The organism is Achromobacter sp. T5-5 (assembly GCF_055397965.1).
Genome location: NZ_AP027919.1, coordinates 5414702 through 5472372, shown reverse-complemented (window position 1 = coordinate 5472372; position 57671 = coordinate 5414702). Strand labels below are relative to the sequence as shown.

The window sequence follows — 57671 nt, the reverse complement described above, 5'->3', positions numbered from 1 at the left end:
TCATAGGTAGCCGCAACGATCGGCTGCTTAAGCAGTATCGCAAGCTGGTAACCCAGATCAATGGGCTCGAACCCAAGATCTCCGCGCTCTCCGACGCGGAGCTGGCGGCCAAGACCGAAGAATTCCGTTCCCGCCACGCCCAGGGCACGTCCCTGGACGACCTGCTGCCCGAAGCCTTCGCCGTTGTGCGCGAAGCCGGCAAGCGGGTGTTCGGCATGCGCCACTTCGACGTGCAGATGCTGGGCGGCATCGCCCTGCATAACGGCAAGATCGCCGAAATGCGCACGGGCGAAGGCAAGACGCTCATGGCCACGCTGCCCGTCTACCTGAACGCCATCGCCGGCAAGGGTGTGCACGTGGTCACGGTGAACGACTACCTGGCCCGCCGCGACGCCGAATGGATGGGTCGCCTGTACCGCTTCCTGGGCCTGTCCACCGGCGTGGTGGTGCCGCAGCAGCCCAACGAAGAAAAGAAAGCCGCGTACGCCGCCGACATCACGTACGGCACCAATAACGAATTCGGCTTCGATTACCTGCGCGACAACATGGAATTCCGTGTTGAAGACCGGCGCCAGCGCGCGCTGTTCTATGCCATCGTCGACGAAGTGGACTCGATCCTGATCGACGAGGCCCGCACGCCGCTGATCATCTCCGGCCAGGCCGAAGACCACACCGAGCTGTACGTCCGCATGAACGCGGTGCCGCCGTTGCTCAAGCGCATGGCCAGCGAGCCCAAGCCGCAGGAGCCCGAACCCGAAGGCGACTACTGGGTCGACGAAAAGAGCCAGCAGGTCTACCTGTCGGAAGCCGGCCACGAGAACGCCGAGGGCATCCTCGCCCGCCTGGGCATCCTGCCCGAAGGCGAGTCGCTGTACGATCCCCGCCATATCGCGCTGATGCACCACCTGATGGTGGCCCTGCGCGCCAACACCCTGTTCTTCCGCGACCAGCAGTACGTCGTGCAGGACGGCGAAGTGGTCATCGTGGACGAATTCACGGGCCGCCTCATGGTGGGCCGCCGCTGGTCCGATGGCCTGCACCAGGCCGTCGAGGCCAAGGAAGGCGTGAAGATCCAGCACGAAAACCAGACGCTGGCCTCGATCACCTTCCAGAACTACTTCCGCATGTACGAAAAGCTGTCCGGCATGACCGGTACGGCGGACACGGAAGCGTACGAATTCCAGGAAATCTACGGGCTTGAAACGGTCATCATCCCGACCAACAAGCCCATGGTCCGCAAGGACCAGAACGACCAGGTCTTCAAGACCGACGGCGAAAAGTACAACGCCATCCTGGAAGACATCCGCGATTGCCACGAGCGCGGCCAGCCCGTGCTGGTCGGCACCACCAGCATCGAAAACTCCGAGCTGCTGTCGGGCCTGCTGAAAAAGGCCAAGCTGCCGCACGAGGTCCTGAACGCCAAGCAGCACGCCCGCGAAGCCGAGATCGTGGCCGAAGCCGGCAAGCCCGGCCACATCACCATCGCCACCAACATGGCCGGCCGCGGCACCGACATCGTGCTGGGCGGCAGCGTCGACAAGCAGGTCGACCTGATCCGCGCCGACGAATCGCTGTCCGAAGCTGAAAAGACCGCGCGCATCGATAAGGTCCGCGCCGACTGGAAGCCGCTGAACGAGCAGGTCAAGGCCGCAGGCGGCCTGCGCATCATCGGCACCGAGCGCCACGAATCGCGCCGCATCGACAACCAGCTTCGCGGCCGCGCCGGCCGCCAGGGCGATCCGGGCTCGTCCCGCTTCTACCTGTCGCTGGAAGACTCGCTGATGCGCATTTTCGCGGGCGACCGCGTGCGCGCCATCATGGAGCGCTTGAAGCTGCCCGAGGGCGAGCCCATCGAGGCCGGCATGGTCACGCGTTCGATCGAGACCGCGCAGCGCAAGGTGGAAGGCCGCAACTTCGACATCCGCAAGCAATTGCTGGAGTACGACGACGTCGCCAACGACCAGCGCAAGGTGCTGTACTCGCAGCGCAATGACGTGCTGGAAGCCGCCAGCGTCGGCGCCACCGTGCACAACCTGCGCGATGCGGCCGTGACGGAGCTGTTCAATACCTATGTGCCGCCGGAATCGGTCGAAGAGCAATGGGACATCCCCGCGCTGCAAAAGGCGCTGGAAGCCGACTGGCACCTGCATCTGCCGTTGACCGAGATGCTGGAAAAGGAACCCAACCTGAACGACGAGGAACTGCGCGAGCGCGTGGTGGCCGCGGCCCGCGACGCCTACCAGGCCAAGGTGGACCAGGTGGGCGAGGAATCGTGGTCGCAGTTCGAGCGTTCGATCATGCTGCAGGCGATCGACACGCATTGGCGCGAGCACCTGTCGGCGCTGGATTACCTGCGCCAGGGCATCCATCTGCGCGGCTATGCGCAGAAGAATCCCAAGCAGGAATACAAGCGCGAAGCCTTCGAACTGTTCTCGGGCATGCTGGAACGGGTCCGCGACGACGTGGTGCGCGTGCTGATGACGGTGCGCGTGCAGTCGTCCGAGCAGGTCGAGCAGGCCGAGGCCGAAGCGGCGCAACCGCATGTGCAGAACGTGCAGTACCACCACTCCGACTACGACGAGGCGCTGGCGTCCGACGCGCAGGAAACGGGCGCCCAACCCGTGCGCAATGCCGTGCCCAAGGTCGGCCGCAACGACCCGTGCCCGTGCGGCAGCGGCAAGAAGTACAAGCAGTGCCACGGCAAGCTGGTCTGATCACAGGGGAAAGCCATCATGCTGCATTCCGTCGGCCGCACTGAATTCGACCACGCCGTCGTCATGGTGCGTGACCGGCTGGATGCGCTGGCGCCGCATTACGAGCGCCAGGGTTTTCACCTGAGCGACAAGGCGGTGCACAACCTGGGTTCGTGCAACCGCCTGATCGTGCTGGAAGGCACCTATGTCGAGTTGCTGGGCTGGCCCCCCGGCGCGCCGCCCGCGCGCAAGGAGATCGCCGATTCGCCCTTCGGCCTGGAGGCGCTGGTGTTCCGCACCTATGACGCCGAAGGCACCTACACGCGGCTGCGCGACGCGGGCTTTGCCGTGAATCCCGTTCAGGAACTGACCCGTCCCGCCATGCTGGACGGCCAGGAGGTCCAGGCCCGTTTCCATACCGTGCGCTTTGCCGAGCAACCCTTGCCCGGCATCCGCATGTACTTCTGCCGTCACCTGACGCCGGAGTGCGTCTGGTCGCCGGCGCTGATGTCGCATCCCAATGGCGCGCGCAGCCTGCACCGCATCGACGCGCGCGCGGCGGATGCCCGCGGCGTGGCGGAGCGCCTGGCGCTGGTGGCGGGCGTGACCGCCGAAGCCGTCAACGGCGGGTGGGACGTGCCGCTGGCGAACCTGCGCATCCATGTGCAGCAGGACGATGCCGCCACGAATCCCGTCCTGTCCGCGCTGACCCTGGAGAATCGGGATGGTGCGCATTACGCGCTGGACACCGGGCTGTAAGCTGGAATCCCAGATCTGACATCTGGATCCGGTCAGCGGCATCATCGGCGTCTTCGGCGTTACAGGCTTCACCGGCGTCACCGGCGTCACCGGCAATTCCGCACATTGGCAAACCCGCCCTCGAGGCGGGTTATTTTTTCCCCCCGCCCAGGCCCAGGCCCAGACCCACGCCTGCCTCGCATACCGCCTTCGGGCAAACCCGAGTTGTCCGTCAAAGTGCATACACTTTAGTATGCACTTCATCCCATAGGGAACCCAGCCACAGGCGATCCGGTATGACGCTGCCCCACACTGCCACCAGACCCATTGCCCGCGCGGCCCGCACCTCGGCCGCGCAGGCCGAGCTGTACGGCGCCGTCAAGGCCATGGCGGTGCGTTTTGAATTCAAGCCGGGCGAGCGCATCAACGAAGTCGAGCTGGCGCGCCGCCTGAACGTCAGCCGCACGCCGCTGCGCGAGGTGCTCAACCAGCTGATGGTGGAAGGCTTTCTCACGCGCTCGGTCAATCGCGGCTTCATTGCCCGCCTGCTGGACGCCAAGCAGATCCACAGCCTTTACGAATATCGCGCGGTGCTGGAAGCCGGCATCGTGCGCGCGGCCTGCGAGCGCGCCACCGAGGAAGAACTGGCCAGCCTGCGCGCGTTCGTCGAACGCTCGCGCGACGAACCCCACGACAGCGATGCGACGCGGCTGCTCGAACTGGACGAAGCCTTTCACCTGGCGCTGGCGCGCTACTCGCGCAACGACGAATTCGTGCGGGCGCTGGAAAGCGTCAACGCGCGCATCCACTTCGTGCGCTGGATCGACATGCAGCAGGGGCGCCGCAGCCACACGCAGGGCGAACACCTGCGCATCGTGGATGCGCTGCAGCGGCGCGACGTCGACGCCTTGCCCGGCCTCATCAGCGCGCACATCGGCCGGCGGCTAGACCAGATTACGGACGTGATACGCACGGGCTTTTCAACGATTTACATGCGGGACCAGGCCGAACCCGCCTCGGTAGTGCCGGCCAACACCACAACAGCAGGGGAAAACTGATGAATAAAACGATCAAGCGGGCGCTGGCGGCGGTATGCACGCTGGCCGCGGCCGGGGGCGCTTTTGTCGCCACGCCGGCAGTGGCCGAAGAACGGCCGCTGGTGCTTGTCGTGCCGTATCCGCCGGGCGGCAGCACCGATATCCTGGCGCGTATCCTCCAGCCGCGCCTGTCGCAGCAGATGGGCGGCCGCGCGGTGGTCGTCGAGAACCGGCCGGGCGCGGCCAGCCAGATCGCCACGGCGTTCGTGGCGCGGGCCGAACCTGACGGCAACACGCTGCTGGTCAGCTTCGACAACCACGGCATCAATCCGGCCGTGAAGCCCAAGCTGCCCTATGACACGTTCAAGGACTTCGTGGCGATCGGGCAGACCGTGCGCTTTCCGCTCGTGATCGGCGCGAACCCGAGCGTGCCCGGGAACAACCTGAAGGAATTCCTTGAGGCCGCCGCCAAGCAGCCGCCCAACAAGTTCAACTACGCGTCCACGGGCGTCGGTTCGCTGAACCACCTGGCGCCCGAAGAGCTCAAGCGCCTGTCCAAGGTCGAGTTGCTGCACGTGCCCTACGGCGGCGGCGGGCCGGCCATCCAGGCCGTGGTCGGCGGCCAGGCCAATATGACGTGGCTGAGCTTTGCGGCCCTGCGCGGCCAGATCCAGGCCGGCAAGATCAAGCCGCTGGCTGTCGCCGGCGACAAGCGCCTGCCCGAACTGCCCAACGTGCCGACGGTGGCCGAGTCTGGCTTCCCCGGTTTTGTCGCCTATTCGTGGAGCGGCATGTTCGCCCCGAAGGGCACGCCCGAAGCCACCGTCAAGAAGCTGACGGCGGACTTCCAGGCGGTGCTGGCCGACCCGGACATCAAGAAGAAGGTCTCGGAAGCGGGCTTCGAGATCGTGGCCTCCGATGGCCCGGCGCTGGATGCGTACGTGAAGTCGGAATACGAGCGCTGGGACGCCTTCATCAAGCGCAACAACATCAATCTGGATAACTGAGCGCCGTAGGCCCGGGAGGCGGCAGGCCGCCGCCCGGGCGCGGCTCTTGAAATACGTGGAGATGACATGGAACACATGAACGGCGCCGAAGCCATGGTGCGGATGCTGCAACACAACGGCGTCAAACATATCTTTGGCCTGTGCGGCGACACCACCTTGCCGCTTTACGATGCGCTGTACCGCCTGGACCACGGCATGCAGCACATCCTGACGCGCGACGAGCGCAGCGCGGGCTACATGGCGGACGCCTACGCCCGGGTGACGGGCAAGGTCGGCGTGTGCGAAGGCCCGAGCGGCGGCGGCGCGACCTATCTGCTGCCGGGACTGGTGGAAGCCAACGAATCGTCGATCCCGGTGCTGGGCATCACCTCGGACGTGGCGGTCGGTTCGCGCGGCAAATACCCGCTGACCGAACTGGACCAGGAGGCGCTGTACCGCCCGCTGACCAAGTGGAATCGCACCATCGACCGCGCGGACCAGATCCCGGGCATGGTGCGTGCGGCTTTCCGCGCCATGACCACCGGCAAGCCCGGCTCGGCGCACCTGTGCTTTCCCTATGACGTGATGAAGCAGCAGGTGGACGCGTCCGACGTGTGGGCCCAGCCCGAGCACGGCAGCTTCCCGGCCATGCGCTTTGCGCCGGACCCGGCGGACGTGGCGCGCGCCGCGCAGCGCCTGGTGGCCGCCCGCTCGCCGGTGATCATCTGCGGCGGCGGCGTGGTCATCGCCGGCGCGAGCGCCGCGCTGCAGGAACTGGCCGAGGCCCTGAAGGCCGCGGTGTGCGTGACCGTGAGCGGGCAGGGCAGCCTGGCCGACACCCATCCGCTGAATGCCGGCGTGGTGGGCTCCAACGGCGGCGTGATGGCCACGCGCGACGTGGTGGCGGCGGCCGACGTGGTGCTGTTCGTGGGCTGCCGTGCGGGGTCGACCTCGACCGAGCACTGGCGTTTCCCCAACCGCAACGTGCCGATCCTGCACGTGGACATCGACCCGATGGTGATCGGCGCCAATTACCTGACCGAAGTCGGCCTGGTCGGCGACGCCAAGCTCGCGCTGGAGGCGCTGGGCGCCGAGGTGCAGGCGCGCCTCAAGCACCGTCCGTCGGATGCCACGGACGGCGCCGTGCTGGCGGGCCGCGCCAAACAGGCGCGCCGCGCGCAGCTCGAGCCGCTGGCCGCCAGCCTGGATGCGCCCATTCTTCCCGAACGCGTGGTGCAGTCGCTGAACCGCCTGTTGCCCGACGACGCGGTGGTCTGCGCCGACCCCGGCACGCCGTGCCCGTATTTCTCGGCCTACTACGATGTCTCGCGCCCCGGCCGCCATTTCATCACCAACCGCGCCCACGGCGCGCTGGGCTTTTCGATGTCGGCGGCGATGGGCGCCTGGGTCGGCCGTCCGAACGCCAAGTGCGTGTCGGTGATGGGCGACGGCAGCTTTGGCTTCACGGTGGGTGAACTTGAAACCATCGTGCGCCACAAGGCGCCGCTGCTGATGGTGGTGTTCTCGAATTCGGTCTACGGGTGGATCAAGGCCAGCCAGAAGGCCGGCTACGACAAGCGCTATTACAGCGTGGACTTTAACCGCACCGACCATGCGCGCATCGCCGAAGCCTACGGCGTGAAAGCCTGGCGCGTCGAAGATCCGTCCAAGCTGGACGCCGCGATCAAGGCCGCCATGGAACACGACGGCCCGGCGCTGATCGACGTGGTGACGCAGCCGCTGCAGGATGCGGCGGCGCCCGTGAGCCAGTGGATGGGCTGAGGCGCCAGCCGCTTCCCGCCATCGCCGATGGGGCCCTTCGCGGGGCCCCATTTTTTTCGGGCGGCGGGACCGGCGCCCGCCGGACCAGAAAAAAATTCCACGCCGGCGGGCCGGCTCCTATACTGGACCGCTTCGGAGCGGCGGGCCGCAGGCGCCCGGCGCCGTCAACGCGACAGCAGAGAGGGCAGGCATGGATCTGGGGATCGGCGGCAAGAAGGCACTGGTGTTTGGCGGCAGCCGCGGCATGGGCCGCGCGTGCGCGCTGCAGCTTGCGCGGGAGGGCGTGGCCGTGACCATCGCGGCCCGCAACCCGCAGACGCTGGAGCAGGCCGCCGCCGAGATATCGCGCGAAACCGGTATCGGGGTGGGGTGGGTGTCGGCCGACCTGACCCAGCCGCAGGGGCGCGACGCCGCCATCGCCGCCTGTCCGCATCCCGACATCCTGATCAACAATGCCGACGGGCCGCTGCCCGGGGATTTTCGCAACTGGTCGCGCGAGGACTGGATCGCGGCGCTGGACGCCATGATGCTGGGCCCGATCGACATGATCCGCCGCGTGGTGGATGGCATGGTCGAGCGGCGTTTCGGCCGTATCGTCAATATCGTGTCGCGCAGCGTGAAGGCGCCGCATGCCGAGCTGGGGCTGTCCAACGGCGCGCGCTCGGGCCTGATCGGCTTCGTGGGCGGACTGGCGCGCCAGACCGTGCGCCACAACGTCACCATCAACAATCTGCTGCCCGGCGCCTTTGCGACCGATGCGCAGACCCGGCACATCCAGGGCATGGTGCAACCGGGCGGCAAGACGTTCGAGCAGCTGTGGGACGAGCGGGCGCGCAGCAATCCCGCCGGCCGCTATGGCCAGCCCGAGGAGCTGGGCGCCCTGTGCGCCTACGTCTGTTCCGCGCACGCGGGCTACATGACGGCGCAGAATCTGCTGATCGACGGGGGCGGCTACCCCGGGACCTATTGATTGCGCCAGGGAATCCCATGGACCAGACGGACCTCAAGATACTGGCGCTGCTGCAGAAGGACGCCACCTGTTCGGTCGCCGAAGTCGCCGAACAGGTGAACCTTTCCGTGACGCCCTGCTGGCGCCGCATCCAGAAGCTCAAGGACGACGGCGTCATCGCACGCAACGCCATCCTGCTGGATCCGCGCGCGCTCGGGCTGAACCTGACGGTGTTCGTGTCCATCCGCACCAGCCAGCACAACGAGAAATGGACCCAGAGCCTGATCAACGCCGTCATGGCCTTGCCCAATGTGGTGGAGTTCCACCGCATGGCCGGCGACGTCGACTATCTGTTGAAAGTCGTGGTCGAGGACATGGCGGCCTATGACCGCTTCTATCGCCGGCTGATCGGGGCGGTGGACCTGCTGGACGTCAGCGCCAGTTTCTCGATGGAAGTGATCAAAAGCACCACGGAACTGCCGCTGGGCGCGGGGTAGGCGCGGGGCGCGCAAATTTTTTCCTGGCACCCGTGCCGCCGCGGATGCAATTTTCTTTCTGCGTGTTGCGCGGGCCCAATCTGGCAATGCTTTTGCTTGGGCGGCGGCGTAGGATATCGCTCACTCCTGTCTTGGAGTGAACCGGGATATCAGAGGACCCTATGTCGTTGGCAGTGCCCGCCGGCTGCGGCGGATTGGAAAAATCGCGGCGAGCGGCGTCGGTGGATGATCTGCTGGCCGGCTGGAATGGCGTCGATGACCTGTGGGTGTTCGCCTACGGTTCCCTGATCTGGCATCCCGGATTTGCGTGGCGCGAGCGGCGGCTGGCCACCGTGCGGGGCTATCACCGGTCCCTGTGCCTGTGGTCGCATGACCATCGCGGGTCGCCGGACAATCCCGGCCTGGTGTTCGGGCTGGACCGTGGCGGCTGCTGCCGCGGGGTCGCCTTCCAGATCGCGGCCTGCGATGTGCCCGAGGTCTTCCAGGCGTTGTGGCGCCGGGAGATGGTCACGGGCGCCTACTGTCCGCGCTGGCTGACCTGCCACACCGAGGCCGCGCCGGTGCGCGGGCTGGTGTTCCTGTTGAACCGGGCCTGCCGCGAGTACGCGGCCGATCTCTGCGACGACCGCCTGCTGGCGTCGGTGCGCAATGCGGTGGGGCATTCCGGCCCGTGCCTGGACTATGTGGTGGAAACGGCGCGTGCGTTGCGCGCGCATGGCATCGACGATTGGCGCCTGGGAGACCTGGTCCGCAAGCTGGGCCACGCGTTCTGAGGGCGCGGCGCCGGGCCGTCCCTGGTCCGCGCCCGGCTGGCGGGCTACAGCAGAAAGATCGTGGCCAGTCCCAGGAAAATGAAAAACCCGAGCGAATCGGTGGCAAAGGTGAGCAGCACCGACGAACCCATCGCCGGATCCTTGCCGAAGCGCGCCCGCAACATGGGCACCAGCACGCCGACCGAGGCGCCCACCAGCATGTTGCAGATCATCGCGGCCATCATGACCAGCGCGATGGACACCGATCGCGATATCACCCACGCGAACAGCGCGGCGACCACGCTGCCGCACAACCCCACCAGCAAGGTGACGAAGAGCTCGCGCTTGACGAGCTGCCACAGGTTGCGCCCGGTGATGCGGCCCATGGCCAGCGCCCGGATGATGAGCGTCATGGTCTGGTTGCCGGAGTTGCCGCCGATGCCCGCCACGATGGACATCAGGAAGGCCAGGATGACGATGTGGCTGACCGTGCCCTCGAACTGCGAGGCCACGAACGAGGCCGTGGCGGCGGTACAGAGGTTGAACAGCAGCCACGGCGCGCGGTTGCGCAGCGCCGTGGTGACGGGGGCGAAGATGTCCTCTTCCTGCAGGCCGGCGCGCGACAGCGCCTGCTCCTGCGAGTCTTCGCGCATCACGTCCACCACGTCGGCGATGGTGACACGGCCGATGAGGCGGCCCTGGTCGTCCATTACGGGGGCTGACACCAGGTCATAGCGTTCGAAGGCGCCGGCGGCGTCGGCGTCCGAATCCAGCGGGTTCAGCGTCAGGAAGTCCGAATCCATGACCGCGCGCACTTCGGTTTCGGGCTCGCTGACCAGCAGGCGCGACAGCGGCAGGATGCCTTGCAGTTTGTCCTGGCGGTCGACGACGAAGATCTGGTCGGTGTGGTCGGGCAGTTCGTGCAGCCGCCGCAGGTAGCGCAGCACGACCTCGAGCGTGACGTCCTCGCGCACGCGCACCATCTCGAAGTCCATGATGGCGCCCACGCTGTCTTCCGGATAGCCCATGGCTTCCAGCAGCTGCGCGCGTTCTTCTTCGGTCAGGCCCTTCTGGACTTCCGCCACCACGTCCGGGGGCAGGTCGGGCGCCAGGTCCGCCAGCTCGTCCGCGTCCATGCTTTCGGTCGCGGCCACCAGGTCCTGGCGGTCCATCGCCTCGATCAGCGACTCGCGGACCCAGTCTTCGACTTCCAGCAGGACGTCCGCGTCGTGCTCGGGGCTGACCAGTTTCCAGATGGCTTGGCGTTCGTCCTTGGGCAGCGACTCCAGGATGAAGGCGATATCGGCCGGGTGCAGGCCGTCGACCAGCGTCTTGAGCTCGGCCTCGTGCTGGCGATGCACCAGGTCTTCGACGAGCGTCGCTTTGGCGTCGCCTTCTTCCTGGCGGTGCACCAGGTCCTCGACGAGTTGCTGACGGCGTAAGCGCTCCTGGACTTCCGCGAGGGCGGTCTGGGCGTCTTCCGGGTCGAGGCGGCGGGGCGTCGCGGGCGGTTTCTGCGCGGCGGCGGACTGCGTCATGCGATACGGCTCAAAGAGTGGGGAGAGGGCGGCTGCGCCGCGCTTCGTCGGTGGCGACGTAGGTCAGCGTGGCTTCGGTGACCTTGACGACTTCGGCGTCCAGCCGCTGGCGTTCCGCGTAGACCTCGACGGACACCGTGATCGACGTGGTGCCGGTCTTGGTGATGGCGGCGTAGAAACTGAGCAGGTCGCCCACGAACACGGGCTCTTTGAACTGGAAGGCATTGACCGCCACGGTGGCCACGCGGCCGGCCGCGCGGCGGGCCGCGGGGATGGATCCGGCGATGTCCACCTGGGACATGATCCAGCCGCCAAAAACGTCCCCGTGGATGTTCGCGTCGGCCGGCATCGGCATGACGCGCAACACCGCGTCGCGATGGGCAGGCAGAGTCGTGAACGGGGTTTTGGTGCTGGAGGTCATGCGGCCGACTCCAATGCTAGGGAACCAGCCGATTATGCAGGAAAAACGAGACGGCGGCGTGCGCGACGGACGCGCGCCGCCCGGGACGCCGGGGCGATCAGCTTGCCAGCTTCACGATCCCGTAGCCGCCAACCAACAGCCAGACGTAGAGGATTAGCCCCAGGGCCATCACCCGCGGCCCGGCCTTGCGGATCTGGGCGAAGCGCGTCTCGATGCCCAGCGCGGTCATGGCCATGGTCAGGGCGAAGACGTCGAGCCGGCGGATGGCCGTGACGACATCGGCCGGAATGATATTCAGTGAGTTGATGATGGCCAGCACCAGGAACCCGACCGCGAACCAGGGAATGGGGAGCTTGGCGCCCTTGCCGTGGCCGCCCGCCTGGGTGGCTGCGCTGCGCAGGTACATGCCCAGCACCAGCAGCACGGGCACGAGCAGGGCCACGCGCGTCATCTTGACGATGGTGGCGACCTCGGTGGTGGCGGGGTCGATGTTGCTGGCCGCGCCCACGACCTGCGCCACCTCGTGGATGGTGCCGCCAATATAGATGCCCAGCGCCTGGGTGTCGAAATTCAGCCAGCCCGCATGGTAGAAGATCGGATACAGGAACATGGACAGCGTGCCGAACAGCACGACGGTCGCCACGGCCACGGCGCTCTTGTGGGGCGCGGCGCGCAGCGTGGGTTCGAACGCCAGCACGGCGGCCGCGCCGCAGATCGCGCTGCCGGCGGCGGTCAGCATGGCCGTGTCGCGGTCCAGGCCCAGCAGGCGCTGGCCGACCACCGTGCCGATCAGCAGGGTCCCCAGCACCACCGCCACCGACACCGCCAGGCCGGGCAGGCCCACGGCCGCGATCTGCTGGATGCTGATGTTCAGGCCATAGAACGCGACGGCGATCCGCAGCAGGCGGCGCGCCGTGAAATTGACGCCCACGCCCCAGTCGGCGGGCATGGTGCCGCGCAGGAAATTCCCGTACAGCATGCCGCAGACAATGCCCACGACGAGCGGCGAAAAACCCAACTGGCGGATGAGCGGCAGATCCGCAAGCTGCATCACCGCGCCCGCCATCAAGCCCACGAACAGCACGCCGTTGAGCTTGTCGCGCCAGGGCGTGGCGGAGGCGGAGGGCGCAGCGGAGGCCGGGGCGGCCGGGCTGGCGGGGAGGGGGACGGCGGAAGTGGTGGAGGTGTTCATTACTGGCCTTTCCGGCATAACTACATAACTAGACGAAATATTAGATCCGGCCGTATTATTTGAAAAATCTTCAATGTAAATATTGAATATCAGAAAATCTTATATCGAAGGCAGATGACGCCGGATCAACTCCTCACCTTCGCCGCAGTCGCCGACACCGGCAACATCAGCCGCACCGCACAGGCGCTGCATCTGTCGCAGCCGGCGGTGTCGGGCCAGCTACGCGCCTTGCAGGAATGGTTCGGCGAACCGCTGTACCGCCGCAGCGGGCACGGCATCGCGCTGACCGAGGCGGGTGAACGCCTGGCCGAGCAGGCGCGGCAACTGCGCCAGGTATACCGGCAGGCGCAGGCCGTGCGGGAATCCTGGCGTGGCCTGGAAACCGGCGCGCTGCGCCTGGGCGCCAGCACCACGCCCGCCAGCTATCTGCTGCCGCGGCTGGTGGCGGATTTTCGCCAGGCCTACCCCGCCGTGAGCCTGCACTTGTCGGACGGCAATACGCGCGAGATCGTGAACCGCCTGCCCGCGCTGGACATGGCGTTCATCGAAGGGGACGTTCCCGCCGGATTGCCCGCCGACACCGCGGTGCATGCGTGGCGGCAAGACGAAGTGGTGGCGGTCGTTCGGGCGGACCATCCCCTGGCGGGCGGCGGGGGCGCGACGCTGCGGGACCTGGCGGCGTCGCCGCTGGTCATGCGCGAACCCGGTTCCGGCGTGCGCAGGCTGGTCGAGCGGGCGTTCGCCGACGCCGGGCTTGCGCCGTCGGTCGGCCTGGAGCTGGCCGGGGTGGAAGGCGTGAAGCAGGCGGTGCGCGCCGGACTGGGCGTGGGCTTTGTGTCGGTGATGTCGATGCGCCACGAAGACGGGGCGCTGGCGGCGCTGCGGCTGTCGCCCAGGCCGCTCACGCGGACGCTGAGCATCCTGGTGCCGCACGCCGATGCCGCCGCCCGCGCCGCCGAACGCTTCCTGGCGATGTGCCTGGCGGTCGGCGGGCAGGACGGCGGGTAGACGATCAGGGCTTGGCCAGCCGCTTGAGCGCCAGTTGCACCCAGTAGGTGCCGCCCAGGGGCAGCAGATCGTCGTTGAAGTCGTAGCTGCCGTTGTGCAGCATGCAGGGACCCAGGCCATGGCCGCTGTCGCGGTGTTCGCCGGTGCCGTTGCCGATCCAGACGTAGCAGCCCGGCAGCTCCTGCAGCATGAAGGCGAAGTCTTCGGCGCCCATGGTCGGCTGCACGTTGGCGTTGACGTTGTCTTCGCCGACGATGTCGCGCAATACCTCGGCGCAGAACGCCGCTTCTTCCGCATGGTTGATGGTGGGCGGGTAGTTGCGCTGGAACTTGAATTCCACTTCGCAGTCCATCGCCGCGCAGGTGTGGCGCGCGATTTCTTCCATACGGCGTTCGATCAGGTCCAGCACATCCAGCGTGAAGGTGCGCACGGTGCCGCGCAGTTCCGCGTGGTTGGGCACCACATTGTCGGCGCTGCCCGCGTGGATCTGGGTGATGCTGAGCACGGCCGCATCGAGCGGATTGCGGTTGCGCGTAATGATGGTCTGCAGCGATTGGGCCATCTGCACCGCCGCCATGACCGGGTCGATGCCCAGGTTGGGCATGCCGGCGTGCGTGCCCTTGCCCTTGATGACGATCGAGAATTCGTTGCTGGACGCCATGATGGGGCCGGGCGTCAGGCCGAACTGGCCGGGCTTCATGCCGGGCCAGTTGTGCATGCCGAACACCGCTTCCATCGGGAAGCGCGTGAACAGGCCGTCGTCGATCATGCGCTTGGCGCCGCCGCCGCCTTCCTCGGCGGGCTGGAAGATCACGTACACGGTGCCCGCGAAGTCCCGGTGCTGGGCCAGATACTGCGCCGCGGCCAGCAGCATCGCGGTGTGGCCGTCGTGGCCGCAGGCGTGCATTTTGCCGTCATGCTTGCTGGCGTGCTCGAAGCTGTTGGCCTCCTGCATGGGCAGCGCGTCCATGTCCGCGCGCAGGCCCACGGCGCGGTCGCCGGGCTGGTTGCCTCGGATGATGCCCACGACGCCCGTGCCGCCCAATCCGCGATCGATTTCGATGCCCCATTCCTGGAGCTTGGCCGCGACCACGTCGGCGGTGCGGAACTCTTCGAAGGCCAGTTCGGGATGCGCGTGGATGTCGCGTCGGATCTTGGAAATATCCTGGTGCCAGGCAACGATGGGTTCTAGGAGTTTCATGAGGGAACTCGGGTGAAATAGGGGGAACGCACAAAGGGTATCATCATTCAAAAACCAGTTTAATGGAGACAAATACCATGACGCGTCCGTGGCTTGCGCATTATCCCCAAGGCGTTCCGGCGGAGATCTCCACCGAGGATTATTCCTCGCTGACCGACTTGCTGGACCGGGCCTGCAAGCGGAATGCGGCGCGCATCGCGTGCACCGCGATGGGCAGCGATATCACCTATGGCCAGCTCGATGCCCATGCGCGCGCGTTTGCGGGCTGGCTGCAAAGCCTGGGCCTGGATAAAGGCGCGCGGGTGGCGCTGATGATGCCCAACGTGCCGGCCTATCTGGTGTGCATGCTGGGGTCGCTGCGAGCGGGCATGACGGTTGTGAACGTCAATCCGCTTTATACCGCCGACGAGCTGCAGCGGCAGGTTCTGGACAGCGGCGCGTCGGTCATCGTCATCCTGGAGAACTTTGCGCACACGCTGCAGCAGGTCTCCAACCGCGGCCCGCTGAAGCATATCGTCGTGACCGGGCCGGGCGACCTGCTCGGCGGCCTGAAGGCGCCGCTGGTCAACCTGGTGGCGCGCTACATCAAGAAGATCGTTCCGCCATGGCAGATCGACGGCGCCCGGCCGCTGACCAAGCTGCTGCACGAAGGCGCGAACCTGCCGTTCAACCCCCCGGCCATCTCGATGGACGACGTGGCGGTGCTGCAATACACGGGCGGGACCACTGGCGTGCCGAAGGGCGCCATGCTGTCGCACCGCAACCTGGTGGCCAACGTGCTGCAGACCGAAGCGGTGGCGCAGCCGGTCCTCCACGACCTGGGTGACCAGCAGCTCACCATCATCAGCGCGCTGCCGCTCTATCACGTGTTCGCCATGACGGTCTGCGGCCTGTATGCCATGCACGCCGGGATGCGCAACGTGCTCATCATCAACCCGCGCGACCAGCCGTCGCTGATCAATGCGTGGCGCAAGACGCCGGTCAACATATTTCCGGGCGTCAACACGCTGTTCAACGCGCTGGCGCACAACGAGGACTTTGCCCGCCTGGACTTTTCCGGGCTGCGGCTGACGCTCGGGGGCGGGATGGCCGTGCAGCAGCAGGTGGCCGAACGCTGGCTGAAGATCACCGGGCGGCCCCTGATCGAAGGGTATGGCCTGTCCGAAACGTCGCCGGTCGCGACCGTGAATCCCACCAACGCGACGGCGTATTCCGGCTCGATCGGGCTGCCCCTGCCGTCGACCGACGTGGCGATCCTGGACGATGCCGGCGTTGAGGTGCCGCTGGGTGAGCGCGGCGAAGTCGGCATCCGCGGGCCGCAGGTCATGCTGGGGTATTGGCAGAAGCCCGACGAGACGCGCGACTCGATGACCGCCGACGGGTTCTTCCGCACCGGCGATATCGGCATCATGGACGAACAGGGCTACACGCGCATCGTGGACCGCAAGAAGGACATGATCGCGGTGTCCGGCTTCAAGGTCTATCCGAACGAGGTCGAAGCGGCGGTGGCGCAGCATCCCGGCGTGCTGGAATGTGCGGCGATCGGTGTGCCGGATGAGCACTCCGGCGAAGCGGTCAAGGTGTTCATCGTGAAGCAGGACCCGTCGCTGACCGAGGCGCAGGTGCAGGAGTGGTGCAAGGAGAAGCTGACCGGCTACAAGCGTCCGCGCTTCGTGGAGTTCCGTGATGAATTGCCCAAGAGCAATGTGGGCAAGATCCTGCGCCGGGAATTGCGGCCCGGCGCCCAGGCCGCCCCTTCCGACAAGACCTCCGCCAAGACGTCCGCCTAGCGCGGCCGGGGCCGCCCGCGCGGCCTCAGCCTGGCTTGGCCAGGTGCGGCGCGATCATCTCGTGCAGTGCGCGCTCGATGGCGGGATTGCCCGCCACGACGCGCCCGCCGATCGGCCAGGGGTCCTGCTTGTGCATGTCCGAGCACACGCCGCCCGCCTCGCGCAGGATCAGGGTGCCCGCGGCCACGTCCCAGGGCGCCAGTCCCATTTCCCAGTAGCCGTCGTAGCGGCCGCAGGCCGTCCAGGCCAGGTCCAGCGCGGCCGCGCCCATGCGGCGCACCCCGCGCGCGCGGTTGATCGCGTCGTGCAGCATGGGCATGTATTGCGCGGCGAAGGAGAAATCGCGGAACGGAAAGCCGGTGGCCAGCACGGCGTCTTCGATCGTCTGTGTGCGCGAGCACGAGATGCGGCGGCCGTTTAGCCAGGCGCCCACGCCGTAGACCGCGGTGAACAGCTCTTCGCGGCTGGGGTCGTAGACCACGCCGATGACGGGCGTGTCTTGCGTCAGCGTCTCGTTGGCGGACATCGACGTGCCCGCGTGCGCGATCAGGGCGATCGAAACGGCGTAATGCGGGATGTCGTGCAGGAAATTGGTGGTGCCGTCCAGCGGGTCGATGTACCAGGTGGCCGCGCCTTGCGCCTTGCCGCCCGTTTCTTCGGCGACGATGCCGAACTTAGGGGTACGGGCCTTCAGTTCCTGGATGATCGAGGCTTCCGCCTCGCGGTCCGCCTGGGACACGAGATCGTTGCGCGCCTTGCGGTCGATCACGAGATCGGCGCGGTGGTGCGCGTAGGATTGCAGGATGGCTGCGCCCGCATGCGCGGCGGTGACTGCCGCGTCGATCGCGGCGCACAGGTCGATGGGCGAAGCCAGCGATTGGGGCTGATCGTAGGTATCCATGAAATCAGTGTAAGCCCAGGTATGCGTCAAACCCGTGGCAATCAGACTAATCCGTCGCCCCGCGTGGTACGCATCCAACGCGACAAGGGATGAGGCGGGATAATCCGCGTTTCGCCATGTTTGTATCTATTGGACTAGAAGGCTGTGTCTTACGTTCCCCTGACTCCTGCAATGCTTGAATTCGACGCCGACGGAAAACTGGTCAGTTCCGTCTATGGGGACGTATACCACTCGCCCTCCGGGGCCATGGGCCAGGCAGAGCACGTGTTCCTGCGCGGCAACGGCCTGCCCGAGCGCTGGCGCGGGCGCGCGTCGTTCACGGTTTGCGAGACCGGGTTCGGATTGGGCCTGAACTTCCTGGCGCTCTGGAAGGCCTGGCGCGACGATCCGCAACGGCCCGCGGCCCTGCACGTCGTGGCCATGGAGCGGCACCCTTTTTCGCGCGACGACGTGGGCGCGCTGCTGGCGCGCCATGCGCCCGAGCCGCTATCCGGCCTGGCGCCCGCGCTGGCCGCGCAATGGCCGGCGCTGCTGCCGGGACTGCACCGGCTGGAATTCGAGAATGGCGCGGTCACGCTGACGCTGGGTTTTGGCGATGCGCAGGTCCTGGCTCCACGCCTGGGAGCGCGGGTGGACGCATTTTTCCTGGACGGCTTTGCGCCCGAGCGCAATCCGCAGATGTGGGCGCCGCCGCTGCTGCGCGCCCTGGCCGGGCTGGCGGCGCCGGGCGCCACCGTCGCCACGTGGGCCTGCACCGGGGAACTGCGCAGGAATCTGGATGATGCCGGGTTCGAGGTGCGGCGCGCGCCCGGTTACGGGGGCAAATGGCACATGACGGTGGGGCAGGTCCGGGAAGCGGGCCGCGCGGCGGCGCCGGCCGCCGTGTCGTCCGAGCGCCATGCGGTGATCGTGGGCGCGGGACTGGCCGGCGCGGGCATCGCGCAGGCGCTGGCCGGCCGCGGCTGGCGCGTCACCGTGATCGACGCCGGCCGGATGCTGGGCGCGCCGGCGCACGCGGGCCACGTGGCGGCGGCGCTCACGCCGGTGCTGGCGCGCGATGACAACGCGCGCGCCCGCCTGTCGCGGGCGGGCAGCGAGCGGGCGTGGGCCCGCTGGCAGGGCCTGCCGGCGGGGGCGGCGCCCCGGGTGTGCGGCACGGTCCAGGTCGAGCGTGACGCGGGGCGGTCGGCGGCGCTGGCCGGCACGCTGGCGGCACTGGCGTTTCCGGAGGATTGGGTGCGCCAGGTATCGCGCGAAGAGGCCAGCGCATTGGCCGGCCTGCCGGTGGCGCGCGGCGGGGTGTTCTTTTCGCAGGGCATGCTGGTGCAGCCCGGCTTGTTGATCGAGGCGCTCCTGGCCGCGTCAGGCGCGGCCGTGCTGCCCGGCCGGGCGGAGCGCGTGTCGCCCGCGGGGCAGGGCTGGCGCGTGCAGGACGCCTCGGGGGCCGAACTGGCCCGGGCCGATACCGTGATCCTGGCCAACGCCGCCGGCGCGCGCGACGTGCTGGCGGCCAGCGGCCTGCTGGACCCGCTTGCGCGGGTTGCGCAGATGCATGCGCTGGCCGGCGAGGTCACGCTGGTGCCCGCGTCGGCGCTCGACGGCGGTCCGCGCTGCATCGTGGGTGGCGAAGGGTATCTGCTGCCCGACGTCGGCGCGGGTTGCGTGGTGGGCAGCACCTATGTGCACGGGGCTGCCGAGGCCAAGGTAGGCGCCGAGGGCCAGCGCGTCACGTTGGACAAGGCGGCAGGCTTGCTGGGCGGTCACTTTCCGGCCTACGACGCCCTGGTCGCCGGCAGCTTGCCGGGCTGGGCGGGGTGGCGCGCTGTCCTGCCGGGCCGTCTGCCGGCCGTCGGCGAACTGCCGCACGCGCCCGGCCTGTGGCTGGCAACCGGGTACGCCTCGCGAGGCCTGTCCTGGTCGGCGCTGATGGGCGACCTGATCGCGGCCCGTCTGATGGGCGAACCGCTGCCGCTGGAGACCGATCTGGCCCAGCTTGTTTCACCACGATGAAAAAAGTTGATGGCGCGCCGGGCGCCGCGGCCGGCTAGCGTAGAATTGTAAAAATTGCCGGAATTTGACGCCAATAGGCCGCAATTGACCTTCGGGCCGGCAATTCGGGGACTTGGCGGCGAATTGGCAGCGTCGGCGCGGCCAGGCGCAGACCAAGGGCTTTATGCCCCTTTTTTGGATGAAATGACCGTCCAAAAGAGGGATCGAGTTTATTTCAAAGCTCAAATCCGTCAAAATAGCGTCTTTTGATGGTTTTTGGCTTAAGCCGGGGGATGCTCTGTGCCGCCCAAGTTCGACTTTGCCCATACTACCCAGCTCGACTCCGTCGAGTTGCTGACGTCCCGCCCCAGTCGCATCGATTTCGACGCGGGCGATGGGTTGCACCTGGTAGTCGAGGCGCATGCGCCGGGAGTTTTTCGCCTGCGCTGCGGCGAGGCGAACCACTTCAATGATGACAAGCCCAGCGCGCGTGCGCGCGCCGTGGCCGAAATGCTGCTCGCGCGCCAGGAGGCGGTGGGCGAAGCCGCCCTCGCGCCTCGCGAAAGCGGGGACGGCTGGCGGATCACCCAGGGCGAAGTTGCCCTCGAGATCCTGACCAATCCCGTGCGCGTGGCCCTGTACCGCCACGAAGACCTGGTCTTCGAGTCCGAGGTTTCCGCGCATGCGCCCGCTTTCGGGCACAACGCGCTGGACCAGGCCGAGGATGCCGTCTGGACGGCCGGCTTCACGCTGGCCGCCCATGAGCGCGTTTTCGGGCTGGGCGAGACGCCCGGGGACCTGAACCGCCGCGAGGAATCGGTGGTTTCCGACGATCCCGAGCATCGCGCCCTGCCATTGGCATGGAGCCCCCGCGGATGGGGGCTTTACGTCAACACGATGCGGCGCGTGGAGCATTCGGTGGGCGTCGCGCCGGCCGACTCCGCCTATGTGCTGACCGTGGACGACGCCGTCCTGGACCTGTTCCTCTTCGCGGGCGAACCCACTGAAATCCTGAACCAATACAGCGCGCTGACCGGCCGCGCCGGGCAACCGGTGCTGTGGGCGATGGGGGCGTGGTTGCAGCAGGCCGCCGGCGAGATGCCGACGCAGACGGTCGCGCTGGTGGCGCGCATGCGCGAAAACCAGATTCCCGTGGACGCCGTGACGCTGGCCCAGCCGGCCGCGTGGGGCTTCCAGGCGGACAAGACGGTATTCGAATGGGACGCCCAGCGGTTTCCCGATGCCAAGCAGATGCTGGCCCTCTTTCACAAGCACAACGTGCATGTGGCGGCCTCCGGTTTTCCGGGCGTCATCAAGACCAGCCCGCTCTTCGAAGAACTGGAAGACCGCGGCTGGCTGCTGACCCGGGACGACGGCTCGGCGCAGGTGTTCGACGGCAATGCCGCCACCTCCGGCCAGCCGTACGGCCTGCTCGACCTGACCTATCGCGACATCTACAACCTGTGGGTCGAGCGCCATCGCCAACTGGTGGAAGACGGCCTGGACGCGCCCGCGTGCGATGCCCAGATCGCCATCCCCGATGGCGTGACCGCCCGCAACGGCGAGACCGGCCCGGCCCTGCGCACCATGTACCCCTTGCTCGTGCGCCGCGCGCTGTTCGACGCGGTGGCCGGGCTGAAGGTGCCGCCCGAGGGCGTGGTGCCCAGCGCCGACCTCTTCCCCGCCGCCCAGCGCCTGCCGTGGCAGGTGGGGCCGCAGGTCGACAACACCTGGGAAGGCCTGCGGCACTCGCTGCGCACGTCCCTGTCGATCGGCGCCAGCGGGGTGCCGGTTCAGGTGCACAACATCGGTTCGGCCGCGCGCGACCGCTCGGGCATGACGTCCGAGCTGTACCTGCGCTGGTTGACGGCCGGCATCTTCTCGGCCAACTTCGCGTTCCAGGGCGTGGACGGCCTGATGCCCTGGGATTTCGGCGACGACGTGCTGACGCACGCCAAGACCTGGATGCAATGGCGCTATCGCCTGGTGCCTTATGTGCTGGGCGCCATCGAGGACTCGGCCCGCACCGGCCTGCCGGTGCAGCGGTCCATGGCCCTCTCGTTCCCGAACGATCCGCATGCCCACGAATGGGACCTGCAATACCTGCTGGGCCCGGCCCTGCTGGTCGCGCCCATCACCGAACCGGGCAACCAGGTGCGCGTGTACCTGCCCAAGGGCGAGGCGTGGTGGGATCTGAACACCGGCCATCGGTACGAAGGCGGCACCACCTGGACCATCGACTGCGAGCTGGGCCAGTTCCCGGTCTTCGGCCGCGAAGGGCATATGCTCTGTCTTGGTCCCGCCGCGCAGCATACGGGCGAGTTCAATTCGGCCCGCATCCTGGACGAGGTCTGGATGTTCGGCATGCCGGTGCACAACCCGGTCGTCATGCGCAACAAGATCCGCGTGATGCAGATGCAGGGCTCCAGCTACATCAAGGGCCTGGAAGGACTGCGGATTTCGCCGTCCGAAGGCCTGGAAGTGAAGCGGCGAGGAGCGGAAGTCCGCATTTCGCGCGCACGCTGAACGCGGTGCGGCCACTGGCCGGCCGCCTACGACAAAAGGGCAGTCAGGAAGGCTTTCCTTCCCGGCTGCCCTTTGTGTCTTTGCCGTGCCGCGGTCCCGCACCCGCCATTTATATAACTTGTAGTTATTAAAAATGATAAAAACGGTCGTTCTCTTTAGAAGAGAAAAGATACAAAATCGCTTGCCATGATTCACATCGAGAACCTATCCAAGACCTACGCCACGCCGCACGGGGAATTCCAAGCGCTGCGCGGCATCAACCTGCACATTGAGCAGGGCGAGGTCTTCGGCATCATCGGCCCCAGCGGGGCCGGCAAAAGCACGCTGGTCCAGTGCATCAACCTGCTGGAACGCCCCAACGAAGGCAAGATCTCCATCGGCGGCCAAGCCCTCACCGGGCTGAGCGAAGCGCAGCTTCGCGAACAGCGCCGCCGCATCGGCATGGTCTTCCAGGGCTTCAACCTGCTGTCGCGCCGCACCGTGTACGGCAATGTCGCTCTCCCGCTGGAAATCGCAGGGGTGTCCAAGGCTGAGATTCCGGCCCGCGTCGAGCGCCTGCTGGCGCTGGTGGGACTGGAACATCTGCGCGACCGCTATCCCAGCCAGATCAGCGGCGGCCAGAAGCAGCGCGTGGGCATCGCCCGCGCCCTGGCCAACAATCCGGACGTCCTCTTGAGCGACGAGGCGACCTCGGCGCTGGATCCGGAAACCACGCACAACATCCTGGCGCTGCTGCGCGACATCAACCGCAAGACGGGCGTGACCGTGGTCATGATCACGCACCAGATGGAAGTCGTGCGCGAGGTCTGCGACCGCGTCGCCGTGCTGTCGCAGGGCGAGGTCGTCGAAATCGGCAGCACGCGCGAAGTGTTCGCCCAGCCGCGCCACGACGTGACGCGCAACATGGTGTCGGCGGCCACGGCCTCCGACCTGACCGACGCCACGCTGGCCGCCGTCAAGGAACGCATCCAGGCGCTCGCCGCCGCCAATCCCGGCCAGGCCGTGCGCCTGTTGCGCCTGTCGCTGACCGGCACCGACGCGTCGGGCGCGTTCCTGTCCGACCTGTCCAGGCAGTACGGCCTGGACATCGGCCTGGTGCAGGCGCGCGTCGAAGACATCCAGGGCGTGGCCGTGGGCACGATGTTCGTGCTGGCCCAGGGCGCGCCCGCCGCGCTCAAGGACGCGATCGCCGCCTTGAACGCCCGTGACATTACCGTTGAAGAAATAGCTCATGAGTCCGCAACTGATCGACCTGCTTATTACGTCGCTGCTTGACACCCTGCTGATGGTGGGCGTGGCCAGCGCCATCGCGGTGATCGTCGGCATTCCGCTGGGCGTGACGCTGACCGTGACCGCGCGCGGCAACATGCTCGAGAACCAGCCCGTCAATCACGTGCTGGGCGCGATCATCAACGCCACCCGCTCGGTGCCGTTCGTGATCCTGATGGTCGCGATCATTCCGTTCACCCGCCTGGTGGCGCAGACCTCCATCGGCACCACCGCCGCCATCGTGCCCTTGTCGGTCGCCGCCATTCCCTTCATGGCCCGCATTGCCGAAAACGCCATGCGCGAAGTCGACCCGGGCCTGATCACCGCGGCGCGCGCCATGGGCGCGTCGCCGATGCAGATCATCATGAAGGTGTTGCTGCCCGAAGCCTTGCCCGGCCTCATCGCGGCCACCATCGTCACCGTCGTCAGCCTGATCGGCTATTCGGCCATGGCCGGCGCCATCGGCGGCGGCGGCCTGGGCGACCTGGCGATCCGCTACGGCTACCAGCGCTTCCAGTCGGACGTCATGGCCGCGGTCGTGATCGTGCTGATCGTATTGGTCCAGGCAATCCAGAGCCTCGGCGACCGCTTCGTGCGCCGCATGTCGCATCGCTGATCGTCCTGGCGCAGATTCCATCTTTTCCTACTTCCGTTATTTCGGGATATCGCAACATGAGCATCAAGGTTTTGAAGTCGCTGGCCGCGTTCGCCCTGGGCGCCGCCGTTTTTGCCCAACCCGCGCTGGCGCAGGACAAGCCGCTGAAGGTCGGTGTCACTGCCGGTCCGCACGCCCAGATCTTTGATGTGGTGAAGGCCGAGGCCGCCAAGCAGGGACTGAACATCCAGGTCATCGAGTTCTCCGACTACGTGCAGCCCAATGTGGCGCTGGCCGCGGGCGACCTGGACCTGAACAGCTACCAGCACCAGCCCTATCTGGACAACGCCAATGCTGACCGTGGCTACAAGCTGGTCAGCATCGCCAAGACCGTGATCTTCCCGATCGGCATCTACAGCAAGAAGATCAAGTCGCTGTCGGAGCTGAAGGAAGGCGCCCGCATCGCACTGCCCAACGACCCGACCAACGGCGGCCGCGCCCTGTTGCTGCTGCAGGCCAACGGGCTGATCAAGCTGCGTCCGGAAGCCGGCCTGAAGGCCACGCCGATCGACGTGATCGAGAACCCCAAGAAGCTGCGCTTCATCGAGCTGGACGCCGCCCAGTTGCCGCGCTCGCTGGACGACACCGACGCCTCGGCGGTGAACACCAACTTCGCGCTGGAAGCCGGCCTGAATCCCACGAAGGACGCCATCGCCCAGGAATCGCCGGATTCGCCGTACGCCAACGTGCTGGTCGTGCGCGAAAAGGACAAGGACCGTCCCGAATTCGCGAAGCTGGTCTCGATCTATCACAGCCCGGCCGTGAAGGAATTCATCCAGACCAAGTTCAAGGGCGCCGTGGTGGCGGCCTGGTAATTCCGGTCTAGGGTTGCATCACCCGCGTTGAGTTCGGCCGCCGCAAGGCGGCCGATTTCTTTGGGTCAGGGCGGGGCGGGCAACCCATTGCCCGTCATTTTTTGACAAGCCCTTCCAAATCCGCCATAATTTCGGGCTTCGGTCGGGTTGTTAGCTCAGTCGGTAGAGCAGCGGACTTTTAATCCGTTGGTCGCGAGTTCGAGTCTCGCACAACCCACCACCCCAATTCTTGTAGTACCCAGAACTGACGCCGCTCTCATGAGCGGCGTTTTTCTTTGGTGCGCCCGGCAGGGCGCACGCACTCGGAGGTGGAAGTCTTCTACTCGCCCGACAAGGGGAAGAGTTAGCCGAAGACCGGGGGGCTGAAGGAAGCCGGATGGCAAATCGGCGGCCTGACGAACACGAAGCCGATGAGGCGTGTCAGCGGGGTGAGGCGGCCGAACTCGTCAAAGCCCGATACTTGTTTGGAACGCTGTCGCGTAGAGCCGACAGGTATAAGCGTGAAGGTGGGTGCGTCATACCCGGGGAGATCTGAGCGTGTGCTGGGGAGGTTCCGGATCACGCGGATCAATGCGCAAGTGATCGGTTCGCGCACTTTTTCGACTTGCGTGCAGGGCATTACGCGTGTGGCGTGCGGTTTAGATTCATGGAAAACTTGCTAACTAATCGAATCTCTGAAGAATATTGCTGCGACTTTATGGACCGGATTGGCAAGGACCAGGAGTGACTTACGTATGGCGAGTTTTTCCGATAGCTATCTGGGCCGCCTAAGGCAGCTAGTAGGCAGTCGACTGCTCCTCGTGCCGGGAGCTCGGATCATCATTCAAAACGGTGCAGGCAATGTACTTTTACAGCGCCGGAGTGACTTCCGAGTTTGGGGGCTGCCAGGAGGGAATGCCGAAGAGGGCGAGACGTTGGAGGAGGTGGTCATCCGGGAAGTTGAAGAGGAGATGGGAATTAAAGTCGATGAGTTGCGACCAATTGGCTTCGGCTGCGACCCTGCATATGAGACCCATGTATTTCCGAACGGAGATCAATGCCAGTATTTCTGCCTCGTATTCCACACGAGATCGTTTACGGGCGAGCCGGTAGTCAACGACGATGAAAGTATCGACGTGGGATGGTTCTCGATGAACGACCTGCCCGATATGCTGCCGAATATGCGCCGCAGCGTGGAGGCGTATCAGCGTTACGAGCAAACAGGTGAATTTCAGATAATTTGAACTCGCTTAGTCTCTGGGCGAGGACCTATCTGTTGCATGTGACCCTAACCCAGTTTTTAGTACCTGTGGATTCAGACGGACTAATTCGGGGTTAGCTCAATCGGCCACCATTGACGAGGTCGAGCTGGGCGATGTTATTGCCCGGCTTCAACGCGCAAGGCCGCCTGTACGGCGGGCCGCGCGCCGATGCGCTTCATATACGCCGGCAGCGCGGGCCAGCGGCCGAGGTCGATAGCGAAGAACTTGCACCAGCCCAGCACGGTGTACAGGTAGGCATCCACCACGCTGAAAGCTGCGCCCGTCAAATAATCCTGGCGGGTCAAAGTGTCTTGCAGGAAGTCGAACCGCTTGAACAGTTTTTCGCGGAAGATCGCCTTGGCTTCTTCGGGCAGCGCCGCGTTGAACAGCGGCGCGGAACCCGCGTGGATTTCGCCGGTGACGAAGTTCAGCCACTCTTGCAGCCGCACCCGCTCCCAGGTGCCCGCAGCGGGCGCCAGCCGGCTTTCAGGCTTGAGGTCGGCCAGGTATTGCAGGATGGCCGGGCCTTCGGTCAGGACGTGGCCATTGTCCAGTTCCAATGCGGCCACATAGCCCTTGGGATTGATGGCGCGGAAGTCGCGGCCGTCGGCGGTCTGCTTGGTTTTGTTGTCCACCTTGACCAGATCGAACGGCAGGCCAAGTTCGCGCAGCACGATATGCGGCGACAGCGAGCAGGTGTGAGGGGCGTAATACAGCTTCATCAAGACTCCCGGAAAAGTTGAAAACCCGTGCGCCGCGTGTTGCCGGGCGCTGCGTGGCAGTCTGCTTGTCCACGGTGAGGCCGTAAAATTAATGCTCAATTTCCTGAGCATTAGCTGGGCTACTGATAACCATGATGAACCTCCTGCACTGGCGCTTGCTGGCGGCCGTGGCGGACGCGGGCAACATTTCGCGCGCCGCCGAGCGCGTGGGCATTACCCAATCGGGGGCCAGCCAGGCCATCGCGCAGTTGGAAGCGGCGCTGGGATTCCAGGTGTTCGTTCGCGAGCGGCGGCACATCGGCGTGACGGCCTTGGGCGAGCAGGTCACCGCGCACGCGCGAGCGATGCTGGCGAGTCTGGACGCGATTCGTGTCCTGGCCGATGACAGCCGCGGCCTCAACGGCGGGCGCATCCGGCTGGCGAGCTTCCCGTCGGTGATGTCGACGCTGCTGCCCGGTCTGCTGCGCACTTTTCAGCGCCGCCATCCCGGCATCGAGCTGGTGGCATTGGAAGGCACGGATGAAGAAGTGGAAGACTGGCTGGCGGCGGGAACCGTGGAATTGGGTGTGGTGCTGAACCCGGCGCCCGGCCGCGCCGCGGCGACATTGGGGCGAGATGCCTGGGTCGCGCTGCTGCCGATCAGCCATCCGCTGGGTCGCCGCGCCAGCGAGCGCGGCGTCACCTTGGAAGAACTGGCCGCGCAGCCCTTCATTCTTGCCACGGGCGGATGCGCGGTGAACGGGCAAAGCCTGATGACGCAAGCGGGCCTGCACCTGTCGGACGTGCGGGTGACGGTCCGTGATTGGGCCAGCGCCTGTGTGCTGGTGCGGGAAGGCATGGGGGTGGCGCTGGTGCCCGAATCGACCTTGCCCGACGAACAGCGCGGCCTGCGCGTGATGCCGCTGACGCCAGCTGTCCACCGCGAGTTCGGCCTGGTGTGTTCGGAAGCCGGGAAGGCGTCTCGGCCGACACAGGCGCTGCTGGCGGGGTTGGGCAAGATCACCAGCGGTCCCGCCGAATAGCCTAGGGATGAGAGGCCGGGGCTATCCCATTGAATCGAACGCCGCTACCTGGTCAGCGGCGTGTTGCGTTGGACCGTGTTCCCGCGAACGGTTCGCGGGGCACGGACGCGTCACGGCGAGACGGATACGGCATTGCGGCCGGCCCGTTTGGCGTCGTAGAGGGCCGCATCTGCGCGCGCGATCAGCGCGTCGATGGTTTCGCCGGCTTCCAGCTGTGCGATGCCGAGCGACACGGTCAGCGGACCCACTTCCGAATCTCGATGCGCATGGACGCGGGTGCGCACGCGCTCGGCCAGTAGAACGGCGTCGCCGATTACGCAATCGGCCAGCACGATCATGAATTCCTCGCCGCCCCAGCGAATTACCGTGTCCTGGCTTCGGGCCGCCGCTCGCAGAATGCCCGCGACATCCGAGAGAACGCGGTCTCCCGAAAGGTGCCCGAAGGTGTCGTTGATGCGCTTGAAGTGATCGATGTCCGCGATGATGAGGCAGAGTGAATTGCCGCCGGCCTGGGCGCGGGAAAAGGCCTCGCGCAGGGTTTTCTCGCCGTGGTGGCGGTTGTAGAGGCCGGTCAGCTTGTCCTTGGTGGCCGCGCGCAACAGCTCCTGTTCCCGCTGGACCCGGCGCGACACGTCCTTGCCGACGCCGATGTGGTGCGCCGGACGCCCGTCATCGTCAAAGATGGTTGAGATGGTTTGTTCGACATGGAACAGCGAGCCGTCACGCCGGCGATTGATGAAGGTGGCGCGGAAATCCTGGCCGCTCGACAGCGTGCGGTACATAGCTGCATAGAACGCGTCGTCATGCTTGCCGGATTTGAGTATGGCCGCGGTCTTGTTCTTGATGTCGGAAAGCGGGTAGCCGGTGGCGTTCTCGAATGCCGTGTTCACAAAGATGATCTGTGCCTTGGCATTGGTCAGCATGACGAGGTCGCTGGTTGCGTCCAGCGCGCTGGCGAGGAGGCGATTGGTGCGTTCCTCGCGGATCATGTCCGAGATGTCTTCCTGCACCGAGACAAAGTGCGTGACCGTCCCGCGGCCGTCGTGCACGGGCGAGATATTCCAGCGGACGGTGTATTCCGAGCCATCCTTCCGGTAGTTCGTCGCCACGCCCTCGAAATGCCGGCCCTCTTTCAGACAGGACCGCAGCGCATCGATGACGTTTGCGTCGGTGGCGGGGCCTTGAAGCAGGCGGAGTGAGCGGCCGCGCAGTTCGTCCAGGGTATAGCCGGTCATGGCGATGAATGCGGGGTTTGCCAGCAGCACGCGGCATCCGGCGGAAAGGTCCGCGTCGGTGATGACCATGGCGTTCCACGCCTGCATGAACGCCGCTTCGAACAGCGGCGGGCTGCCGCCAGACTCCACCACGGTGTGCATGAATGGCGCGTCATCCACCGCCCCGTCCTGGGGGCCGCAGAGACAATCAGGCGACATTGCTAACGGGCGGCATCGCCTTGAACGCCGGCTTGGCGAACAAATACCCTTGCATGAGCGTGATACCTTGCGCCGCCAGGAAGTCGCGCTCGCCCACGGTTTCGATCCCTTCGGCAATGACGCGGATGCCCAGGTCGGTGCAGATGGCCTGCACCCCTGCAACGATGCGTTGGCGGGGGACATCGGTATCGATGCCGCGCACCAGCGCCATATCCAGCTTGATCAGGTCCGGTTGGAAGTCGGCCAGGAGCGTGAGGCCCGAGTAGCCCGCGCCAAAATCGTCGATGGCCGTCTGAAATCCATACGATTTGTAGGCGCGGAAGATCGACAACAGGTGTGCGCGGTCGACGATGCTCTCGCCCTCGACCGTTTCAAAAATGATTCGATCGGGCGGAAAGCCGGTTCGCTCGGCGGCCTCGAATGTCGTGCGGATACAGGCGGCGGGCTGGTAGACCGCGTTCGGCATGAAATTGATGGACAGGTATCGGTCCATTCCCATGCTTGCGGCAAGTTCGATCGCCGTCGTGCGGCATCGCTGGTCGAATTGATAGCGATTGGCGTCGTCCACTTGGGACAGCACGGAGGCGGCAGGCTGGCCGTTGGGCCCGCGCACGAGGGCTTCGTACGCATAGGGCTGTCCGGTGGTGAGGTCGACGATGGGCTGGAAGGCAAACGCCATGTCGATGGCGCCGTCCTGACCGGATTTGCAGCCCTGGCACGGACCGCCTGGTGAGGATGCCTGGGATGCGGCGAGGATTCGATTCATGTCTTGGCGGGTTCCGGCAGAAGAAGGGGGAGGGGAGACCTGCCTGGACTGGGGGCGTCAAGCGGCGCGCGGCCGCAGCCTGTGGGCGACTTTAACAGATGCCCGGTCTGCCCCTGCGGGCATCGGACCGGGCATCTGTCCGCGACAGACCTTGCGCCTTAGTACCGCCAGGTCATGTGGAGCGAACCGGCGTTTTCACGGTTGCCGCCGCCGAACTGGCCGCTGTAGGTCAGGCCGATGGTTGCGTTGCGCGTGATCGCGGCTTCGACGCCAAGCTCGGCCAGGGCCGAGTCGCGCGCGACGGGTGCGCCCGCCACGGTGAAGGCCTGGCCGCCATCGAAGGACATGACGGTCTGGGGCTGCACATCGCCGAAGGCATGCCGCCAGCCCAGGGTCGCCTGCAGGCGTCCTTCGGTTTGGCCCACCGTGAAGTTCATCAGCCCGCGCAGGCCCAGCGTGGACGTGGTTTGCGTGTTGCTGTCGCTCTGGCCGCGCAAGGCGGCCGATCCGCCGGACTCCGAGAAGCTGCGGGTGCGCGTATCGCTCCAGGCCAGGCCGGCGAAGGGTTCGACACTGAACCGCTCGGACACCGGCAGGGCGTAGCCGAGTTCGCCGAATAACTGGGTGGTGCTGGCGCCATAGTCGGCGGTCAGCGTCTGGGACACGCCGGAGACGCTGGCGTAGCGCTCGGTGGAGATGTCGTGCCAGGTGTAGGCCGCGCCGGCCATCAGGTTCAGCTTGCCGGGGCCGGCGTCGAACACCTTGCCGCCGAACAACGCCGCGCTGTAGCCAGCAACGTCCGCCTTGGAGGACCGGTCGTCCACGCGGATGTTGCTGTCGGTAAAGCCCAGCGCGCCGCCCAGTCGCCAGCCGCCGCCCAAGGCGTGGTCGACGCCGGCGAAGACGCCGCCGGTCTTCTGGCGCACTTGCGCGGAATCGCCGTTGCCCTTCCAGGTCTGCCAGTTGCCGATGACTTCGGCCCAGGCGGGCTGCGCATTGGAGGAAGGCAGGGCGGACGCCGACGGCGTGCCGCCGGCTTGCGCGGTCGGCGCGCCCGCGCGCATACCGGCGCCCAGATTGGCGCGCAGGTAGGCGAGGGGCACGGCGCGCACCGTGGTGTTCAGGCCCGTCAGGCTGGACGTGACGCTGGCATGCGCTTCGCCGGACAGGCTGTTGAAGGCCGCGGCCGGGGCGCCCTCGGGCAGCGTCAGGATGTAGTCGTGCAGCGGATTGCCCTCGGGCAGGCTGTCCAGGGCGTTGGCCACGGCGCGCTGGTTGGCGCTTTGCGCCGCGTCGGCAAAGGCGATGGGACGGGTCGGGGTTTCCGGGGTGCTGGGGGTGCCGGGCGTGCTCGGCGTGCCCGGGGTGCTTGGCGTGCCGGGATCCACGGGCGTGCCGGGATCTACGGGCGTGCCGGGATCCACCGGCACTTCCTTGCGGCCAAGCTGCATCACGACGTTCTGGCCGTCGTAGCGCAAGGCCGGGTCCAGGAAGGCGTAGTTGGAGGACACGGTGTCGAACTGCCCATTGACCGTGCCCGCGCTGAGAATGGTGTACTCGCGCCGGGTCTGGAACCCGCCGTCCGGCCCGACATGGACCGCCGATCCGGCCAGGTTGGCCGTGCCGCTGACCACCACGCGGCTGCTTGCCGACGACTGCGAATCGGCCGCCACCTGGTAGACCGAACCCGGCGAGAACGTCAGGTCGCCCGCCACGTTCAGGGTGCCGCCGGCCTGGCCGGGCGCCAGCGTGGCGCCGCTTTGCAGCGTGGTCGTGCCGACCTGGCCCGTGCCGTGCAGCGATGCGCCGCTGGCGATGTTCAGGGTGCCGCCCAGGGCGCCATCCACCGTCAGGGCGCCGCCCAGCACCTGGGTCTGACCGCTGAAACCGCTGGAATCGCCCGTGAAGGTGGTCGATCCCGCCACCAGGTCGATCGCGCCCATGCCGGGCGACAAGGAACTGATGGCCGGCGCGAAGACGTAGTCCGTGCCGGTATGGTTGAAGACCAGCTTGCCGGTCCCGTTGCCAAAGCGCACGCCAAGTGCTGCCTGCACGTCACCCGGCGCCGTGGCGGCGTCGCCCGCGGCGGCGCCGATATTCAGGGTGCCGGTCGATCCCGCCACATCGGCGATGCGCAGGCGATTGGCGGTTTCGAAAGTGGCGCCGTTGGACAGGGTGGCCGTGCCATCGCCATAGAAGCCGATGAGGAAGACGCTGGACGTCTTGATCCGAGTCTGCGGGCCGTCCGCGACGATGGTGCCTTCGCCCGATGCGTTGAACCCGGCCACCACCTGAAAGGCATCGACCAGCGCGCCGTCCGTCACGGTCAGCTCGCCCTTGGCGCCCGTACTCAGGCCCACGGCAATGTAGTCGTTCAAAGATGAAAACTGGCTGCCGGCGCCGGAAACCAGGAGCTTGCCGACGCCGCCCGAGTACATGCCCACATAAGTTCGAGCGCCGGAGCTGGCGGTGGCGCCGCCCTTGATGTCCACCGTGCCCGTGCCGCGCGAGCCGATCGTCATGCCGCCGCTGGTCGTCAGCGACGCGCCGGTGCCGATGATGTTGACCGTGCCCGTCGAGCCTGCGCTATTGCCCGCCAGCAGGCCGCTCGCTTGCGCCGTGCCGTGATCGGAGATCGTGACGACGCTGGTGCCGTTGTCGCTGACGGTGAGCTGCCCGGACTGCAACGTGCTGCCGGCGCCCGAAATGTTCAGGGTGCCCAGGGAGCCGACGTGCGAGCCCAGCGAGACGGTCGTGGTGGCGATGGCCTTGCCGCCCCCCGTCACGTTCAGCGTACCCGTGCCGTAAAAGCCGACGTTGAAGGACTCCGCGGTCCACTGGGAGCCGATGCCGTCGATGGTGGCCGAGCCGGATTGCAGTTCGGACGTGCCCGCCGTATAGCCATTCGTGGGGTTGCTGATGATGGCGCTGTTGCTGACCAGCACGCCGGCATTGCGCACGGTGAGCGAGGGCCCGCCGATCGCGCCAAGGAAGATGACGCCCCCCTGGGCGCTGCTGTGGTCGATGACCGGTGCGTTGGCCGTCACGCTGTTGATGAACAGATTGCCGGTCGAGCCCGGCAGCGTCGCCGACGACCAGTTCAGCGGGTCTTGCCAATCGCTGCTCTGCGAGCCGTTCCAGGTGATGCTTTGGGCCATCGCCGGCGAGGCGGCCAGGGTCAGCATGCCGGAACCGGCCAGGCCTAGCGTTTGCAAGGCGAGGACAATCGCCCGTTTTTTGAGTTTGTTGTGAGGCATTTGGCTTTTTTCAGTAGTGACAAGGGCTACGGCGGAATGGCGCAAGTCCTGAAAAAGCCATGGCGCGCACGAAGGGAGGTGATTCGGGCAAGGCGGCACGTGGCGGGCATCGGCGCAACAGGGCGCCGCCCGAGGGGCCGCAGCCGCCGTCAATGGTTCTGAGTCTGCTGGGACGGGGATGCGGGGAATGCGCTTGCCCTTCATGCTGGGCAAGCTTGCCTGTTGCCACGCGCGTAGACGATCTTACGGATAGCTGAAAATTTCAAAGCCGCAAAAAACGCCTGGGTTGGCGCCTATATGTCGACTTAGGGTGCGCCCCCATTTTTTGCTTTCGGGCGCGTCCACCACCGCGGGCCGGACCGGACCCGCGGGAGGGGCAAGTTGCCGGCGCGCTGCCGGGACTTACGCGTCGGTCGAGGCGGTCTCGACGCCGGCGGCAGGCGCCACCTGGTTGATCAGGGCGGGCCAGGTATTGATCGACAGCAGGTGGCAATAGACCAGCGGCAGCCAGCCGTTGGCGCGCCAGCGCAGGAACTCTTCGTCCGACAGCTTGTTGAACTTGGCCTCGTCAATCACCTTGAAGCCGGACATGGCCAGGCGCTGGCCGTCGGGCAGGGTGATGTCGGCGCGGTTTTCGATCAGCAGGTCGGCAGCGGCCAGTGCTTCCGCGAACTTCATCGTGTAGGCGTGCTGGTTCTGGTAATCGCGGCAGAATTCCAGGGCGCTGCGTGCCAGGTCGGTGGGCTCGCCGGCCTCGTCAAAGAACGGATTGTCGCGGCCTTCAACGACCGACGCGGCCTTCTCGTCCACGCACAGCGTGAACTGGCTGCGGTCTTCGTTCTCCATGAAGATGAAGGGATAGCGGCGCACGTAGGCCGGAATGTAGGTGCCGGCGCGCCATTGGCCGTCTGCGTCGACGAACAGGTTTTCCTGGCCGCGCACGCCCAGCACCGCGACGGGCGTGGGCTGATCCCCGTCCGTGAAGACGATGGGGAAGTGGCGGCAGGCGGTCGGCAGTTCGGTGGCGACCAGCGGCACGGCGTTGGTGCGGGCGGCGTAGCCAAAGCCCGTGTTGCCGGCCAGCGACAGGTTGGCGTGCACGCCGGCAGCCAGGGGACGGGGTTGCTCGTAGAACAGGGGAAGCGAAGTCTGCGTAGTCATGGTGTCGAATCAAAGAGTGCGGGTTTGCGCGTCGTCATTGCGACGCTCGTCGTCGGAAGGCGGATTGCCTTCGGCGGCGGGTTGTTGCGGGTTGCCGCCGGCGCCTTGCAGCACCGGGTTGTTGCCGGCCGGTACGGTCAGCAGGGCGTTGGCGCCGGAAGGCAACAGCCAGTTGACGCTGGCGTCAGCCACCTTCAGCACCTGCGGATCGGCGTACGCGCCCAGGGCGTCGGGGCCGAAACCGTCCGGCGGGACCGTACCACGGAACAGCGAGTCGGCGGTCGGCGTGGTCGGGATGACCATGCTCGGCGCCGTGATGGCGGCCAGCCGGTTGATCGCGCCCGTCGGGCCCCACGTGAAGCCGTTCAGGTAGAACGGCGAGCCGGCCAGCGAGCTCTTGATCGAGGCGGCCCCCAGGGCGCCCGTCTTGCCGCCGACCGTGCCCCACACGTCGGCCGAACCGGCGGTGGGAACGATGAGGTCGGCCACGTCCAGCTTGTGGCTCGGGTCGGCGTCGTTCAGGCCGATGCGGATCGCGCCCAGCGGGCCGGCGGCCAGCGTCAGCGCGGTTTGCGGACCGGTCAGGCCGACCGCGGTGATGTCCCCGATGGTGCTGATGGTGGCGTTCGCGCCTTGCAGCCTGGCCGGTGCGCCCAGGCTGATGGGGCCTTGGGCGACCAGCAGTTGCGCGGGCAGGGTCAGGCCGGCGCCGCCCGTCTGGGTGAAGCCGGTGGCCGCCCGGACCGTCGAACCGGCGGCAAAGCCGGTGGTGCCGGCCGGATCCGTGTTGGCGATGCGGATCGCGCCGGTGTCGGCGGTGACGTCATTGCCGAACGACACGCTGCCGCCCGAGATGTCGATGCCGTCCGGGCCCGTGGCGCGCACCGCGCCGTTGTAGCTGGCGGTGCTGGCTTCCAGTTGCTGCACGCGGTAGGCGGTGACGTCGCCGTTGAACACGATCGTGTCGACGGCGCGCAAGGTCAGCGAGCCCAGGCCGGTGGCGTCGCCCGCCACCTGCACGTTCTTGCCGGCGTCGATGGCCAGGTTGTTGCCATTGCCGCCGTCCAGCGTGCTGCCCAGCACGACCGAGCCGGTGCTGCTGGTCAGCTCGCGGTCGCCGGTCAGCGTCACCGCGCCGGTGTAGACCTGGTCGCCCGTGGTGACGACCTTGCCCGGACCCATCGTGGTGGCGCCCTGGATGGCCAGGCCGCGTAGCGGCGTGGTGGCCCCGACGTCGCCCTGGATATCCGCGTTGCCGGCGATGATCAGGCCCTGCTGCCCCGGCTCGGTGCCGTCCACGCCCGCCTTGAGCTGCACGGTCGTGCCGGTGAGCGTGGTGTCCACGCCCGAGAGGATCACGTGCTGGCCGTATTGCTGCGCGCCGGTGGTGTCGACCGAACCGCCGTTGATCAGCAGGTCGCCGTTGCCGCTGGTCTGCAGCGTGGCGGCGCGGACCGGACCGTCCAGAACGGTGTCGCCCGCGGCGTTGATCGTCAGGTTGCCCAGGCGCTCGTCCTGCCCGACCGGACCGGCGAAGGCGACCTCGCCCGTGCCGGTGGAGACCGTCAGGTCGTGGGCGCCGTCCACCGCGTCATTGAAGCGGATGTCGCCGTCACGGCTGGCCACCGTCATGTCGCCGTCCAGGGTGACCGTGCCGGTGTACGACTGGTCGCCCGTGGTGGCGAGGCTGCCCTCGCCCAAGGTGGACGCGCCGGTCACGGTCAGGCTGGCCAGCGCGTCCTGGGCGCCGAACGGGCCCTTGAGCACGGCGTCGCCGTCGATGGTCAGGTCATGCGGGCCGTCGCCGCCGCCCAACAGGCTGACGGTGGTGCCCGTGAGCACGGTGTCGCCGCCCAGCACGACCCGCTCGCCGTACGACTGGGCGCCGGTGGTGTCGACCAGGCCGCCGTTGATGAACAGCGTGCCGCCGGCGTCCGTCGTGACCGATGCCGCGTACACGGGGGCGTCCAGCGTGGTGGCGCCGCTGCTGGCGATGGTGATGTCACCCAGGCGGCCGCCGGCGGCGTCGCCGACCGAGTCCGTGAAGGTGACATTGCCCGCGCCGGCGGTCACGGACAGGCCGTGGGCGTCGCCCTGGCTGCTGGCGACCGTGTCGTTGAACGCGACGTTGCCGCCCTGCGTGGCCAGCGCCACATCGCCATCCAGCACGACCGCGCCGTTATACGACTGCTCGCCGGTGGTGCCGATGCTGCCGTCCAGGCTGGCCGGGCCATTGACCGTCAGGCTGGCCAGCGCGTCCTGCGCGCCGAACGCGCCCTTGAGCACGGCGTCGCCGTCGATCGTCAGGCCATGCGGGCCGTCGCCGCCGCCCAGCAGGTTGACGGAACTGCCCTTGAGCACCGTGTCGGCGCCCAGCACGACCCGTTCGCGGAACGTCTGGATGCCGGTGGTGTCGACCAGGCCGCCATTGATGGCGACCGTGCCGGGGGCGTCGGTCTGCGCCGACGCGGCGTACACCGCGCCGTTGAAGGTGGTCGCGCCGGCGGTGTCGACCGTCAGGTTGCCCAGGCGCAGCCCGGCGTTGCCCACGCCGCCCAGGGTGACGTCGCCGCCTGCCGTCGAGACGATGGCCACGTCGTAGGCGCCGTCCAGCGTGCCGTCGAACGTGACGTCGCCCGTGGTGGTGGACAGGGATTGGTTGCGGGCCATCGTGACCGCGTCGCCGTAGTGCTGGTCGCCGGTGGTGGCGATGCTGCTGGTGTTCAGCGTGACCGGACCGGTCACGGTCAGGCTGGCCAACCGGGTGTTGGCGCCGATGGCGCCCGCCAGCGATGCCGTGCCGTCGATCTGCAGCGCATGCGCGCCATCCACCCCGTCGCGCAGCGTGACCGAGCTGCCGGACAGCGTCGTGTCGTCACCCAGTTCGACACGGGCGGCGTAATTTTGCGTGCCCGTCGTGGTGACGCTGCCGCCATTGATGGCGACCCGCCCCGTGCCCACGTGGTTCAGCGAGGCGATGTCGACCGCACCGCCGTAGGTCGTGACGCCGGCGGTGATGACGGTCAGCGCATTGGCGCCCGATACCTCGCCGGTGAACGTGACGTCGCCGTTGAGCACAAAGACCGCGCTGCCCAGTTGGGTGGCGCCATCGACGCCGAAGGCGCCATTGGCCGCCGAGTACACGCCGCGCAGCGTGGTGTCGCCGTTGTATTGCTGGGAGCCGACCGTGTCGACGCCCCGCAGGTCGATGCGGGCGGCGTCGATGGTCAGGCTGGCCAGGCTGAACGCGATGTCGCCCAGCGTGACGTCGCCGTCATGGGCGACGATCGCGGCGTCCAGGCCGCTACCGTTCAGGGTGCCCGAGATGCCGACGTTGCCGTTGGCGCCGGTGGCGGTCAGCGTGCGCGTGCCGCCGGCCAGCGTGGCGTTGCCCGCGATGTCAATGGCCGTGCCCGTCAGGTCGCCGTTCAGGGTGACGTTGCCGGTGTAGGACTGCGCGCCGGCCGTGACGGCCCCGGCCGTCATGGCGATCTGCGCGCCATTCACGGTGAGGTCGTTGACATCACCGGCGGCGATGGCGTGGCTGACCGAGACGTTGCCGCCGGAAGAGGCCAGCAGGATATCGCCGCCGTGGCCGGCCGACAGGCCGACCGCGCTGGTCAGATCGCCCGTGGCGGCGATCTGGATATCGCCGTCCGCGGTCGCGATGCGGCCGAGCGTCAGCGCACCGGCGCCTTCCACCACGATGTCGCCCGCGCCCAGCACCTCGGCGTCGAGTTCGCGCGCCGACGTGGCGAAGGCGGCGTTCTTGTCGCCAATGCCGTTCAGGCTGGTCAGTGCAAGGCCGTTGGCCGTCAGGTCCAGGCCGTTGCCGACCAGCGATCCCTGGGCGGCGTTCAGGATGATCGTGCCGTTCGCCGCGCCGGCGTCGATGGCGCCGAACGCCAGGTCGCCGTGCTGCGCGGTCAGGTCGATGGTGCGGTTGCTGCCGCTGACCGAGGCGGACACGTTCAGCGTATCGGTGGCGGTCGCCGTGATGTCGCCGTTGGCCGTGTTCAGCGTAGCCGTCAGCGCGCCGGTGTTGTTCAGCGTCAGGTCGGCGGCGGTCGTGGTGCCGGTCAGGCTGACGTTGGCGTTGGCGGCTTGCGTCGTCAACGTCGTGTCGCCGCCCGCGGCGCCGCTGGTGAAGTTCACCGTGTCGCCCTGGATGGCGATCGTGCGCGGCGTGCCGCCCGCGGCGACCACGTCGGTCGCGCCCGCCAGCGTGACGGTGTCCTGGGCCTGCACGCCGGCGCCGGCGACGGTCAGGGTGCCGCCGGAGGACAGCAGCAGGTTGTCGGCGGTGCCGGACAGGCCCGAACGGGCATCCAGGTCGCCGGACGAACGGATGTAGACCGAGCTGTTGTCGCCCGCCTGGTCCACGTCGCCCGCCAGCGTCAGAGCGCGCGCGCCGACGTTGTTCAGCACGATGACCGCGCCATCGGCGCCGGTCGACAGGTCGCCCAGCGACGCGACGTTGGTGCGCAGGGCGACACCGCCCAGGCCGGTGGCCAGGTCGGTGGCCGAACCGATGCTGCCGCCCGCCGTGGCCGTCAGGCTGTTGCCGAAGACCAGGTTGCCCGCCAGCGCGCCCAGGATGGAGCCGCCCGCGTTCAGGGTGACGTCGCCCGACGTCTTGGCGTCGATCGTGTTGATGGACAGGTCGCCATTGGACGTGGCGATCGAGATGTCATTGTCGGTCGAGTTGGTCTTGCTGATGGCGCTGGTGACCAGCGTGGGGCCGGCGGTGGTGATGCCGATGGCGCCGTTCTGCGTGACGATCGACGCGAGCGTGGTGCCGGCCGCGCGGTTGTCGTCCAGGTAGATCGAGCCGTTGCCGGTGACTTCGGCCGTCAACGAGGCGGCGGTCGTCTGCAGGTTGTCGGCCGAGCCTTCGGCGCCGCCGATGCCCGCGCCTGCCTTCAGCGTGACCGAATTGCCGATGATGCGCGTGGATTCTTCGCGATCGTCGACGATGGTGCTGCCTGCCTTGCTGTAGTCGATGTTGACGGTGCCCGTGCCCGCGTCGATATTGCCGGCGACCAACTGGCTGTTGGCGCCGTTGCCCACGATCTTGATCGTGCCATTGCCGTTGGCGGCGATGGCGTTCGCGATCTGCAGATTGCCGGCCGCGGCGATGTCGATGACGTTGCCCGACAGGTACGAGTAGACGGCATTGTTGTCCGCCGCCAGGTACATGGCGCCATCGGTGGTGGCTTCCACGCGCTGGCCGGTGGCGTTGATGCGGCCCTGCGCGGTGTTCGCGCCGATGCCGTAGCGGCCATTGAGCGCGACGCCATACGCCTGGATGTTGGCGCCGGCCGCGTCGGCCAGGATGGAGCCGTTCTCCGCGCTCAGCGTGATCTGGCCCTGCGTGGCGCCCGCCTGCACGTTCTTGACCGTGATGTTGCCCGAGGTGGTGTTCACCGAGATGCCGTTGCCGGCGGCGTCGGTGGCCGACGTCATGCTGGTCACCACCACGTTGCCCGACGACGTGACGCGGGTTTCACCGTTGGCGACCGAGGTCGTCAGGCCGCCCAGCAGGTTGGAGGTGCTGTTCAAGTACAGCGAGCCGTCGCCGGTGACGGTGGCCGACACAGGGTTGTTCGGCGCGGCGATCTGGATCGCCGCGTCCCGCGTGCCGATGCCGTTTTGCGCGCTCAGCGTGATGGCGCCCGTGCCCGACCCGGAGATGGCGCCGCCGCCCGCCAGGATGCTCCCGGTCTGGGCGTTGAGCGTCAGCGTCCGGTTGGTGCCATAGCTGACGGATCCCACCAGGATGTCGCCGCTGGTCGTCGTGACCGACAGGTCTTCGCCAGCGCTCAGGTTGCCCAGGTTGATCGAGCCGGTCTGCTTGAGGAAGATGCCGCCGGAGGCGTTGGCCGTGATGTTGTTGACCTGGGTGTTCAGGGCATTGCCGGCCGAGCCGATGGCGTTGCTGGTGTTGCCCGACGCGGTGGACAGCGTCAGGTCGCCCGCCGTGATCTTCGAGGTCGAGACCATGCCCTGGATCGCGCCGCCGGTGGTGTAGTACGGATTGGTCGACAGGTTGACCGATCCGTTCTGCGTGACGTCGATCTCGTTCAGGTTGATCGCGCCAATCGCCTGGTAGGTGAAGTTCAGGCCCGTGGTGTCGCGAACGATGGTCAGCGCGGTCGTGTTGCCGGTGTCGGCGCCGCTGAACGTCAGGTTCTGGGCGTCGATGGCCAGGAAGCCGGCGCTGCCCAGGTTGCTGCCTTGTCCGTTGGCCCGATTGATGGTCAGGTCGGTCAGGTCGGCCAGGTTGTCGACGTAGATGCTGCCGGGCGTGGCCAGCGTCAGGGACGGCGTATCCAGGTGCAGGCGGTTCGACTGCGACGACCCGATGGAGCGGTTCGTGCCGTAGTTGGCCGTCAGGGTGACGCTATCGGCTGTGATCAGGTTGCTGTTGTCCGCGCCGACGATGTTGCCGCGGTTGGTCGTCAGCGAGACCGCGCCATCGGTGGTCGCGATGGTGCCCACGACCAGGTCGCGGCCCAGGCCGGAGGTGTCGTTGGTCAGCGTGATGTTGCCGTCGGCGGTCGCCGACGCGACCCGCAGGCCGTAGGCTTCGGTCAGCGCGATGCTGCCGTCCGCCGTGTCGGTCTTGCGGGCGCTCAGGGTGACGATGGTCGTGCCGCCGGTAAGGTTGGTGGTCCGGATGGCGCTCTTGTTGCCGATCGAGCCGTTCGCCGTCAGATCGACGGTGGTGGCGTTGTTGATCGTGCCGCTCAGGATGGAGCCGCCGGTGTTGTTGACCGAGAACGCGTTGCCGTTGGTGTTGACCGTGCCCAGTTCGATATCGCCGACGGTGTTGCTGACCGAGCTGGCGCCCGTCGAGGTCAGGCTGGGCAGGCTGGTATTGCCTTCCACGGTGATGAACGCCCCGCCATTGGCGGCGCGGCCGGTCAGCGTGCTGACGCGGGTATCGATGGCGTTGCCGGTGCCCGTGGCGCCGATCGCATTGTTGGCGTTGAGGGTGAGCGAGGCGGCGTCGATCTTGGTGTCGCCGTCGCCGTCGCCCAGCAGCGAGCCGGCGCGCGAGGTCAGCGACACGTTGTCGTAGCCGACGTCGATCGTGCCGACGGTGACGTTGCGGTCGCTGCTGACGGTCAGGTTCAGGCCGCCCGCGTCCGTGATGTCGCCCAGCACCAGGCCGGCCGCGCTTGCGCTGCCGCCGTCCGTGGCGGTAAAGCCGATGTTGCCGCCGTCGCGCGTCGGCGAGTTGATGCTGTACGTGCGGGCGCCGTTGCCCGTCGAATACAGCGACAGCGAATCGATGTGCGTGTCGGAATCGATGTAGACGTCGCCGACGTTCTGGATGCTGACCAGCGGCGCGGACAGATTGATCTCGCGGCCCGCGGCGCCGATGCCGCCCGTACCCTGGGCGACGATCGTCACCTGGCCGGCAGTGATGCGTTGGCTGTCGTCGGCGCTGCCCAGGATGCTGTTGTTCGAGGACAGGCGGACGGTGCCGGTGGGCAGCGTGTCGATGGTGCCGATGTCCTGGCCGACGCTGCTGGACAGCGACAGGTTCAGGCCGGTGTTGTCACGGACCTCGTTGACCTGCAGGCGGCCGTTGTGGACCACGTCGAACAGCAGTTCGTTCGACGTGATGTCGTATGTCGAGGCCGTCCCGCCGGTCGCGTAGAGCGACAGGCCGGTCAGGTCGCGGTCGTTGTTCACGTAGACATCGCGGCCCGCCGTCAGGTAGAGGTCGCCGGTCGTCGTTTCGATCTTGTCGGCCGGGCCCGCGCCGATCTGGCCGGTGGCGAACAGCGACACCGAATCGCCCGTGACGTGCGAGGCGGGCGACAGGTTGACGATGTTGCTGCCCGCGCCCGTCGCGTTCAGGCTGACGGTGTGCGCGGGGCCGGTGTCGACGGTGCCGAGGTTCAGCGTGCGGTCGCCGGAGAACGAGAAGTTCAGGCCGGTGGTGTCGCGTACGTCGAACAGGTTGTAGGCGCCGGTGTCCGTGACGTTGAAGGTCAGGCCCTGGGCCGCGACCTGCACCACGTTGTTGACGCCGGTGTCCGCGTGGTTGGCCGTGACGTTCAGGCTGAACAGGTTCGAGGCGTTGTCCAGGTACAGGTCGCGGCCGGTCTGCGTGGTCAGTTGACGCGTGTCGGTCAGCACCGCGTTGCCGGCCGCGCCGATGGCTTGCGAGGCGGTCAGCGTCAGCGCCGGGGCCACGAAGCGGGTGCCGGCGCCTTGCAGGATCGAGCCGTTGGTGACGTTGACCTGCGCCGAGCTGGTGACGCTGTTGTTCAGCAGCGTGAGCGTCTTGTTGTTGGACACCCACAGGCTGCCGTTGACGTTCGACGACAGCGAATCGACGCTGGTGTACAGCGGATTGTAGGTATTGATCAGACCGGTGACAGAGCCATTGCCCGTGATGTTGAGCGTCAGGTCGCCCGTGATGATATCGGGGCTGCCGGCGCTGGTGCTGACGCCATAGATGCTGCCGCTGCTGGTGAGCGCGACCGAGCCGCCCGCGCCGGTGCCGATATGGTTGACCGTCAGCGTGCGGTCGGACGCGATGGACAGCGCCAGGTTGCCGGCGGTGGAGATATTGTTGAGCGTCAGGCCGTTCTGGCCGACCGTATCGGTCAGCGAGAACGCCAGGCCGGTGGCGGAAATGGCGTAGGTGTTGGTGGAGACGCCGGTGGAGTTGCTGTGGTTCAGCTTCAGGTCCAGCGACGCCAGTTCCTTGGCGTTGGCGACGGACACGTTGCCCGCCGAGCTGATCGACAGGTTGTCGGCGGAGGTGGAGACGTTGATGCTGCCGTTCGTGCCCAGCGCATTCAGGCTTACGGTGTTGCCGGTGATCTGGCCAGAACTGCGAATGATGGTCGGGTTGATCGAGTTATTCGCGTAGCGCGAGGTCAACGACACCGAACCCGTCGTGCCGGCGGTGATCGTGGCGGTCGAGATGGCCGAATCGGCGTTGATGGCCAGCGCGGCGCCGCTCATGATGGCGCCGATCGTCAGGGTCGTGCCGCCGATGATCACCAGCGATTGGCTGCCCAGCCCGCCAAAGGCATACGTGTTGGTGTCGTAAATGGTGGAGCTGTAGGCGTCGCGGCGCGTCAGATTGAGGTCGACGCTGTTGAGCGCCTGGCCCCCGTTGTCCAGGTAGATGTCGCCGTTGTTGGCGATCGTCAGGTTGCTGGTCGTGGTGCGCAGCGCGCGGGCGCTGCTGCCGATCGCCCCGGTATTGGCGTCGCGCGCGGTGTAGCTGTCGCTGCCGGTGGCCGACAGCTTGACGCTGCCCGCCGTGATGCGGCCCGCGCCGGCATCGCTGGTGATGCTGGAATTGACGCCGCCGTTGGCCGTGGTCAGGCTGACCGAATTGCTGGCGGCGATGGTCCCGACCTGGATGTTCTTGCGGCCCGTGAAACTGAAGTCCGTCAATCCGCCGGTGATCTCTTCCAGGTACTGCGTGGAGCCGTCGTCGCTGATGGTGATGATCTGGCCCACGCCGCCACCGATATCGATGGTGCTGGCCGTGCCGGCCGAACGCAGGCTGTTGATCGCCAGGTTGCGCAGCACGGTGTCGCTGTCGACGTGGATATCGCTGCCCGCGGTCAGGCTCAGCGCTGACGTGCCGGTCAGGGCGAGCGTGCCGCCGTCGGCCGACGAACCGATGGCGCCGGATCCCGCCGTCAGCGAGACCGTCGCCGCGTGGATCTCGCCGGGGTTGGCCAGATCGTCGTTGGCGATGTTGCCGCCCGACACCAGGGTGACTTTGCCGCCCGCGCCGGCATCGATGTTGCCGACCAGGAGGTGCTTGCCGTTGGCGGAGAACCCGAAATCCAGGTCGGTCGCGCTGGCGATGTCCTTGAGATGGATGCCGCTGGCGTCGTCCGTCAGCGTGAAGGCCGACAGGTTGGGGGCGGTGATCGCATAGGTCCCGTAGGCCGAGCCATTGCGCGTGATGGCCAGGCGCGTGAGGCCGGCCAGGTTGTCGACGGCAACGTCGCCCGTGCTGGTCAGGCTGACGTCGGGCGCCTGCAGCGTCAGCGCGGCGCCCGTTGCGCCCAGCGCCCCGGATGCCGACAGCGCGATGCTGCCGGCCTGGATCTTCGTGGCAGCGTCGCCGTCGTCGAGGATCGAGCCCCCGTAGTTGGTCAGCGTGGCTGCGCCGGTGGCCTGCAGGCTGCCGACCGTGGTGGTGCCGTACGACTGGGTGTAGCCCAGTTGGCCGCCCGCCGTCACCGAAACGAGCCGGATGTCGCTGGAGGTGCCATTCAGGTAGACGTCGCCGCCCGCATTGGCGCGGACATTGACCGCGCCCGGGCCGCTAATGCCCACGTAACGCACGCTGCCCAAGTAGGCGCCGCCGATCGAGCCCGCGGCCGTCAGCGTCACATCGCCGCCGCCTGCGTAGGCATTGCCCGAGCCGCTGCTCAAGATCGATCCGTTGGCGGCGTTCAGGATGACGTCGTCGTACCAGCTGCGCACCGCGCCGGATACCAACATGTCGCCTTGGCGCGCGTCGATCTCCACCTTTTCGGTAGCGCTGATGTTGTTCAGTGTGACGCTGCTGGTGGTGTTGCCGGATCCGACGGGGTTGGGCAACTGGGCGTAGAACCCGCCGTCGGCGGCCGAGCCGGACAGGTAGCTGGTCAGGATGTCCAGGTGCCCCGTGCCCGCGGCGCCGATGCCGCGTCCCGCATTCAGGTTCACCGAATTGGCCAGCAACTGGGTGGTCTTGTCACCGTCATCGTGAATCGCGCCGGTCGCGTTCAGGGTGATGCTGCCGCCGTAGCCGGCATCGATGCTGCCGACGGTGATGTCTCGGTCGCCGGTGAAGTTGAAGCTCACCCAGTTGGCGTCGCGCACTTCGCGGATCGTGTGCCCGCTGGCATCATCGATGACGTTGAACAGCAGCGACGGCGCGCGCACGTCCAGTACATAGTGGTCGTCCTCGCCCTTGTGGCGCGCGTTGACGGTCAGGGAGGCCAGGTCGGCGATGTTGGTGGCGTAGAGGTTGCCGCGCGTGGCCAGCGACAGGTAGGGCGCATTGACCGACACGAAGTCGGCGTTCGTGCCGATGTCCTGATTGGCGGAAAGGATGACCGTGCTGGCGGTGACCCGCGTATCCGCGATGCCGTCGTCCAGGATGCTGCCTTGCGTGGAGGTCAGCGTGACCATGCTGCCGGCGCGGATGTTGCCCAGTTTCAGGCTCTGGTCGCCGGTGAACACGAACTGGTTCAGCAGCGAGCTGTAGACCTGCTTGAGCTCATACGCGGTGCCCAGGTCGTCGTTGACGTCGAAAGCGAGGAAGGGCGCGGACACCAGCAGGGTGTTGCGGCGGGCGGGGTCGGCGTGCGTATTGCTGACCGCCAGGTAGGTCAGCGTCTTGCCGGGGTTGTCGACGTAGATGTCGCCGCCGCTGGCCAGCGCCAGGCTGGTCGTGGCGGTCTTGATGCGATCGCTGGCCGTGCCGATGTGCCGCTGGGCCTGCAGGTTGATGCTGTTGCCCGCCAGTTCGCTGTTCGCATTGGCGCGCAGGATGTCGCCGCCCAGGGCATTGAGGAACAGGGTGCCGGTGCCGGCATCCAGCCGGTTGGCGGTCAGGTCCACCGCGCCCAGGACGTAAATGCCGTTGGTGGCCTTCAGGTCATCGAGCAGGACCGAGCCCTGCGCCTGGCTGAGGTAGATGGCGTTGCCGGTGGCTTTCAGTTCGCCCGCGGCGGTGCGCAGGTAGGTGCCCGCCGTGCCCACGGTGTAGGCGCTGCTGGCCGTCGGGGCCAGCAGGGTGACCACATTGCCCGTGATAAGCGATGCCGACGACCCCGTGATGCTGCCCGCCCGCGCGGTGAGCGTGACGTTGCCGCCGCCCGCGTTGACCTGGCCGGCGGAGATGCTGTTGCCGGTGAGGTTGATGGCGCCGCCGCCCGAGCTGACGTTGTTGGCCGACACGCTGCCCGCGCCGGTGATCACAATGCCGGCGTTGTTGGCCTGCGCCTGGGTGATGGTCAGGTTGGTGCTGGCGCTGTCCAGATAGACGCCGCCCGAGCCCGCGGTGGCGGACACGCTGCTGGCATTGGTCTTGAGGCTGCGGGACGCGGCGCCGATGATGCCGTTCTGCGCCGACAGCGTCAGCGCGTTGGCGGAGATCATGGTGGCGTCGTCGCCGTCGTCGACGATGCCGCCCAGGCCCGACGTCAGCGTGGCCATCGCGCCCGCCTTGATGGCGCCGACCGTCAATGGGCCGCCGGCCGAGACGGACAGCGAGCCGGTGGTGTCGATCGAGCGCAGCGCCAGGCTGCCCGTATTGTTCAGAAACACGCCGCCGGCGCCGCTGGCGGCCGTCAGCGTGGCGGTCTGCGTATTCAGGGCCTGGGCGGCGGCGCCGATGGCGCCGTTGTTGCCGGTGCTGCCGGCCGCCTTGAGCGCGATGCTGCCAGCGGTGATGATGTCCGAGCCGTTGCGGGCCAGGATGTCGCCGGCCGTGGAGGTGAGCGCCAGGGCGCCGGCGCCCAGCGCGATATTGCCCGCGTTGATCGTGCGATCGCCCGTGAACGAGAAGTTCAGGCCGTCCTGGGCAACCGTGTTCAGCTGGTAGCTGCCCGTGTCGGTCAGCGAGAACACCATGCCGCCGGCGGACGTAAGCTGATACGTGTTGTTGACGCCGGGTTGCGCGTGGCGGCTGGTGATGTCCAGCGAGCTCAGCACGGAGCGGTTGGCCACGGCGAGGTTGCCGCCCGTGGCGAGCGCCAGCCGGGCGGTCTGGGTGTTGACGGCCTTGCCGGCCTCGCCGATGCTGCCGCCGCTGGCGTCCAGCGTGACGGTGTTGCCCGCCACCACCTGATTGGCGCCGCCGGTGTTGCGGATGGCGCCCGCGCTGGTGCGCACCAGCGCCGCGCCGCTGCCGGCGTCGATGACGTTGGCCAGGTTGATGTCGCCGGTGGCGTTCAGCGTGATCGCGCCGCCGCGGCTGGTCAGCTTGCCGATGTTGTCCAGCGTGCTGCCCACGCCCAGGGCTTCCAGCGTGATGGCGCCGCCCTGGGTGCTGATTTCGGTGTTCGAATTCTCGAAGCGGATGCCGCCCGTCTGCGTCGAACGCAGCGTGAAGCTGTTGCCCGACACGGTTTGCAGATTGATCGCGGCCATGTCCGCGATCGTGATCTGGCCGGTGGCTTCGAGCTTGATGTTCGTCGTGCCGGCCAGGCTTTCCAGCAGGCCGCGCGACACGGTGTTGTTGGCGGCGTTGGCATCGCCGCCATTGATGGCGCCGTCGCCCGCGCTGCCGTCCAGCGCGCCCGAGCCGTTGGCGGAATCGACGATGCGCAGGTCGGTCGGGTCGATGAGCAACAGGCCCGTCTTGCCCTTGGGGGCGCGCATGTCGACCGAACCGGTCAGGCCGATGTTCTTCTTGCTGGAGACTTCGGCAAAGCCGCCGTCGCCGCCCTGTTCGCCGCCACGCGCCGACAGGCTGCCGGCAAACGCCGTGGCCTCGTTGGACCACATCGTGACGCTGCCGCCGTTGCCCTTGACCAGCGCATCGGCCTTGAGCGTGGCGCCCGCCGCCACCTTGACGCTGGTCGACTTGCCGCTGAACGCGGCCGAACCGTCATCCGGCGCGACGCCCAGGCTGCCCAGGGCAATCTCGCCGCCGCCGGCGGCGCCCGAGACGTCGATGGCCGCGGTGCGGGTGACATCCACATGCTCGCCCGTGACGACGACCTTGCCGCCTTGCTGGCCCGCGCCCACGCCCGAGGCGTCGACCGTGCCGGCGATCCTGACCGTGCCGGCGTCGCCGCCGGACAGCACGATCTTGCCGTTCTGCGTGCCGACCGACCGGGCGGTGACGATGCCGTCGGTGTTGACGACGTTGTCGATCACGCCCTTGACCGTGCGCGCCGTCATCAGCACCATGCCGCCATCGGCGCGGATTTCGCCGGTATTGGTGACCAGCACCGAAACCGGCTTGCCGTTTTCGTCCTTGGGCAGTTCGTTGATGGTCGAGGTGGCGTCGAAGCTGAGCAGCCCGTCGCCGTGGAAGTCGACCGTGACGGTGTTGGCGCCAGCCAGGGCCACGCGCCCCAGCTTGGCCTGAATCACGCCCGAGTTGCGCACCGACGGCGCGACCAGCGCGGCCAGGCCGCTGTCCTTGATGCTGATCGTGCCTTCGTTGACGATCATGGCATCGGTCTTGGACGAGGCCTGGTTGAACTTGTACTTGCCGGCCAGGAAGTCCTTGTCGCTGATGTTCGCCGTGGTGGCGACCAGGCCGCCCACGTCGATCCGCGCGCCCTTGCCGAACACCACGCCGTTCGGGTTGACCAGCATCACCGTGCCGTTGGCGTTCAACTGGCCGAAGATGGCCGACGGGTCATTGCCGACCACGCGGTTCAGCGTGACGCTCTTGCTGCCGGGCTGGCGGAAGTTGACCGTCTCGTTGGCGCCGATGCTGAAGTCTTTCCAGTTGATGATCGCCTTGCCGGTCGACTGCTTGATGTCCAGCGTGCCGTTGCCACGGTCGATGATGGTGGCCGAGCCGCCCACCACGTTGCCGCCGGTGGGATTGGCATGCGCACCGCTTGATGCGAGCGAGCCGATCACCATGGCCAGCGTGCTGAGCGCGGGCAGGGTGGCTTCTTTTTTCAGGCGCAAGCGGCGAGCGGGTTGGGCGAGGCTGCGGGGTTTGCCATTCATGGTCGGTCTCTTGTCGGTCGCTTGCTTAGTACTGGGCCGAAATGCTGAAGAACACACGGGGATTCTTGTTGCCCTGGGTCAGGACATCCCCGCTGGTGGGCTTGGCCACTTCGAAGGTGGCGTATACGGTTTTGCTCAGGTTGGCGCGCATGCCCGCGCCAATGGAGGACACGTTCGAGCGGGTCAGGGGCGCGCTTTCGCTGCGCGACCAGATGCGGCCGCCATCGATGAACGAATAGACGTGCGCGCCGTGCGGCAGGAAGCGGTCGGTCGACACGGCGTAACGCAGCTCCAGCGAGCCGGCCACGCCGTTGTCGGCGGACATTTCGCCATCGTCGTAGGCGCGGCCGAAATTCGGGCCGCCCAGCGCGAATTCCTCGCTGGCCAGGAGCGGGCTGGTGCTGTACTGGCCCGCGAACGTGGCCACCATGGACAGGCGTTCGGTGAATTGCTGCAGGCGGGTCAATTCGGCGGTGAACTTCAGGAAATCCGAACGGCCATTGGCGCGCGAGGCGAGTTCGGCGCCTTGCTGCGTCGCGCCCATCGCGTCCAGGCCCTGATGCACCGTGCCGCGGATCGCGGTGATGCCGTTCCAGCTGTCGGTGCGGTCGTAGCTCAGGCCCGCGCGCAGGACGCGCAGGCGGTCACGCGTGAAGGGCGCTTCGGTGATGTCGGTGGTGACGTTGCGCACGTCGAACGTGCCGAAGGCGCGCAGGTTTTCCAGGCGCGAGCGGATCAGCGGGTAGGTGACGGTGGCCGCGTAGGCCTGCACGTCGCTGGCGACGTTCAACGGGGCGAGGTCGCGGCCGGGCTCGCTCTTGGCATAGCTGGCGGCCAGGCCGAAGGTCATGCCGCTGTCGGTGACCAGCATGTCGTAGTTGCCGGCCACGGCCTGGCTGCGATAGGAGGGAAAGCCCAGGCGGCCGCTCAGCGTGAAGGTGTCGGCGCGCGCGCCGAACGAATTGAGCGTGACCTGGCCGGTCATTTCGCTCCAGCCCAGATAGGGCGAGCCACGGTTGTCAAAGCCCACGGCCGCGTCGACCGGCTTGCGTTCACTGCGCACCACCAGCACCGAGCCGCCCACTTCCTTGGGCGAAGCCTCCAGCGATGCGCGCACGATCAGGCCATTCAGGTCGTTGGCCAGCAGCAGTTGGCGTTCGACCTCGGCCACGTTGATCGGGCGCACGCCGCGCAGGCGCGCCACCAGCTTCTCGACCGCGGCTTGCGCCGGTCCGATGTCGCCGTCGTACATCACATCGGAGACATAGCCTTCGACCACCACGATGCGGAACACGCCGCCCTCGACGGTCTGCTCCGGCACGATGACGCGCGTGGTCACGTAGCCGTCATTGCGATAGAGCAGTTCGATGTCGTTGGCCACCTTGAAGGCATCGGCCACCGTGATCGTCTTTCCCACCAGATCCTGATAGAACGCGCTCACTTTCGCGGGAGGGTAGTGCGTGACCCCGTCCACGCGCATGTCCGTGAGCGTGAAGCTCAGCTTGTCGGCGCCGGCCGGCGCCTCGGACGCGCTGCCCTGCTGCACGGTCACCTGGGGTGCGCCGGGTGTGCTTTCGGGCAGCACGGGTTGCGGCAGCGGGCGCCCCGGCTCGGCGGCCGAAGGCAGTTGCGGACGCACGCTCTGCGCCTGGACGGGGCTGGCGACCAGCGCCAAAACCGTTGAGGCAAGACCGACTTTCAGGGAAATGGGGGACAGGAAACGGACGGCGGGACGACAGAATCGGGATAGGCGGGGCATGAAAGCTCGGACGGCGATTTGTTACATTTCGACTTAGCAGAAGCTATTTGACATACGATTCAGGCGTGCGTAAACACTATTCTGCGTCGTTGTTAAGCGCTGAAACATGCCGGCTCTCTGGCGGTAACCGCCCGGGAACGCTGGAAAAAATGCGGTGTTCCGTCCCTTTGTCGCGTGCAAGCCACAAAGTCATGGAACGAACTGTCACTAATCCAGTTTCGCGCTGTAACAAACATTATCGTAAGTGCGCAGTTATTCCATTACCGAGGTTTGCTGGAATGCAGGGTAGGTTTGCCGCAAGGAAAATTATTCGAGCAGCGGCCTCGGTACTGTCTCCTGTTCGCCACGCGGGCGTCGGGCGGCATGAAAGAATGCGCGGCATGAACGACGACTTCCTTTCGATGGCGCCGGGCCAACTCGCCGGCCTGCGCGTGCTGGTGGTCGAGGATCGCCCCGAAGACCGCATGCTGCTGGTGGACTTCCTGACCAGCCAGGACTGCCGGGTCTATGTCGCCGAGGACGGCAACGACGGCTACCGCAAAGCGCAAATGGTGCAGCCGGACATCATCCTGATGGACGTGTCCATGCCGGTCTGCGACGGCCTGGCGGCCTGCCGGCTGTTGAAGGCGGACCAGGCCACGCGCGGCATCCCCGTCATCTTCCTGACCGCGGCGGCCCTTCCCGGCGAACGGGTGGCGGGGCTGTCGGCGGGCGCCGTGGATTACGTGGCCAAGCCGTTCGATTTCGAGGAAGTGCGCCTGCGCCTGCTGATTCATCTGCGCGTGGCGTCCGCGCCTGCGCCCGCGCCCGCCTTGGCAGCGGGGGGGGCGGATGATGGCACTTCCGCCGCGGCGGCGGGGGGGACGCTGGATGGCGTCCTGTTCCGCGCCGCCCGCAAGCTGCTGCGCGAGCGGCTGGATCACACGCCCGAACTGATGGCGCTGGCCCAGGCGTTGAACACCAACGCGCGGCGGCTGAACCAGGCCTTCCGGCGCTGCGCCGGAACGACCGTCTTCGAGTTTCTGCGGGAAGAGCGCATGCGCGAGGCTCGCCGCCTGCTGTGCGAGACCAGCCTGGACATCCAGGCCATTTCGCAAGCGGTGGGCTATGGCAACCGGGGCAATTTTTCCACCGCCTTCCGCGAGCGCTTCGGCATGCCGCCGACGGCCCTGCGCCAGGAATTCGATCCCCATGCCTGATCGCCGCCTGGGTTGGCCGGGTTGGCTGCCGCTCTCCCTGTTGTTGCTGCTGGTCCTGTCGTGCCTGCTGGCGCCCGTGCGCGCGGGCGCCGCGCCGCCGTCGGTGGACCTGACCGCCGTGACCGGCAAATTGCCGCTAGTCCATGAACTGCAGGGCATCGAGGACCCGACCGGCGCCAAGGACGCCAGCGAGCTCCTGGACGGCCCCTGGCAGCCCGTGACGCCCGCCTGGCTGAACCGGGGCTTTTCCGCGTCGGCATTCTGGCTCAGGCTGGACGTGCGCAATCCCACAGCCGGTTTGGTTGAACGCTGGCTGTCCCTGGGCGTGCCCCGGCTGGAGGACGTGCGCTTCTACCTGTTTCCCGACGGCCAGCGGCAGCCCTTCAAAGTCGTGCTGGCGGGCAACCGCGAGCCGCTCGCGCAGCGCGAAGTGCCGTCTGCCGTGTCGGTGGTGTCGCTACTGCTCGCGCCCGGCGAGCGGATGACGGTGCTGGTCCGCGTGCAGAGCCGCTCGGCCATCAGCATGGAACCCGCCTTGTGGACGCCGTCGGCGTTCGTGGGCGCCGCGCAGCAAGGCACCCTGGTCCTGGCGCTGCTGATCGGCGCGCTGTTGATGGTGGTGATCTACACGGGGGTGCTGGGCGTGGCGCAGCGCGACCTGGTGTTCCTGTTGATGGGCGCCACCATCCTGATCGAAATTTTCTACAGCATCGCGTTCCAGGGATTGCTTTATCGCTATGTGCAGACGGGCGGGGGCGAAGCGGTGCTGCGCGCGCCCAGCGTGCTGGGGACGCTGGCGGCCACCTTGTTCGGCTTCACGGTGATGCGGTTCGCGGACTTGCACCGGGTGCGGCTCTGGCGCTGGGTGTATGGCGCCCTGATCGCCCTGGGCCTCGCGGGCACCGCGTGGTCAGCATGGGGCGACTATCGCGCCGCCTCGCAGACGCTGATCGGACTGATGCTGCTGTGGGCGCTGGTCTGGCTGGTGTCCATGGCCGACGGCTGGCGGCGAGGACACGCAAACGCCCGGATCTTCCTGCTGTCCTTCGCGGTGTACTGCGCCTGCTTCTTCCTGCGGCTGGCGTTCATCCTGGGGCTGCTGCCCGGACGATGGGAGGGAGGGCCGGAGGTGGCCTGGGATCTGTTGTCGATCTCGCTGATGCTGGCGATCCTGGTGCATGGACGCACGCGTCAGCACCGCCAGGACAAGCTGGCGGTCGAGCGCGAACTGACGCAGGCGCGCGAACGCGAACACAGGCGGCTGGACCAGGCCGTCACCGAGCGCACCCAGGCCTTGCAGGCGGCGCTCATCCAGGCCGACGAGGCCGGCCGCGTGCGCCAGGATTTCCTGGCCCGCATCAGCCATGACCTGCGCACGCCGCTGACCTCGATCATCGGGTTCGCGGACCTGATCCAGGCGGGCGGGCGCGACGACGCGCCGCGCGGCGCGATCATCCGCCGCAGCGCCGACCACATGCTGGGCATGGTCAATGACCTGATCGACTACGCCGCGGGCGCTGGCGGCCAGGCGCTGCGCGTCTCGCCCGAGTATGTGCATGCCCTGCTGGACGCCGTGGCCAAGGAATCCGCGCCGATCGCGGCCAGGCAGAACAACCAGTTCCTGTTGCGGGTGTCGGCGTCGGTGCCCGCCGTGCTGGACATGGATGGCAAGCGCGTGCGGCAGGTGCTGTCCAACCTGATCGACAACGCCGCCAAGTTCACCCGGGGCGGCGTGCTGACGCTCACGGCCGACTACACGGAGCCCGGCGCGGGCGAGGCGTCCGGGCTGCTCGTGCTGGCGGTGCGCGACACGGGCTGCGGCATCGCGCCGCAGGACCGGGAGCGCATTTTCGAACCCTTCCAGCGGCTGGCTTCCGCGGACAACCAGCCGGGCGTGGGGCTGGGCCTGCCCATCGTCCAGCAATGGGTGCAGCGCATGGACGGCAGCATTGTCGTCGAGAGCGGCGTGGGGCAGGGCACGCTGGTCAGCGTGTCGCTGCCGGTCCGGAAGATGGACGAATCCCGCATCTCGCATCATTACATCGCCGCCGCGCCGCATGTCCTGCCGACGCTGGATGGCTCGGGCAAGCTGCTCTGGCTGGCCGAGGACACGCCGGAGATCCGTGAATTCCTGGTCGAGGAACTGGCCAGCATGGGCTTTGACGTGGACAGCGAATCCGATGGCCGGGGTATCGTGGCGCGCATCCAGGCCAGCGACGCGCGCCGTCCCGACCTGATCCTGACGGACCACCGCATGGAAGGCGCCGACGGCGCGGCCGTGCTCGCCGCCGCCCGTGCGCGCTGGCCGGACCTGCCGGTCGTCGCGGTGTCGGCAACGCCCCATGACACGCTGGCCGTGGACGGCGCGCGCTACGACGCCAGTCTGCTCAAGCCCATCAGCCTGGTCGAACTGCGCCATGTGCTGGGCAGGCTGCTGCATCTGCCGGTCAATCAAACGGCCAACGACGCCGAGCCGGCGCCGGTGCAGACCCCTCGCCTGTCCGGCGCCGATCTCGCCCAGGTGCAACGGCTGCTGGACAGCGGTGCCATCTCGGACCTGATCGATTGGGCGCGCGCGCTGCAGGCCCGCGACGCGGCCTTCCGGGACCTCGGGGAACAGTTCCGCCGCCTGGCCCGCCAGGGAGATATCGCCGGTATACGCGCACTGTGCGAGCGCGCGCGCGCGGACTGACGTCAACGCCGCGCCGCCCCGCGGGAGGTCCGGCCATACCGGTGCTCGCAAGCCATGCCGGCGCGCCGCGGCGGGACGGCGCGCGGGCCGCCTTCCGTTTTCCAGGTGCATCGCGTATAACAGCCGTACGATATGTGCAGCGCAACATGGTGCATGTCGCAGTCACACCGATCGCAAGCTCACCCCTCAGCCTCCCGCAAGGAGTACCGCCGTGGCCCGATCCAAAGCGTCAGCGACAGCACCCGAGCCCCTGTTGATCGACCTTGCCCTGCAGGGCGGGGGCGCGCATGGCGCGTTCACCTGGGGCGTGCTGGATCGCCTGCTGCAAGAGCCCTGGCTGGGCATAGACGGCATTTCGGGCACCTCGGCCGGCGCCATGAACGCCGCGGTGCTGGTGCTGGGCCACGCGCGCGGCGGCGCCGAGGGGGCCCGCGCCGCGCTCGACGATTTCTGGCGCCGCGTGTCGCAGGCGGCCACGTTCAGTCCGTTTCGCCGCAGTCCGCTCGACGTGCTGATGGGCTCGTGGTCGCTGGACCACTCGCCCATGTTCGTCGCCTTCGACCTCGCCTCGCGCGTGTTTTCCCCATATGACCTGACCGCGTCCTCGGCCAATCCACTGGCCGGGATCCTCGACGAATTGATCGATTTCGACGAGCTGGCGCGGGCGCCCATCCACCTGTTCGTCACCGCGACCAACGCGCGCACGGGCCGCGGCCGCGTGTTCAAGAACGCCGAGGTGAACGCCGACGTGCTGCTGGCCTCGGCCTGCCTGCCCACCATGTTCCGGGCCGTGATGATCGACGGCGACCCCTACTGGGACGGGGGCTACAGCGGCAACCCCACCATCACGCCGCTCGTGCGCGAATGCAAGTCCCGCGACACCATCCTGGTGCAGATCAATCCCGTCGAACGCCCGGGGCTGCCCAGCAGCGCGCGCGAGATCATGAACCGCCTGAACGAAGTGACCTTCAATGCCTCGCTTCTCAAAGAGCTGCGCATGATCGCGCTGCTGCGCCAGGTGGCCGATCCCGGCAACGGCGAAGGCGCGATGTGGGCGGGCATGCGCATCCACCGGGTGTCGTCGGACCTCATGGTGAAGCTGGGCTATTCGTCCAAGCTCAATGCCGAATGGGCCTTCCTGTGCATGCTGCGCGACGAAGGGCGCAGGGCGGCGGACAGCTTTCTGGAGGCCCACGGCGCCGACCTGGGCAAGCGGTCCACGCTCGACATCGATGAAATGCTGGGCGAGGTCTGATCATGGGACTCTCAGGCATCCTGCTCGCCCTCGTACTGCTCATCTGGCTGGCCTATCGCGGCTGGAGCATCCTGCTGCTGGCGCCGGCGGCCGCCACGATCACCGCGGCCGCGGCCGGCGAGCCCTTGCTGGCGCACTGGACCCAGACCTTCATGGGCGGCGCGGCCGGCTTCGTGGCCCAGTTCTTCCCGCTGTTCCTCTTGGGCGCGCTGTTCGGCAAGCTGATGGACGACAGCGGGTCCGTCACGGCCATCGCCGATGCCATGACGCGCAAGCTGGGCGCCCGGCGCGCCATCCTGGCGGTGGTGCTGGCCGGCGCCATCGTGACCTACGGCGGGGTCAGCCTGTTCGTCGCCTTCTTCGTGCTGGCGCCCATGGCGCATGCCCTGTTCAAGTCCGCGGGGATTCCGGTGCGCCTCATGCCCGCCGCCATCCTGCTGGGCACGTCCACGTTCACGATGTCCGCCTTGCCCGGCACGCCGGCCGTGCAGAACGCCATCCCGATGCCGTTCTTTGCGACCACGCCGTTCGCCGCGCCGGGGCTGGGCATTGTCGCCAGCGCGATCATGCTGGGATTCGGCCTGTGGTGGCTGACGCGCGCGGAGGCCGCGGCGCGGCGCGCGGGTGAAGGCTACGTCGCGCCAGCGGGCATGGCCGTCGACGTGTCCGAAGACGTGGTCGTGCGCGAACGCGCGACCGTGGCGCGCGAGTTCGATCCCGCCGAGATCCAGCACGGCCAGCGCAGCCCGGACGCGCCCTCAACGCTGGTGGCCGCGACGCCGCTGGTGGTGGTGATCCTGGTGAATCTGCTGATGACGCTGGTCGTCCTGCCGCGCATGGACACTGGCTGGCTTGCCGATGCGCGCTGGGGCGGCACCAGCCTGGCGGCCGTGGGCGGGGTCTGGTCGGTGATCACCGCGCTGCTGGCCGCGATTGCGGTGCTGGTGGCGCTGAACTTCCGGCGGCTGCCTTCGGTGCGGGACACCATGGACGCTGGCGTGAATGCGTCGGCGCTGCCGTTGCTGAGCGTGGCGAGCCTGGTCGGGTTTGGCGCGGTGGTCGCGTCGCTGCCGTCCTTCGCAATGGTGCGCGACTGGGTGCTGTCGATCGAGGGCGGGCCGCTGGTGTCGCTGGCCGTGGCGACCAACGTGTTGGCGGCGTTGACCGGGTCGGCCTCCGGGGGCCTGACCATCGCCCTGCAGTCGCTGGCCGGCACGTACATGGAACTGGCGCAGACCCTGGGCATTGATCCGGCGCTGATGCACCGCGTGTCGGTGATCGGCGCGGGTACGCTGGACAGCCTGCCGCACAACGGCGCCGTCGTGACGCTGCTGGCCGTATGCGGATCGACGCACCGCGAGGGCTACATGAACATCGTCGTGGTGGGCATCGTGGGGCCCATCATCGGGCTGGCCGCCGTCATCGCGCTGGGCAGCGCGGTGGGATCGTTCTGACATCGTTCTGACGCAATGCGATGCGACGCGATGCGACCCGCCGTGCGCTCAGGACAGTGAGCGGGCGGGCAGCGCTGCCGACAGCTCGTTCAGGCTGAGGCCGCAGCAACGCGCCCGCTCGGCGAGCGTTTCGCTCTGCTCCAGGGCGCGCCGGCTTTCTTCCAGCAACACATCCAGCTGCTCCTGCGGCGTGGCCGCCATCGCCCACGCGCGCTCGGCAAAGCGCACGGAGAACCGGTCGACACAGGCCTTGCAGATGGCCGCGCCGTTCTGTTCGAGCAGCGCC

Annotated in this window: 34 protein-coding genes and 1 tRNA gene (2 of these 35 running past the window's edge); 22 read left to right on the top strand and 13 right to left on the bottom strand. The window is 67.4% G+C overall.

The features are described 5' to 3' along the window. The 8 genes from secA to ACZ50Q_RS24645 all read left to right on the top strand — a co-directional run. Positions 1-2714 carry the 3' portion of a preprotein translocase subunit SecA gene (gene secA / locus ACZ50Q_RS24680; RefSeq protein ID WP_092581280.1) on the top strand. It extends 22 nt beyond the left edge of the window, so only the last 2714 of its 2736 coding nucleotides appear in the window; its start codon lies beyond the left edge, outside the window; it ends in the stop codon at positions 2712-2714. A gap of 18 nt (positions 2715-2732) precedes the next feature. Further along, a complete protein-coding gene (locus ACZ50Q_RS24675; protein WP_464079831.1) occupies positions 2733-3452 on the top strand; it encodes a VOC family protein in 720 nt (239 codons plus the stop codon). 275 nt (positions 3453-3727) lie between these two features. Next, positions 3728-4489, top strand: coding sequence for a GntR family transcriptional regulator (locus ACZ50Q_RS24670; protein ID WP_464079830.1), 762 nt, complete (start codon positions 3728-3730; stop codon positions 4487-4489). Continuing rightward, entirely contained in the window at positions 4489-5475 is a 987-nt protein-coding gene (locus ACZ50Q_RS24665; RefSeq protein WP_464079829.1) for a tripartite tricarboxylate transporter substrate binding protein, read from the top strand. Before ACZ50Q_RS24670 ends, ACZ50Q_RS24665 begins: the two co-directional genes overlap by 1 nt. Before the next feature lie 66 nt (positions 5476-5541). Further along, positions 5542-7236 carry a thiamine pyrophosphate-binding protein gene (locus ACZ50Q_RS24660; RefSeq protein WP_076518863.1) on the top strand — a complete coding sequence of 565 codons (1695 nt, stop codon included), beginning with the start codon at positions 5542-5544 and terminating at the stop codon, positions 7234-7236. Positions 7237-7426: 190 nt separating this feature from the next. Next, on the top strand, positions 7427-8206 hold the full coding sequence (locus ACZ50Q_RS24655) for an SDR family oxidoreductase (protein ID WP_464079828.1): 780 nt from the start codon (positions 7427-7429) through the stop codon (positions 8204-8206). Between the two features lie 17 nt (positions 8207-8223). After that, entirely contained in the window at positions 8224-8682 is a 459-nt protein-coding gene (locus ACZ50Q_RS24650) for an Lrp/AsnC family transcriptional regulator (RefSeq protein WP_076518865.1), read from the top strand. A 161-nt stretch (positions 8683-8843) separates the two neighbouring features. After that, positions 8844-9455, top strand: a complete 612-nt coding sequence (locus tag ACZ50Q_RS24645) for a gamma-glutamylcyclotransferase (RefSeq protein WP_076518866.1) — start codon at positions 8844-8846, stop codon at positions 9453-9455. 44 nt (positions 9456-9499) lie between these two features. Here ACZ50Q_RS24645 and mgtE read toward each other — a convergent pair whose 3' ends face one another. The 3 genes from mgtE to ACZ50Q_RS24630 form a co-directional block, all read right to left on the bottom strand. Next, positions 9500-10972, bottom strand: coding sequence for a magnesium transporter (gene mgtE / locus ACZ50Q_RS24640; RefSeq protein WP_076518867.1), 1473 nt, complete (start codon positions 10970-10972; stop codon positions 9500-9502). A gap of 10 nt (positions 10973-10982) precedes the next feature. Further along, positions 10983-11393, bottom strand: a complete 411-nt coding sequence (locus tag ACZ50Q_RS24635) for an acyl-CoA thioesterase (protein ID WP_092581276.1) — start codon at positions 11391-11393, stop codon at positions 10983-10985. 97 nt (positions 11394-11490) lie between these two features. Then, on the bottom strand, positions 11491-12585 hold the full coding sequence (locus tag ACZ50Q_RS24630) for a YeiH family protein (protein WP_464079827.1): 1095 nt from the start codon (positions 12583-12585) through the stop codon (positions 11491-11493). Between the two features lie 114 nt (positions 12586-12699). Here ACZ50Q_RS24630 and ACZ50Q_RS24625 point away from each other — a divergent pair, with 114 nt between their 5' ends. Beyond that, on the top strand, positions 12700-13593 hold the full coding sequence (locus ACZ50Q_RS24625; protein WP_076518869.1) for a LysR family transcriptional regulator: 894 nt from the start codon (positions 12700-12702) through the stop codon (positions 13591-13593). A gap of 4 nt (positions 13594-13597) precedes the next feature. On the opposite strand, the gene ACZ50Q_RS24620 is transcribed toward ACZ50Q_RS24625, so the two are convergent. Then, entirely contained in the window at positions 13598-14794 is a 1197-nt protein-coding gene (locus ACZ50Q_RS24620; protein WP_464079826.1) for a M20 aminoacylase family protein, read from the bottom strand. A 77-nt stretch (positions 14795-14871) separates the two neighbouring features. Between ACZ50Q_RS24620 and ACZ50Q_RS24615 the strand changes: the two genes are divergently transcribed. Next, a complete protein-coding gene (locus tag ACZ50Q_RS24615; protein WP_175493218.1) occupies positions 14872-16584 on the top strand; it encodes an AMP-binding protein in 1713 nt (570 codons plus the stop codon). A gap of 25 nt (positions 16585-16609) precedes the next feature. Here ACZ50Q_RS24615 and ACZ50Q_RS24610 read toward each other — a convergent pair whose 3' ends face one another. Further along, positions 16610-17485: an inositol monophosphatase family protein gene (locus tag ACZ50Q_RS24610; protein WP_464079825.1), complete on the bottom strand. Its 876-nt coding sequence runs from the start codon at positions 17483-17485 to the stop codon at positions 16610-16612. A 171-nt stretch (positions 17486-17656) separates the two neighbouring features. On the opposite strand from ACZ50Q_RS24610, the gene mnmC reads away from it, so the two are divergent. From mnmC to ACZ50Q_RS24575, 7 genes are all read left to right on the top strand, one after another. Further along, entirely contained in the window at positions 17657-19495 is a 1839-nt protein-coding gene (gene mnmC, locus ACZ50Q_RS24605) for a bifunctional tRNA (5-methylaminomethyl-2-thiouridine)(34)-methyltransferase MnmC2/FAD-dependent 5-carboxymethylaminomethyl-2-thiouridine(34) oxidoreductase MnmC1 (RefSeq protein ID WP_464079824.1), read from the top strand. A gap of 279 nt (positions 19496-19774) precedes the next feature. Beyond that, the gene (locus ACZ50Q_RS24600) at positions 19775-22000 is read left to right on the top strand and encodes a glycoside hydrolase family 31 protein (RefSeq protein WP_464079823.1); all 2226 of its coding nucleotides are present in this window, start codon (positions 19775-19777) and stop codon (positions 21998-22000) included. Between the two features lie 186 nt (positions 22001-22186). Further along, positions 22187-23275, top strand: coding sequence for a methionine ABC transporter ATP-binding protein (locus tag ACZ50Q_RS24595; protein WP_092581271.1), 1089 nt, complete (start codon positions 22187-22189; stop codon positions 23273-23275). Then, complete coding sequence (locus ACZ50Q_RS24590; RefSeq protein WP_076518876.1) at positions 23232-23885, top strand: methionine ABC transporter permease; 654 nt, start codon at positions 23232-23234, stop codon at positions 23883-23885. Before ACZ50Q_RS24595 ends, ACZ50Q_RS24590 begins: the two co-directional genes overlap by 44 nt. A 56-nt stretch (positions 23886-23941) precedes the next feature. Further along, on the top strand, positions 23942-24739 hold the full coding sequence (locus tag ACZ50Q_RS24585; RefSeq protein WP_076518877.1) for a MetQ/NlpA family ABC transporter substrate-binding protein: 798 nt from the start codon (positions 23942-23944) through the stop codon (positions 24737-24739). 144 nt (positions 24740-24883) lie between these two features. Further along, positions 24884-24959: transfer RNA gene (locus tag ACZ50Q_RS24580), tRNA-Lys, on the top strand. A gap of 514 nt (positions 24960-25473) precedes the next feature. After that, the gene (locus ACZ50Q_RS24575; protein ID WP_464079822.1) at positions 25474-25962 is read left to right on the top strand and encodes an NUDIX domain-containing protein; all 489 of its coding nucleotides are present in this window, start codon (positions 25474-25476) and stop codon (positions 25960-25962) included. Between the two features lie 134 nt (positions 25963-26096). Here ACZ50Q_RS24575 and gstA read toward each other — a convergent pair whose 3' ends face one another. Next, complete coding sequence (gene gstA / locus ACZ50Q_RS24570; RefSeq protein ID WP_464079821.1) at positions 26097-26702, bottom strand: glutathione transferase GstA; 606 nt, start codon at positions 26700-26702, stop codon at positions 26097-26099. 131 nt (positions 26703-26833) lie between these two features. Between gstA and ACZ50Q_RS24565 the strand changes: the two genes are divergently transcribed. Beyond that, complete coding sequence (locus tag ACZ50Q_RS24565) at positions 26834-27724, top strand: LysR family transcriptional regulator (protein ID WP_464079820.1); 891 nt, start codon at positions 26834-26836, stop codon at positions 27722-27724. Between the two features lie 110 nt (positions 27725-27834). Here ACZ50Q_RS24565 and ACZ50Q_RS24560 read toward each other — a convergent pair whose 3' ends face one another. From ACZ50Q_RS24560 to ACZ50Q_RS24535, 6 genes are all read right to left on the bottom strand, one after another. Beyond that, positions 27835-29100 (bottom strand): sensor domain-containing diguanylate cyclase, encoded by a 1266-nt coding sequence (locus ACZ50Q_RS24560; RefSeq protein ID WP_464079819.1) that lies wholly within the window; start codon positions 29098-29100, stop codon positions 27835-27837. 46 nt (positions 29101-29146) lie between these two features. Further along, positions 29147-29923, bottom strand: a complete 777-nt coding sequence (locus tag ACZ50Q_RS24555; protein ID WP_464079818.1) for an EAL domain-containing protein — start codon at positions 29921-29923, stop codon at positions 29147-29149. Between the two features lie 158 nt (positions 29924-30081). Beyond that, positions 30082-33138, bottom strand: a complete 3057-nt coding sequence (locus ACZ50Q_RS24550) for an autotransporter family protein (protein ID WP_464079817.1) — start codon at positions 33136-33138, stop codon at positions 30082-30084. 444 nt (positions 33139-33582) lie between these two features. Next, the gene (locus ACZ50Q_RS24545) at positions 33583-34341 is read right to left on the bottom strand and encodes a SapC family protein (RefSeq protein WP_076518884.1); all 759 of its coding nucleotides are present in this window, start codon (positions 34339-34341) and stop codon (positions 33583-33585) included. A 9-nt stretch (positions 34342-34350) separates the two neighbouring features. Then, entirely contained in the window at positions 34351-49026 is a 14676-nt protein-coding gene (locus ACZ50Q_RS24540; RefSeq protein WP_464079816.1) for a two-partner secretion domain-containing protein, read from the bottom strand. A gap of 25 nt (positions 49027-49051) precedes the next feature. Beyond that, positions 49052-50785 (bottom strand): ShlB/FhaC/HecB family hemolysin secretion/activation protein, encoded by a 1734-nt coding sequence (locus ACZ50Q_RS24535; protein WP_464079815.1) that lies wholly within the window; start codon positions 50783-50785, stop codon positions 49052-49054. 371 nt (positions 50786-51156) lie between these two features. Here ACZ50Q_RS24535 and ACZ50Q_RS24530 point away from each other — a divergent pair, with 371 nt between their 5' ends. The 4 genes from ACZ50Q_RS24530 to ACZ50Q_RS24515 all read left to right on the top strand — a co-directional run bounded on the left by ACZ50Q_RS24530 (position 51157) and on the right by ACZ50Q_RS24515 (position 57385). Further along, positions 51157-51984 carry a response regulator transcription factor gene (locus ACZ50Q_RS24530; RefSeq protein ID WP_464079814.1) on the top strand — a complete coding sequence of 276 codons (828 nt, stop codon included), beginning with the start codon at positions 51157-51159 and terminating at the stop codon, positions 51982-51984. Then, positions 51977-54676: an ATP-binding protein gene (locus tag ACZ50Q_RS24525; RefSeq protein ID WP_464079813.1), complete on the top strand. Its 2700-nt coding sequence runs from the start codon at positions 51977-51979 to the stop codon at positions 54674-54676. Before ACZ50Q_RS24530 ends, ACZ50Q_RS24525 begins: the two co-directional genes overlap by 8 nt. A gap of 211 nt (positions 54677-54887) precedes the next feature. Beyond that, a complete protein-coding gene (locus ACZ50Q_RS24520) occupies positions 54888-55931 on the top strand; it encodes a patatin-like phospholipase family protein (RefSeq protein WP_464079812.1) in 1044 nt (347 codons plus the stop codon). 2 nt (positions 55932-55933) lie between these two features. Then, positions 55934-57385, top strand: a complete 1452-nt coding sequence (locus ACZ50Q_RS24515) for a GntP family permease (protein ID WP_076518889.1) — start codon at positions 55934-55936, stop codon at positions 57383-57385. Between the two features lie 48 nt (positions 57386-57433). Here ACZ50Q_RS24515 and ACZ50Q_RS24510 read toward each other — a convergent pair whose 3' ends face one another. Then, positions 57434-57671: the 3' portion of an MSHA biogenesis protein MshH gene (locus ACZ50Q_RS24510; RefSeq protein WP_076518890.1), read on the bottom strand. 53 nt of this gene lie beyond the right edge of the window; the window shows 238 of its 291 coding nt (coding positions 54-291); its start codon lies beyond the right edge, outside the window; its stop codon occupies positions 57434-57436.

Excerpts from the sequence above, each read along its gene's own strand:
- ACZ50Q_RS24555 (WP_464079818.1), bottom strand. The coding sequence starts at position 29,923 with ATGAATCGAATCCTCGCCGCATCCCAGGCATCCTCACCAGGCGGTCCG.
- ACZ50Q_RS24655 (WP_464079828.1), top strand. The coding sequence starts at position 7,427 with ATGGATCTGGGGATCGGCGGCAAGAAGGCACTGGTGTTTGGCGGCAGC.
- ACZ50Q_RS24560 (WP_464079819.1), bottom strand. The coding sequence starts at position 29,100 with ATGCACACCGTGGTGGAGTCTGGCGGCAGCCCGCCGCTGTTCGAAGCG.
- gstA (WP_464079821.1), bottom strand. The coding sequence starts at position 26,702 with ATGAAGCTGTATTACGCCCCTCACACCTGCTCGCTGTCGCCGCATATC.
- mgtE (WP_076518867.1), bottom strand. The coding sequence starts at position 10,972 with ATGACGCAGTCCGCCGCCGCGCAGAAACCGCCCGCGACGCCCCGCCGC.
- ACZ50Q_RS24585 (WP_076518877.1), top strand. The coding sequence starts at position 23,942 with ATGAGCATCAAGGTTTTGAAGTCGCTGGCCGCGTTCGCCCTGGGCGCC.
- ACZ50Q_RS24525 (WP_464079813.1), top strand. The coding sequence starts at position 51,977 with ATGCCTGATCGCCGCCTGGGTTGGCCGGGTTGGCTGCCGCTCTCCCTG.
- ACZ50Q_RS24630 (WP_464079827.1), bottom strand. The coding sequence starts at position 12,585 with ATGAACACCTCCACCACTTCCGCCGTCCCCCTCCCCGCCAGCCCGGCC.
- ACZ50Q_RS24545 (WP_076518884.1), bottom strand. The coding sequence starts at position 34,341 with ATGACTACGCAGACTTCGCTTCCCCTGTTCTACGAGCAACCCCGTCCC.
- ACZ50Q_RS24670 (WP_464079830.1), top strand. The coding sequence starts at position 3,728 with ATGACGCTGCCCCACACTGCCACCAGACCCATTGCCCGCGCGGCCCGC.
- ACZ50Q_RS24660 (WP_076518863.1), top strand. The coding sequence starts at position 5,542 with ATGGAACACATGAACGGCGCCGAAGCCATGGTGCGGATGCTGCAACAC.
- ACZ50Q_RS24515 (WP_076518889.1), top strand. The coding sequence starts at position 55,934 with ATGGGACTCTCAGGCATCCTGCTCGCCCTCGTACTGCTCATCTGGCTG.
- ACZ50Q_RS24540 (WP_464079816.1), bottom strand. The coding sequence starts at position 49,026 with ATGAATGGCAAACCCCGCAGCCTCGCCCAACCCGCTCGCCGCTTGCGC.
- ACZ50Q_RS24665 (WP_464079829.1), top strand. The coding sequence starts at position 4,489 with ATGAATAAAACGATCAAGCGGGCGCTGGCGGCGGTATGCACGCTGGCC.
- ACZ50Q_RS24595 (WP_092581271.1), top strand. The coding sequence starts at position 22,187 with ATGATTCACATCGAGAACCTATCCAAGACCTACGCCACGCCGCACGGG.
- ACZ50Q_RS24635 (WP_092581276.1), bottom strand. The coding sequence starts at position 11,393 with ATGACCTCCAGCACCAAAACCCCGTTCACGACTCTGCCTGCCCATCGC.
- ACZ50Q_RS24615 (WP_175493218.1), top strand. The coding sequence starts at position 14,872 with ATGACGCGTCCGTGGCTTGCGCATTATCCCCAAGGCGTTCCGGCGGAG.
- ACZ50Q_RS24625 (WP_076518869.1), top strand. The coding sequence starts at position 12,700 with ATGACGCCGGATCAACTCCTCACCTTCGCCGCAGTCGCCGACACCGGC.
- ACZ50Q_RS24650 (WP_076518865.1), top strand. The coding sequence starts at position 8,224 with ATGGACCAGACGGACCTCAAGATACTGGCGCTGCTGCAGAAGGACGCC.
- ACZ50Q_RS24530 (WP_464079814.1), top strand. The coding sequence starts at position 51,157 with ATGCGCGGCATGAACGACGACTTCCTTTCGATGGCGCCGGGCCAACTC.
- ACZ50Q_RS24575 (WP_464079822.1), top strand. The coding sequence starts at position 25,474 with ATGGCGAGTTTTTCCGATAGCTATCTGGGCCGCCTAAGGCAGCTAGTA.
- ACZ50Q_RS24535 (WP_464079815.1), bottom strand. The coding sequence starts at position 50,785 with ATGCCCCGCCTATCCCGATTCTGTCGTCCCGCCGTCCGTTTCCTGTCC.
- ACZ50Q_RS24590 (WP_076518876.1), top strand. The coding sequence starts at position 23,232 with ATGAGTCCGCAACTGATCGACCTGCTTATTACGTCGCTGCTTGACACC.
- ACZ50Q_RS24565 (WP_464079820.1), top strand. The coding sequence starts at position 26,834 with ATGATGAACCTCCTGCACTGGCGCTTGCTGGCGGCCGTGGCGGACGCG.
- ACZ50Q_RS24675 (WP_464079831.1), top strand. The coding sequence starts at position 2,733 with ATGCTGCATTCCGTCGGCCGCACTGAATTCGACCACGCCGTCGTCATG.
- ACZ50Q_RS24620 (WP_464079826.1), bottom strand. The coding sequence starts at position 14,794 with ATGAAACTCCTAGAACCCATCGTTGCCTGGCACCAGGATATTTCCAAG.
- ACZ50Q_RS24610 (WP_464079825.1), bottom strand. The coding sequence starts at position 17,485 with ATGGATACCTACGATCAGCCCCAATCGCTGGCTTCGCCCATCGACCTG.
- mnmC (WP_464079824.1), top strand. The coding sequence starts at position 17,657 with ATGCTTGAATTCGACGCCGACGGAAAACTGGTCAGTTCCGTCTATGGG.
- ACZ50Q_RS24645 (WP_076518866.1), top strand. The coding sequence starts at position 8,844 with ATGTCGTTGGCAGTGCCCGCCGGCTGCGGCGGATTGGAAAAATCGCGG.